At 69.8% G+C, this 57,671-nt stretch carries 43 protein-coding genes and 1 pseudogene (1 of these 44 running past the window's edge); 28 read left to right on the top strand and 16 right to left on the bottom strand.

The window, feature by feature from the left end; genetic code table 11:
- Window positions 1-128: 128 nt before the first annotated feature.
- Window positions 129-1,748 carry an endonuclease NucS domain-containing protein gene (locus tag RI578_RS14170; protein WP_310871429.1) on the top strand — a complete coding sequence of 540 codons (1,620 nt, stop codon included), beginning with the start codon at window positions 129-131 and terminating at the stop codon, window positions 1,746-1,748.
- A gap of 583 nt (window positions 1,749-2,331) precedes the next feature.
- Here RI578_RS14170 and RI578_RS14165 read toward each other — a convergent pair.
- Entirely contained in the window at window positions 2,332-2,553 is a 222-nt protein-coding gene (locus RI578_RS14165; protein ID WP_310871428.1) for a type II toxin-antitoxin system RelE/ParE family toxin, read from the bottom strand.
- A gap of 177 nt (window positions 2,554-2,730) precedes the next feature.
- Here RI578_RS14165 and RI578_RS14160 point away from each other — a divergent pair, with 177 nt between their 5' ends.
- Complete coding sequence (locus tag RI578_RS14160) at window positions 2,731-4,914, top strand: DEAD/DEAH box helicase (RefSeq protein ID WP_310871427.1); 2,184 nt, start codon at window positions 2,731-2,733, stop codon at window positions 4,912-4,914.
- A gap of 28 nt (window positions 4,915-4,942) precedes the next feature.
- Here the strand turns inward: RI578_RS14160 and RI578_RS14155 are convergent, their stop codons facing one another.
- Complete coding sequence (locus RI578_RS14155) at window positions 4,943-7,663, bottom strand: AAA family ATPase (protein WP_310871426.1); 2,721 nt, start codon at window positions 7,661-7,663, stop codon at window positions 4,943-4,945.
- 369 nt (window positions 7,664-8,032) lie between these two features.
- Here RI578_RS14155 and RI578_RS14150 point away from each other — a divergent pair, with 369 nt between their 5' ends.
- Window positions 8,033-8,947, top strand: coding sequence for an MBL fold metallo-hydrolase (locus RI578_RS14150; protein ID WP_310871425.1), 915 nt, complete (start codon window positions 8,033-8,035; stop codon window positions 8,945-8,947).
- 49 nt (window positions 8,948-8,996) lie between these two features.
- On the top strand, window positions 8,997-10,493 hold the full coding sequence (locus RI578_RS14145) for a carboxylesterase family protein (RefSeq protein ID WP_310871424.1): 1,497 nt from the start codon (window positions 8,997-8,999) through the stop codon (window positions 10,491-10,493).
- A 122-nt stretch (window positions 10,494-10,615) separates the two neighbouring features.
- Here RI578_RS14145 and RI578_RS14140 read toward each other — a convergent pair whose 3' ends face one another.
- Window positions 10,616-11,836 (bottom strand): HAMP domain-containing sensor histidine kinase, encoded by a 1,221-nt coding sequence (locus RI578_RS14140; RefSeq protein WP_310871423.1) that lies wholly within the window; start codon window positions 11,834-11,836, stop codon window positions 10,616-10,618.
- Window positions 11,833-12,495, bottom strand: a complete 663-nt coding sequence (locus RI578_RS14135; protein ID WP_310871422.1) for a response regulator transcription factor — start codon at window positions 12,493-12,495, stop codon at window positions 11,833-11,835. Before RI578_RS14135 ends, RI578_RS14140 begins: the two co-directional genes overlap by 4 nt.
- Before the next feature lie 188 nt (window positions 12,496-12,683).
- Here RI578_RS14135 and RI578_RS14130 point away from each other — a divergent pair, with 188 nt between their 5' ends.
- From RI578_RS14130 to RI578_RS14120, 3 genes are all read left to right on the top strand, one after another.
- Complete coding sequence (locus RI578_RS14130; protein WP_310871421.1) at window positions 12,684-14,123, top strand: FtsX-like permease family protein; 1,440 nt, start codon at window positions 12,684-12,686, stop codon at window positions 14,121-14,123.
- 1 nt (window position 14,124) lies between these two features.
- Entirely contained in the window at window positions 14,125-14,844 is a 720-nt protein-coding gene (locus RI578_RS14125; RefSeq protein WP_310871420.1) for an ABC transporter ATP-binding protein, read from the top strand.
- Window positions 14,845-15,049: 205 nt separating this feature from the next.
- Window positions 15,050-17,218: a SpoIIE family protein phosphatase gene (locus RI578_RS14120; protein ID WP_310871419.1), complete on the top strand. Its 2,169-nt coding sequence runs from the start codon at window positions 15,050-15,052 to the stop codon at window positions 17,216-17,218.
- Between the two features lie 21 nt (window positions 17,219-17,239).
- Here the strand turns inward: RI578_RS14120 and RI578_RS14115 are convergent, their stop codons facing one another.
- The 3 genes from RI578_RS14115 to RI578_RS14105 all read right to left on the bottom strand — a co-directional run bounded on the left by RI578_RS14115 (window position 17,240) and on the right by RI578_RS14105 (window position 19,998).
- Window positions 17,240-18,424 carry a type III polyketide synthase gene (locus RI578_RS14115; protein WP_310871418.1) on the bottom strand — a complete coding sequence of 395 codons (1,185 nt, stop codon included), beginning with the start codon at window positions 18,422-18,424 and terminating at the stop codon, window positions 17,240-17,242.
- Between the two features lie 293 nt (window positions 18,425-18,717).
- The gene (locus tag RI578_RS14110; protein WP_310871417.1) at window positions 18,718-19,209 is read right to left on the bottom strand and encodes a DUF664 domain-containing protein; all 492 of its coding nucleotides are present in this window, start codon (window positions 19,207-19,209) and stop codon (window positions 18,718-18,720) included.
- Between the two features lie 162 nt (window positions 19,210-19,371).
- A complete protein-coding gene (locus tag RI578_RS14105; RefSeq protein ID WP_310871416.1) occupies window positions 19,372-19,998 on the bottom strand; it encodes a class I SAM-dependent methyltransferase in 627 nt (208 codons plus the stop codon).
- A gap of 154 nt (window positions 19,999-20,152) precedes the next feature.
- Here RI578_RS14105 and RI578_RS14100 point away from each other — a divergent pair, with 154 nt between their 5' ends.
- The 9 genes and pseudogenes from RI578_RS14100 (at window position 20,153) to RI578_RS14060 (ending at window position 30,743) form a co-directional block, all read left to right on the top strand.
- Window positions 20,153-20,725, top strand: a complete 573-nt coding sequence (locus RI578_RS14100) for an XRE family transcriptional regulator (protein ID WP_310871415.1) — start codon at window positions 20,153-20,155, stop codon at window positions 20,723-20,725.
- A 228-nt stretch (window positions 20,726-20,953) separates the two neighbouring features.
- Entirely contained in the window at window positions 20,954-22,537 is a 1,584-nt protein-coding gene (locus RI578_RS14095; RefSeq protein ID WP_310871414.1) for a S8 family peptidase, read from the top strand.
- Window positions 22,538-22,797: 260 nt separating this feature from the next.
- A complete protein-coding gene (locus RI578_RS14090) occupies window positions 22,798-23,994 on the top strand; it encodes a DUF4190 domain-containing protein (RefSeq protein ID WP_310871413.1) in 1,197 nt (398 codons plus the stop codon).
- A gap of 147 nt (window positions 23,995-24,141) precedes the next feature.
- Window positions 24,142-24,894 carry a GntR family transcriptional regulator gene (locus tag RI578_RS14085; protein WP_310871412.1) on the top strand — a complete coding sequence of 251 codons (753 nt, stop codon included), beginning with the start codon at window positions 24,142-24,144 and terminating at the stop codon, window positions 24,892-24,894.
- A 338-nt stretch (window positions 24,895-25,232) separates the two neighbouring features.
- A pseudogene (locus RI578_RS14080) lies at window positions 25,233-25,460 on the top strand (hypothetical protein); the annotation flags it as partial.
- A gap of 34 nt (window positions 25,461-25,494) precedes the next feature.
- Window positions 25,495-25,917 (top strand): (deoxy)nucleoside triphosphate pyrophosphohydrolase, encoded by a 423-nt coding sequence (locus RI578_RS14075; protein WP_310871410.1) that lies wholly within the window; start codon window positions 25,495-25,497, stop codon window positions 25,915-25,917.
- 109 nt (window positions 25,918-26,026) lie between these two features.
- On the top strand, window positions 26,027-26,464 hold the full coding sequence (locus tag RI578_RS14070; protein WP_310871409.1) for an ATP-binding protein: 438 nt from the start codon (window positions 26,027-26,029) through the stop codon (window positions 26,462-26,464).
- Between the two features lie 291 nt (window positions 26,465-26,755).
- Window positions 26,756-29,341: a SpoIIE family protein phosphatase gene (locus RI578_RS14065; protein ID WP_310871408.1), complete on the top strand. Its 2,586-nt coding sequence runs from the start codon at window positions 26,756-26,758 to the stop codon at window positions 29,339-29,341.
- Between the two features lie 241 nt (window positions 29,342-29,582).
- On the top strand, window positions 29,583-30,743 hold the full coding sequence (locus RI578_RS14060) for a glycoside hydrolase family 18 protein (RefSeq protein ID WP_310871407.1): 1,161 nt from the start codon (window positions 29,583-29,585) through the stop codon (window positions 30,741-30,743).
- A gap of 10 nt (window positions 30,744-30,753) precedes the next feature.
- Here RI578_RS14060 and RI578_RS14055 read toward each other — a convergent pair whose 3' ends face one another.
- The 4 genes from RI578_RS14055 to RI578_RS14040 are packed head-to-tail and all read right to left on the bottom strand — an operon-like array spanning window position 30,754 to window position 34,613.
- Window positions 30,754-31,518 (bottom strand): succinate dehydrogenase/fumarate reductase iron-sulfur subunit, encoded by a 765-nt coding sequence (locus RI578_RS14055; protein WP_310871406.1) that lies wholly within the window; start codon window positions 31,516-31,518, stop codon window positions 30,754-30,756.
- Window positions 31,515-33,458, bottom strand: coding sequence for a fumarate reductase/succinate dehydrogenase flavoprotein subunit (locus RI578_RS14050; RefSeq protein WP_310871405.1), 1,944 nt, complete (start codon window positions 33,456-33,458; stop codon window positions 31,515-31,517). The genes RI578_RS14055 and RI578_RS14050 overlap by 4 nt, the downstream gene beginning before the upstream one ends.
- Window positions 33,458-34,294, bottom strand: a complete 837-nt coding sequence (locus RI578_RS14045; protein WP_310871404.1) for a hypothetical protein — start codon at window positions 34,292-34,294, stop codon at window positions 33,458-33,460. The genes RI578_RS14050 and RI578_RS14045 overlap by 1 nt, the downstream gene beginning before the upstream one ends.
- Before the next feature lie 28 nt (window positions 34,295-34,322).
- Window positions 34,323-34,613, bottom strand: coding sequence for a hypothetical protein (locus tag RI578_RS14040; RefSeq protein ID WP_121749038.1), 291 nt, complete (start codon window positions 34,611-34,613; stop codon window positions 34,323-34,325).
- A 354-nt stretch (window positions 34,614-34,967) separates the two neighbouring features.
- Here RI578_RS14040 and RI578_RS14035 point away from each other — a divergent pair, with 354 nt between their 5' ends.
- The 7 genes from RI578_RS14035 to RI578_RS14005 all read left to right on the top strand — a co-directional run bounded on the left by RI578_RS14035 (window position 34,968) and on the right by RI578_RS14005 (window position 46,227).
- Window positions 34,968-37,241: an ABC transporter family substrate-binding protein gene (locus RI578_RS14035; protein WP_310871403.1), complete on the top strand. Its 2,274-nt coding sequence runs from the start codon at window positions 34,968-34,970 to the stop codon at window positions 37,239-37,241.
- A 154-nt stretch (window positions 37,242-37,395) separates the two neighbouring features.
- Entirely contained in the window at window positions 37,396-39,303 is a 1,908-nt protein-coding gene (gene typA, locus RI578_RS14030) for a translational GTPase TypA (protein ID WP_310871402.1), read from the top strand.
- A gap of 698 nt (window positions 39,304-40,001) precedes the next feature.
- The gene (locus RI578_RS14025) at window positions 40,002-41,036 is read left to right on the top strand and encodes an ABC transporter permease (protein WP_310871401.1); all 1,035 of its coding nucleotides are present in this window, start codon (window positions 40,002-40,004) and stop codon (window positions 41,034-41,036) included.
- Between the two features lie 101 nt (window positions 41,037-41,137).
- Complete coding sequence (locus RI578_RS14020; protein WP_310871400.1) at window positions 41,138-42,946, top strand: ABC transporter substrate-binding protein; 1,809 nt, start codon at window positions 41,138-41,140, stop codon at window positions 42,944-42,946.
- 103 nt (window positions 42,947-43,049) lie between these two features.
- Window positions 43,050-44,027: an ABC transporter permease gene (locus RI578_RS14015; RefSeq protein WP_310871399.1), complete on the top strand. Its 978-nt coding sequence runs from the start codon at window positions 43,050-43,052 to the stop codon at window positions 44,025-44,027.
- Window positions 44,028-44,037: 10 nt separating this feature from the next.
- Window positions 44,038-45,099, top strand: coding sequence for an ABC transporter ATP-binding protein (locus RI578_RS14010; RefSeq protein ID WP_121749044.1), 1,062 nt, complete (start codon window positions 44,038-44,040; stop codon window positions 45,097-45,099).
- A 12-nt stretch (window positions 45,100-45,111) separates the two neighbouring features.
- Window positions 45,112-46,227 carry a dipeptide ABC transporter ATP-binding protein gene (locus RI578_RS14005; RefSeq protein WP_310871398.1) on the top strand — a complete coding sequence of 372 codons (1,116 nt, stop codon included), beginning with the start codon at window positions 45,112-45,114 and terminating at the stop codon, window positions 46,225-46,227.
- Window positions 46,228-46,368: 141 nt separating this feature from the next.
- Here the strand turns inward: RI578_RS14005 and RI578_RS14000 are convergent, their stop codons facing one another.
- From RI578_RS14000 to RI578_RS13980, 5 genes are all read right to left on the bottom strand, one after another.
- Entirely contained in the window at window positions 46,369-47,409 is a 1,041-nt protein-coding gene (locus RI578_RS14000) for a dipeptide ABC transporter ATP-binding protein (protein WP_310871397.1), read from the bottom strand.
- A 26-nt stretch (window positions 47,410-47,435) separates the two neighbouring features.
- On the bottom strand, window positions 47,436-48,473 hold the full coding sequence (locus tag RI578_RS13995) for an ABC transporter ATP-binding protein (RefSeq protein WP_310871396.1): 1,038 nt from the start codon (window positions 48,471-48,473) through the stop codon (window positions 47,436-47,438).
- A gap of 47 nt (window positions 48,474-48,520) precedes the next feature.
- The gene (locus RI578_RS13990; protein ID WP_310871395.1) at window positions 48,521-49,501 is read right to left on the bottom strand and encodes an ABC transporter permease; all 981 of its coding nucleotides are present in this window, start codon (window positions 49,499-49,501) and stop codon (window positions 48,521-48,523) included.
- A 106-nt stretch (window positions 49,502-49,607) separates the two neighbouring features.
- On the bottom strand, window positions 49,608-51,368 hold the full coding sequence (locus tag RI578_RS13985; RefSeq protein ID WP_310871394.1) for an ABC transporter substrate-binding protein: 1,761 nt from the start codon (window positions 51,366-51,368) through the stop codon (window positions 49,608-49,610).
- A gap of 80 nt (window positions 51,369-51,448) precedes the next feature.
- Complete coding sequence (locus RI578_RS13980) at window positions 51,449-52,477, bottom strand: ABC transporter permease (RefSeq protein ID WP_310871393.1); 1,029 nt, start codon at window positions 52,475-52,477, stop codon at window positions 51,449-51,451.
- Between the two features lie 533 nt (window positions 52,478-53,010).
- Here RI578_RS13980 and RI578_RS13975 point away from each other — a divergent pair.
- The 5 genes in view from RI578_RS13975 to RI578_RS13955 are tightly spaced (at most 9 nt apart) and all read left to right on the top strand, a layout consistent with a single transcriptional unit that may run on beyond the window.
- Window positions 53,011-54,636 carry an ABC transporter substrate-binding protein gene (locus RI578_RS13975; RefSeq protein ID WP_310871392.1) on the top strand — a complete coding sequence of 542 codons (1,626 nt, stop codon included), beginning with the start codon at window positions 53,011-53,013 and terminating at the stop codon, window positions 54,634-54,636.
- Window positions 54,637-54,645: 9 nt separating this feature from the next.
- Complete coding sequence (locus tag RI578_RS13970) at window positions 54,646-55,569, top strand: ABC transporter permease (RefSeq protein ID WP_310871391.1); 924 nt, start codon at window positions 54,646-54,648, stop codon at window positions 55,567-55,569.
- A complete protein-coding gene (locus tag RI578_RS13965; protein ID WP_310871390.1) occupies window positions 55,562-56,551 on the top strand; it encodes an ABC transporter permease in 990 nt (329 codons plus the stop codon). The genes RI578_RS13970 and RI578_RS13965 overlap by 8 nt, the downstream gene beginning before the upstream one ends.
- An 8-nt stretch (window positions 56,552-56,559) precedes the next feature.
- Window positions 56,560-57,543: an ABC transporter ATP-binding protein gene (locus RI578_RS13960; protein ID WP_310871389.1), complete on the top strand. Its 984-nt coding sequence runs from the start codon at window positions 56,560-56,562 to the stop codon at window positions 57,541-57,543.
- Window positions 57,536-57,671 carry the start of a dipeptide ABC transporter ATP-binding protein gene (locus tag RI578_RS13955; protein WP_310871388.1) on the top strand. 944 nt of this gene lie beyond the right edge of the window, so 136 of the gene's 1,080 nt are visible here — the first part of the coding sequence; it begins with the start codon at window positions 57,536-57,538; its stop codon lies beyond the right edge, outside the window. Before RI578_RS13960 ends, RI578_RS13955 begins: the two co-directional genes overlap by 8 nt.

Raw genomic sequence — 57,671 nt, 5'->3', positions numbered from 1 at the left:
CGCAGCCGAGGAGAATGGGTAGCCAGAGATGCGGTCGTGCTCGCCAGGATGGCGGACGAAGTACAGAAGATTCGCCAACTGTGTCCCACCATCGGGTCGTTGTCAGTCCTCCGGTTTAGCCTTCGGCCATGCGACCGCCTCTTGAAAACGTTCTACGCGACGCGCTCGTACAGAACCTGCAGTTGATCGAGCCAGGGCTCCGGCCGGTTCAGTTCGAGGAGTACCCGCTGCCCAATGCCCATGGCACGAGGGGCAGCATCGACATCCAGGCCCGCGATCGCCATCAGATGTGGGTGGTCATCGAGCTGAAGCGGTCCCGGTCCAGCGCACGGCAAGCCCTGCACGAGGTCAACAAGTACACCGAGCTTCTCTGCCGGGAGAAGAACCTCGCGCCTGACCGCATCCGTGCAATGATCGTTGCCATACCGGATGACTGGGAAGAGCTCCTGATCGCGGTCAGTCACGCCGCACGCGACTGGAGTCATGATCTTCGCGGGTACCGACTGCTCCTGGACAGCAACGGCACCCCCATCGGGACCGAGCGGGTGGAGCTTTTGCCCCGGGCGTTCGAGCCGCGCGTCACCCCCATCCACAACCTGTTCTTCTTCACCACGGAGGAACAGCGTGCGCAGGGTTGGAAGATCATCAGCAAGGTCGCGGACGAGCTGGGGGCGCTCGACCTGCTGGCGGCGGATCTGGACCGGGTAGGGGAGAAGCACTACATCCCTGCGCCTTTCGGCCTTTACCTGGGAGTAGGCCGGGTGAACGAGGAACTCGTCTCGGCGGACCTCCTGGGTGGTTATGACGGGCCGGAGCCATTCGCTGCCGAGCACCAGGCTGAGTACCTGGTCCTTTCCGAGATCTGCAACCGCCTTGCCCGCAGCAAGCTGCGTGGAATAAACATGGAATCTGCCCGGCCAGGGCTATTGAAGAATCTCGCCGGGAACCCCAACTGGGCTATCCAAGGCTTCCGAGGCACTGGCGCCTACGACGACACGGCCGCCTTTGAACAGCAGGACCTCTTCCGCTTCCTTACCGGGGACGAACGAGGAGACAGCCAGGTCCTCTACACGGGCACCGTCAGCCCACAGGTAGCCAGCCGTTGGATGGCGTTCAGGCAGGAGACTCGGCAGAGCCTGGCCGGCAACCATGAGTGGGAGTCACTCGTGGACGGCTGGCTCGACGAAGTAGGCCCGAAGGTCGGTGAGGGAGACGTCGGATTGCACGTCTACAACCCCTGCGACCTCCTGCAAGCAATCATCCATGGGTGGCCGGACCGCATGGAGAATCTCCTGCCCATGGTGATGGGCGAAGCCGTACCCCGCCAAGGGCTGCGGCACTCGGTACGTGGCGCCCTGTGCTGGAACGGCCGAGGCATGTCCTTCCCCGATGCCGTGCGGCTCGTGTACCGAGACCCGCTGTTCCTTATGAGCAACATGTACGCAGGGACAGTGTGGGAACGTGATCGAGAGCTATTGGACCTCCTGGGGCTGCACTATGTGCTCCTGGAGAAGGTCGGACCCGTTTGGGCCGAGGCGACCATGGCCGACGAGCACCGCATCTGGGTACATCAAGATCAGGGTGCTCGCGTCTACTCCTCGGACACGGACCCTCGCGTGTACGCACAGGCGTACGCAAGCATTGCGGCTGATGGCGAGATCGTCTCGATCGGGCAGTACCTCAACAGGCATTCCCGCGAGGTGGAGCTGGTGGCCAAGGAGTACCGCGCCTTCGTTCATATCGTCTAGCTCTTACAGGATCCAGCTGTGGCTGGCCCCAGAGCACCGCAATGGGCGGGTCAGCGCGGCAGGCCAAAAAGGCTGGACTGATTCCATTGCTCCGGTCCCTGGTGCGACTGACCTGACCGCCGGCGAAGCCGCTGTCATCGCCGGGTGCTTCCAGGACGCCTTCGTTCCCGCCCAGCACCTCGTCTGGTTCGGGAGTGGCCTCGCTGTGGCGAACGTCGAACAGGAACCATGGCCGCTGCCCAGTCGAGGGCGGCGACGAAGGCATCGCGGCGGAGTTGCGCAGGCACGTCGACTCTTTCGAGACCCCGTAGGCCAGTCCGCAGACAGTCCGCAGGACACTCGTAAGAGACTGTCGGACCCCGACGCTCGCCAACGGAGAAACGCCTGGTCAGGACGCTTTACAGGGCTCCGCCGCAGGTCAGGATCAGCCCTCAGGCATTCCGCTTCAACGTCTGATCGCGTAATTCAGAGGCGGCCTGACCTGCGAGGACGCAGGTCAGGCCTTGCTGCTGTCCCCAACAGCCCGCAGGACCGGGAGCAGCTACGTGCCGTAGACCGTGGAGCGGTGTCCGACGTGTACGGCTCAGACCACCAGCTCCCCGTTGTCGATCGTGTAGAGGACTCGGTAGTCGCCGACCCGTAGGCGGCGGCGCTCAGGCTGGGACACGGGAGCGGTGGTGCTGAAGCCGAAGGGGTCGCTCTCCAGCTCTGTCAGTCCGGCCAGGATGCGAAGCGCCATGTCGCGCGGGATCTTGCGCAGCTCGGCCTGGGCCTCGGGCCGGAACACCGTGCGATAGTCACTCACCGCGTGCCAGCGTCTCCCTCATCACGTCCTCGATCGGGACGCCGGCAGCCGGGCTCGCCATGCGCTCGTCGATGATGCGGTTGATCTCGCGCTCTTCCCACTCCCGCGAACTTCGGCCGGTGCTCGGGGGCAGCGGTGGGAGTATGCGGGGACGCAGCGAGAGGGGGCCGGGGCGGGATGGGGCGCAGCGAGCGGGATGCGGTTGCCGCGGGAGGGCGGTTGTACGAGGCGGCGCAGGCGGTGGCCGGTGATCACGGGCGGGCTGTCGAGGCGGTTCGGGCGGCGCTGAAGCCGATCTGCGACACGGCGGCTGAGCAGGCGCTGGACGCCATCCCAGTGGCTCGGTTGAAGGAGGTCACCGAAGGGCGGCTGAGGCTCGGGGAAGTCGAGCGGGGCGGGCTCGCCTCGGTCCGGCAGGTGCTCGATGCCGGGTCCTACCGGTTGCGACAGATTCCTGGCGTGGGGCAGCGGACCGCCGATCAGGTGATCGCGGCGGCGCGTCAGGTATCCGATGCCGTCCGGGAGACCATCGCCGTCCACATCGACGTGGATCGGCCGGAGCCGCGAACCACCTCACTCGTCATGGCCCTGCAGGTGCTGGTGGAAGCGGGCCCCGACGCGCGGCGAGCCGTCGATGCGGCAGCGGCCCTCTCGGAGCGGCTCGGTCCGCTGCTGGCCGAGGCCAGGCCGGCCGCCGGGCGGCTGCGGATGCTGCTGGTGGGGCAGGCCAAACGAACTCGGGCGCTGGAGGCTGCGGCAGAGGTTCGCAGGCTGACCGAGGAAGCCGCGCAGGGCGGTGTGCCGGGGCTGCTCGCACAGGCCTCGGTGGATCTGCTGCGCGGTACCTCGACCGAGGCCGCGGCCTGGGTCGACTTCGAGCTGCGTTCCGCCGAGTACTACAGCCTGCTCGCGGAGATCTCCGGCCGCAGACCCGACGCTGCCGCCGCTGAAGGGTTCCTGCCCGACGAAGTTGCCGAGCGGGTCCGCGATCAGATGCTGGACGACACTCATCGGAGGGTGTCGCTCCGCGGCTACCAAGCCTTCGGGGCGCGCTTCGCCTTGGCACAACGCAAGGTGCTGCTCGGCGACGAAATGGGGCTCGGCAAGACCATCCAGGCCATCGCTGCTCTGGCTCATCTCGCCGCCGAGGGGCAGAGCCACTTCATGGTCGTCTGCCCGGCCGGCGTCCTGATCAACTGGACGCGTGAGATCGAGGCCCGCAGCAAGCTGCGCGTGATGCCTCTTCACGGCCCCGACAGGCGGGAAGCATTCGCCGACTGGAAGGACAGGGGCGGCGTAGGGGTGACTACCTTCGACGCCCTGCGTGGTTTCCCGGCCCCCGGAGGCGGCGAGCTGGGGATGCTGGTCGTGGACGAGGCGCACTACGTGAAGAATCCGAAGACGCGTCGCTCCCAGGCCGTGACTGAATGGTCCGGGCGCTGCGAGCGCGTTCTCTTCATGACCGGCACGCCCATGGAGAACCGAGTCGCCGAGTTTCGCAGCCTTGTGTGGATTCTGCAGCCGCACCTGGCGGAGGCTGTCGGCGATCGAGAGGGTGTGGCCGGTTCCAAGGCCTTCCGGAAGTCCGTCGCCCCGGTCTATCTGCGCCGCAACCAGCAGGACGTGCTGACGGAACTGCCCGCGCTCCAGCAGACGGACGAGTGGGAGGAACTGAGCGCGTCGGACGAAGACGCCTACCGCGAGGCCGTGCACGCCGGCAATTTCATGGCGATGCGCAGAGCGGCGTACGCGCGCCCCGAGAAGTCGGCCAAGCTGAACCGGCTGCGCGAGATCGTGGCGGAAGCCGCCGAGAACGGCTTGAAGGTGGTGGTGTTCTCCAACTTCAGGGATGTCCTTGGAGCGGTGAAGGACACGCTGGATGCCACGCGGAGCGAAGGTGGCGGTCAGGTCTTCGGTCCGATATCGGGAAGCGTGCCGCCCGCGCGGAGGCAGCGGCTGGTGGACGAGTTCGCCGCCGTGCCGGGTCATGCGGTGCTGGTGGCGCAGATCGAGGCGGCGGGGGTCGGGCTCAACATGCAGGCTGCGTCCGTCGTGATCATCTGTGAGCCTCAGATCAAACCGACCATCGAGCACCAGGCGGTGGCGCGGGCCCATCGCATGGGACAGGTGCGTTCGGTCCAGGTGCACCGGCTGCTCGCCACCCGTGGGGTGGACGAACGGATGGTGGAGATGCTGAAGAACAAGACCCGCCTGTTCGACGCGTACGCGCGTCGCAGCGCGGTCGCCGAGTCGACGCCGGACGCGGTCGACGTTTCGGACACGGCGATGGCCCGCCAGATCGTCGAGGAGGAGCAGGCGCGGCTGGGAGCGGTCCGCGAAGAGCCCGTGGGGCACCCGTAGTGGGCCGCCGGGAAGGCCCCTGACTCTTCTACCGTGCCGGCAGGGTGCCGTCGACCACGTCGCGCAGTTGCGAGCGGGCGGTGATGCCCAGCTTGGGGAAGACTCGGTAGAGGTGGGAGCCGACCGTACGCGGGGAGAGGAACAGTTTCTCCCCGATCTCACGGTTGGTCAGGCCGCGGGCCGCGAGCCGGGTGATCTGCTGTTGTTGGGGGCTGAGTTCGGTGATCGCGCTGGGGGCGACGCTGTTCGCCTCGATGCCGGCGGCTCGCAGTTCTGCCTTCGTGCGTTCGATCCACGGTCGGGCGCCGAGCCGCTGGAACGTGTCGAGCGCTCCGATCAGCAGCGGGCGGGCCTCCGCGATACGACGCTGTCGGCGCAGCCACTCTCCGTAGTCCAGCCGGGTCTGTGCCCGCTCGAAGGGCCACTGCTCGCCCGCTTCGTCCGCCAGCGCCGCCTGGAAATGGCGTTCGGCGTGCTCCGGTTCGGCGAGCAGGGCGCGGCCTCGCTCGGCCAGGAGGGAGACCCGTGCCGACATGCCGGTGCCCAGGCGCCGCACCGACCGCCCCAGCAGTTCCGCGGCGTGTTCGCGCTGCCCTCGGCGGACGGCCGCGGCGGAGAGTTCGGCCAGGACGGTGTAGGAGACGTGGTAGTGGACCGGGTCGCCGTCCTCGGTGAAGGCGGAGCGGAACTGTGCGTACGCGGTGTCGTAGTCACCGTCGGCCACCGCCGCCAGCCCCAGGGCGCGGCGGGCGCAGACCGCGACGGAGCGGCTTTCCAGCGGATCGACGAGGGCCAGGGCCTGCTCGGCCTTCCCGCGTGCGTCGGCCGACTCACCGAGCAACGCCACTGCTGTCGCCTCGAGCGCTCGTGCGCACGCCTCGGCGTGGTCCAGTCCGGCCTGCGAGGCCACCACCGCGATCTCGGCGGCCACCGAGCGGGCCTCGGCCCAGCGGCCCTGTTCCAGATAGGCCCAGCCGACCGCGCAGCCCAGACCGGCCGGAACCGGGCCAAGGGCCTGCCAACGTCCGAACGCCTCGTCGAAGGTGCCGGCGGCGAGGGAGGTCTGGTCGAGGAGCCACGCCACGATGGCGAGCGCGGTCAGGGATCCGGCGTCGTCCTTGGCCTCGGTGATCAGCTGCGGCAGCGCCGGGGCGAGGGACACTCCGGCGCCGGTGGGGTCGGAGACGGCCAGTACCCAGGCACGCAGGGCACCGCCTGCGGCGGAGTCCGGCATGTGGGAGAGCAGGGCCTCGATCCGCTGCCGCTGGGACTCCTCGCCCGAGTAGTAGCGGACCACCGCTGCCCCGGCGAGCGCGTCCAGCAGACGGGGCGACCGGGCGTCCGCCGCCTCGTCGGCGATGCGCGCCAGCAGGGTAAAGGCGGCCGTGTGGTGCGGACCCATGGTCATGAGTTGCCCCGTCGCCAGCGCGGCCCGGGTGATCAGCGCCGGGTCGTCACTGCGCTTTCGGACCTCGCCGGCCAGGTGTTCCACCCAGCCGAGCTGACCGGTGAAGACGGCCATGTCCGCGGCGTCGGCCAGCAGTCGAGCCTGGTCCGCGCGGCGCGGGCTGAGTTGCGCGGCGCGTTCCAGAGCGGCGGCGGCGGCCGCGTGGCCGCCTCGGCGCCTGGCCCGGCCTGCTGTCTCCAGGAGGGCCGCCGACACCTGCTCGTCGGGCCGCACGGTCGCGGCGGCGAGGTGCCAGGCGCGGCGGTCGGGCTCCTCGCCCAGCAGTTGGGCGAGAGCGAGATGTGCGCGCCTGCGTTCCTCGAAGGACGCGGCGTGGTAGACCGCCGAGCGGACGAGCGGGTGCCGGAAGGAGATCCCGGCGCTGTCCTGTCGTACGAGACCGGCCCGTTCGGCGGGCACCCACGTCGTGTCGTCCGCCTCGGGCAGGCCCCGCGCGGCCACCGGCGCGTCCGCCGCGTCGGTGGCCGCGAGCAGCAGCAGGGCGCTGCGGGTGGCTTCCGGCAGGTGCCTCACGTGCCGCGCGAAGATCCCTTCCAGCCGGTCGGTGACGGGCAGCGGACCCTCCACTCCGCCGCCCTCCGGCTGTCTGCTCGCGGCGGCGCGGGCGAGCTCGACCAGGGCCAGCGGATTGCCCGCCGCCTCCCGCAGGATCCGCACCCGGGTGCGGCCGGTGGGCCGCGTCGGCTGCTCGTCGAGCAACCGGTTCGCCGCATCGCCGCTCAAGGGACCGATCTCCAGGCGCTCGTACCCCTTGTCGAACCCGGGCAGCACGTCCGCGGCACGCACGCCCATCAGCAGCGTCACGGGCTCGCTGTCCATGCGCCGGGCCACGAACGAGAGAACGTCCAGCGACGCGCGGTCGATCCACTGGGCGTCGTCGACCACCACGAGCAGCGGTGCCGGTTCCGCCAGATCCGACACCAGGGTCAGCACCGCCAGGCCGACGAGCATGGCATCGGGGGGCTCGGCGTGTTCGGCGTGTTCGGCCAGTCCCAGGGCGATCCGGAGCGAGGAACGCTGCCGTGCGGGCAGGCCGTCCAAGTCGCCGAGGGCCGGGCGGAGCAGCTGGTGCAGACCGGCGTATGCGAGATGCGCCTCGGACTCGCTGCCGACCGCGCGCAGCACCCGGTGGCTGGCCCTGCGCGTCCGCTTCATGGCGAGGTCGAGCAGGACGCTCTTGCCGGCACCGGGGTCGCCCTCGATGAGCAGCACTTCGCTGTGGGGCCGGTCAGCGGCCAGTCGCTGCACGATTTCCGCGGTCTCGGTCTCCCGGCCCACCACGGTCGGGCCGGGATCTCCCGCCGGGCGGCTTCGGCCCGCTCGAGCGCTTCCACCTTTTTCCACGGATGCTCCAGAGACTGACGTGAGGCTGCTGCACGAGGAAGGGGAGAAGCGCCCCGTTCCACTGGAGTGCAAGGAGGAATGGGCAGCGACAATTCCGCACGGCTGGCGAGGTGCCGCGAGTACGCGGCGTATGCGCCACGGCCGACCGCCGCATCCAGGTGCAGTCACATGACGCATACCGCGGTCCGTCACCTGCGACGCACCCTTGCCGAGCAGGGGCGTTCACGGAACGGACCCGCATCCGCCCCCGCCCCTGCCCCCGCCCGCGGCCCGAGGGACGCGGAACCGATCGACCTGGAGCGAACCATGGACACCATCACCCTGGGCGAGGTCACCGTGACCCGAGTCCGGGAGTACTACGGCCCCGTCGACCTGACGCCCGAGGCGTTCGTCCCGGAGAGCCCGGCGGAGGCGTGGGACAGGCACCGTTCCTTGCTGGTTCCGGACTTCCTGAACGCGGAGACCCGGATCGTCAACTCGGCGATCCAGACCTGGGTCCTGCGCAGCGAGGGCAGGACCATCCTGGTCGACACCGGCGTCGGCAACCACAAGGACCGGCCGTACGCGCCGGTGTGGAACCGTCTGGAAACCGACTTCCTGGGCAACCTCGTCCGCGCCGGGGTCCGCCCCGAGGACGTCGACATCGTGATCAACACGCACCTGCACGTCGACCACGTCGGTTGGAACACCTACCTCGACGGCCGGACCTGGGTACCGACGTTCCCCAACGCCACCTACCTCATGGCCAAGGCGGACTTCGACTACTGGAACCCCGCCAACGAGTTCAAGACGCTGCTCGGCCGCGGCAACCAGAACGTCTTCGAGGACAGCGTCGCCCCCGTGCACGAGGCCGGCCTCACTCACCTGTGGGAGGACAGCCACCGAATCGACGGCAACCTGCGCCTCGATCTCGCCCCCGGCCACACCCCCGGCTCGTCCGTGCTGAGGCTGGAGTCCGGCTCCGACCGGGCCCTGTTCGTCGGCGACCTGATGCACAGCCCGATCCAGATCGTCGAGCCCGATGCCAACAGCTGCTTCTGCGAGGACCCCGCCGAGGCCCGCGCCACCCGCCACAAGCTCCTGGGCTCGGCGGTCGACAGCAACGCCCTCGTCTTCCCCGCGCACCTCGGCGGCCACGGCGCCGCCGAGGTCGTCCGCGAGGGGAGCAAGTTCGCCATCAAGGGCTGGGCGGCCTTCGCCAAGTACACCGAGCCGGCCTGACGGCACGCGGAAGGACACGAGCGAAGGACACGAGAGAAGGACACGAGAGATGAACCGCCACCCCGACACCGTCGTGGTCACCGCGCAGGGCGCCGTGCGCGGCCTGCGCCAAGGCAGCACCAACACCCTCACCTTCCTGAACATCCCCTACGCCGCTCCGCCCCGCGGCGCCGCCCGGTTCGCCCCGCCGCGGCCGCACGAGCCGTGGGACGGCGTACGGGACGCCACCGTGCCGGGACCCAACGCCCCGCAGTCCGAACGCACGCTCGGCGACGTCGACATGACCCCCTACTTCGGCACCGGGTGGAGCCGCGGCGAGGACTACCTCACCGTCAACGTCTTCGCGCCGGCCGCCGGCGGTGACGGACTGCCGGTCATGGTCTTCGTCCACGGCGGCGGTTTCGTCGCCGGATCGACGCGGTCCACCCTGTACGACGGCTCCGCGTTCGCCCGTGACGGTGTCGTCCTCGTCACCCTCAACTACCGGCTCGGCATCGCCGGGTTCCTCGACATCCCCGGGGCGCCCGCCAACCGCGGCCTGCTCGACGTCGTCGCCGCGCTGCGCTGGGTGCGGGAGAACATCTCCGCCTTCGGCGGCGACCCGCACAACGTCACCCTCTTCGGCCAGTCGGCCGGGGCGACCACCGTCGGGGGCGTCCTCGCCACCCCCGAGGCCGCCGGCCTGTTCCGCCGGGCGATCGTGCAGAGCGGCAGCGGCCTGGGCGCGTTCACGCCCGAGCAGGCCGCCCGCGTCACCGAGGCCGCGGCCGGGGCCCTGGGCATCGAGCCCCACGTCGACGCCTTCGCCGGCATCCCCGACGAGCAGCTCGTCGAGACGGCCTCCGAGCTCGCGGGCATCGACCTGCGGACCGAGACCCACGGCGACCCGCTGATCGGCCTCAGCCCCTTCAGCCTGGTCCTCGACGCCCAGCCCGCCGCATCCGTCGCCGCCGGCCTCGCCGCCGACGTCGACCTGCTCGTCGGCACCAACACCGAGGAGGGCAACCTCTACCTGGTCCCGTTCGGCAAGTACGCCACCTCGACCGCCGCCGACGTCGACGAGGCCGCCGCACGCTCGCACCCCGATCCGGCGCGGCTCGTCGAAACCTACCGCGAGTCCCGCCCCGAGGCGTCCTTCGCCGAACTGCGCTCCGCCATCATGGCCGACGCCCTGTTCGGCGCGGGCAGCCGCGCCCTGGCCGGCGCCCACGCCGCCCACCCGCGGTCCGCCACCCACGCCTACGAGTTCGCCTGGCGCTCCCACGCCCTGGACGGGGAACTCGGCGCCACCCACGCGGTCGAACTGCCCTTCGTCTTCGACGTCGCGGACCGGCCCGAACTCAACGGCCCGGGCGCCCTGCTCGGCCCCGACCAGGCCCCCGCGGACCTCGCCACCCGCGTCCACGAGACCTGGATCCGGTTCGCCCGGACCGGCGACCCCGGCTGGGCCCCGTACGACACCGACCGCCGGGCCACCATGCGCATCGACGGCGAGTGGAACCGGGTCGACGACCCCCGCGGCCGGGAACGCCGGGCCTGGAGCTGACCCTTCTCCACGATCGGCTTTCCCAGGGGTGTCGCCGACGGGAGGTCGGAGCTGGGCGGCGACCGCGCCCGGATCGAGGACGTCCGAGCCGACGGACGCGGCGGCAGGGGTGTGCGGCCGGCTCAGCCGGCCGGCGCCTCCCGCCAGGCCGGCAGCTCGACCCGTAGGAAGAGGCCGCCGGTGGCCCTCGCCCGGGCCGTCACGGTGCCGTGGTGGCCGCGCACGATGGTCCGGACGATCGCGAGGCCCAGGCCGTGGCCGCTGCGGTCGCTGGCCACGCGGGGGCGGGCCCGGTAGAAGGGCTCGAAGAGGCGGTCCACCACCTCGGGGTCGACGGTCGGGCCCGTGTTGGTGACCTCCAGGACGATCGCGTCGGCCACGCGGTCGACCCGCACACCGACCGTCCCACCGGGCACGTTGTGCGTACGGGCGTTGTCGAGGAGGTTCACGACGAGCTGCCGCAACAGCGTCTCGCTGCCCTTGACGTCGCACGGTTCGAGGGTGTCGATCGTGACGGTGATCAGCACGTCGCCGGCGGCGGCCCGCTGCTCGGCGACGGCCTGTTCCGTCAGCTCGGCCATGTCCACCGGTTCGGTGTGGTGGGTCTCCTGCTCCGCCGCCGCGAGCCGCAGCAGCTCCCGCACGACCCGGATGTTGCGCTCGTTGGTCTCGCGCAGCATCGGCACCAGCTCGGCGAACTCCTCCTTCGACGTGTCACCGTCGGCCATCTGAAGAATCGCCCGGGTCGTCGCGAGCGGTGTGAGCAGCTCGTGCGAGGCGTTCGCGGCGAACCGCTGATGCGCCGCGAACGACTCCTCCAGGCGCCCCAACGTCGTGTCGAAGGTGTCGGCGAGCTGCTTCAACTCGTCATGCGGGCCTTGGGCGTCGATCCGGTACGTCAGGTCGCCCTCGCCGGCCTTGGCCGCCGCCCGACTGATGGTGTGCAGCGGTGCGAGCAGCCGTCGCGACAGGAGCCAGCCCGCGACCAGGCCGACGCCGAGTACCACGATCACGCCGCCGATGGAAACCGCGAGGACCGTCGCCCACACGTCCTCCTTGTCGCGGATCAGGCCGGACACGTCGATCGTGTCGCCCCGATCGAGGGGCGGCGCGTCCCGGAGGTCCGGCTCGTACCGCGGTGCGACGGAGGGCGGGCTCGCCTCGGTCTGCGGCACGACGATCGGCGTCGTGAAGTCGTACGTCGGCAGATAGCGGATCCCGACGTAGATGATCGCCACCATCAGCGCCGAGCAGGCCGTGAGCGCGGCGCCGAAGCCGAAGAAGAGCCGGGCGTGGATGCTCAGCGTGCGCGGCCGGCGCTCGCCGCCCCGGCGGCGCCTCACTTCGCGCCCAGGTAGTAGCCCGCGCTGATCGCGGTGTGCACGAGCCGCGGTTCGCCGAGCTTCTTGCGCAACGTGTGCACCACGAGCCGGACCGCGTTGGTGAGGGGGTCGGCGTGCGCGTCCCAGGCCTTGTCGAGCAGATACTCCGCGCTCAGGATGCCGCCGTCGGCGCGCATCAGCAGTTCCAGGACGGACATTTCCTTCGGCGTGAGTTTGATTTCCGCGCCGCGGCGCATCACCCGGCGTCTGTGCGTGTCGAAGGTCAGGTCGGCGAACGTCAGGACCGGGGAATGCGCCATGGGGCTGCGCCGGTACAGGGCGCGCAATCTGGCGACCAGTTCGGGAAAGTCGAAGGGCTTCGCGAGATAGTCGTCCGCGCCGAGGCCCAGCCCCTCCACCTTGTCGCCGAGCCGGCCCGCCGCCGTGAGCATCAGCACACGGCAGGCCAGGCCCATCCCGACGATGCGGCGGCACACCTCGTCGCCGTGCACACCCGGCAGGTCCCGGTCCAGGACCACGGCGTCGTAGTCGTACACCGTGACCCGCTCCAGGGCCGTCGCCCCGTCGTGGACGACGTCGACGGCGATGGCCTCGCGACGCAGCCCGAGTTCCAGGACGCGCGCCATGTACTGCTCGTCCTCGACCACCAAGACCCGCATCCGCGTCGGCCCTTTCACCATCGCTGAGAATTCCCTGAGAACGCGCGAGGCGGCCGAAGGTATTTCGGCCGTTCGCCGGCGTTTCCATCACGTCTACCAGATGCCGTATTTGATTCATGTATGAGGGTGCGTGCGAGCAGCGTTTTCGCAAACGTCGCTCAAAGCTCCGGCTTCATAGCGTGCCGTCCATGAACCTCTTCAAACGTGCCTGGTGGCGGCTGACCGGCGCTCCGGGCAAGACCCTCATGCTGGGCGGCCTCTTCTTCGTCATCTGCACCCTGGTGCTGTCCGGTTTCCTGATCCAGTCGGCGGCGGCGCGCGCGGCCGACAACGCCAAGAAGAGCGTCGGCGCGGTGGCCACGATGCAGCTCGACGTGAACGGGCTCATGGCATCCGGCAAGAACGACGGCCGTGAGCCGTCCGGCCAACAGGGCGGAACCATTGGGTCCGCCGGAGACCTCAAGCGCGACCTTGTCGACAGGATATGCGCGTCCTCCGTCGTCGCCGACTGCAATTACACGGCCGACGGCGCGGCTTTCCCGACCAAGTCGACCGAACTCCACCAGCCCGTTCCGCCGCCGGCCGGCCAGGACACCACCGGCACCGACCTGTTCAAGGTCGATGGTGTCCGCAAGCTCGACGAGGTGAGCGCCTTCCGCAACGGCGACTCCAAGGTGATCGCCGGCAAGGGCATCGGCCCCGACACCAAGAAGGACGAGATCGTCGTCGAGGAGCGGGTTGCCAAGGCCAACGGCTTGAAGGTCGGCGACACGGTCAAACTCAAGAAGGGCGACCTGAGCAACGGCATGCCGACCGAGGAGCACGACTTCACGGTCATCGGCATCTACAAGAACAGCACGGCCGACACGGGCCAGTACGTGCCCGCGATGATGGACCCGGCCAACCAGGTCTACACGAACATCGAGGGCGCCAGCCTGCTCGGCGGCAGGACGACCGACGGCGGCGGCACCCTCGAGTCGGCCACCTTCACGCTGGCCGACCCCGACGACCTGGACCGGCTCAAGGAAGACGCCGAGAAGGCGGGCGCCGATCTCCAGATCTTCCCGATCTCGGTCAACGACAAGCAGTACAAGGCGCTCGTCGGCCCCATCACCAAGACCGCGAGCTTCGCGACGGTCACCGTGTGGCTCGTCGCCGTCGCCGGCACGATCATCCTCGCCCTCGTCGTCGCCTCGAACCTGCGCGAGCGCCGCGGCGAGCTGGGCATCCTGCTCTCTCTCGGCGAGAGGAAGGCCAGGCTGCTCGGCCAGCACCTCGTCGAGGTCGTCGCCTGCGCCGTCGTCGCGATCGCGCTCGCCGGCCTGGGCAGCCAGTTCGTCTCCGAGGCGATCGGCAACAAGCTGCTCGCCGGCGAGGTCGACTCGGCCAACGAGGAAGCCGAGAACGAGAGCCTCCAACCCGACTACAGCGACCCCAGCGGCATGGGCAAGCAGGGCGACGGCCAGCCCGGCATCGACCCCATCGACTCGCTCGACGTGCGCCTCGGCCCGGCCGACATCGCCAAGGTCGGCGCCACCGGACTCGGCATCGCCGCCCTGGCCACCCTCGTCCCCGGCGCCCGCGTACTGCGCCTCAACCCGCGCGACATCCTCACGAAGGGCGACTGACGTGACCACCACTCCCACCACCCGTACGAACGCTCCCGGCGGCACGACCGCGCCGATCCTCGAGCTCACCGACGTGAGCCGCACGTTCAGCACCGGCAGCCGTCGTCGCGTCGTCCTCAAGTCCGTCTCGTACGCCTTCGAGGCCGGCCGCATGTACGCCGTCGTCGGCCCGTCCGGCTCCGGCAAGACGACGCTGCTGTCCCTGGCCAGCGGACTCGACGCGCCCACCTCCGGCAGCGTCCGCTTCAAGGGCCGCGACGTGGCCGAGCTGGGCCTGGGCACGTACCGCAACCGGCACGTGGCCACCGTGTTCCAGTCGCTGAACCTGCTCACCTACATGAACGCCGTCCAGAACGTGACCTCCGCCATGGAGATCACCGGGGTCAAGGGCGGCCGCAGGAAGCAGCGCGCCGGCGAACTGCTCGACCTCCTCGGCATCGAGCCCGGTGACCGCACCCGCCGCACCCTCCAGCTCTCCGGCGGACAGCAGCAGCGCGTGGCCATCGCCCGAGCGCTCGCCTGCGAGGTCGACGTCCTCTTCGCCGACGAGCCGACCGGTGCCCTCGACCACGAGACCGCCGCCGGCATCATCGAGGTCTTCCGGAAGCTGGCCCACGACGACGGCAAGTGCGTGATCGTCGTGACGCACTCCAGGGAGGTCGCCGCCGCCTGCGACGAGACGCTGATCCTGAAGCGGGGCAAGCTGACGCCGCAGGGCTGACACCGGAGACGGCAGGCGAGGCGGGGGGTCGGTGAGCGCCGTATTCCCTCATTGTCCCGGTTCACCGTGCTTTTCGCTGGTGTGGGCGAAGCGGGTCCGGGTGTTATTGAATGAGGTGTGCGGTCAGGAATCTCGGGGTCCCGTCGCACGGCTTCTGGTACGGCCCCGGCGCTGCCGGGGTTGGTGAGCGAGCTGAGAGAGCCGCATGGACTCCACACCCTCCCCCTCGTCCTCGTCCTCGTCGCCGTTCGACCTGGTCAGCAGTGCCTTGGGGAAGTACATCCCGCGCGGCGGAGCGGCAGCGGCCGCCGGTCCGGCCGACTCGCGGGGCGACCGCACCGCCCGCCCACCCGTACCCGCCGACCCGGCGGCCCGCCGTCAGGAGCAGATCCTCGGCGTGGTCAACCTGGACCGGGATCTCCGGATCACCCGCAGCAATCTGGACGCCCCCGTCTTCGCGGGGCTGGACGCCGCGACCGGGAGCCCGGTCGTCGATCTGCTGCCGCCCGGGGACGTACCGACGGTCACGCGCCGGTTGCGACAGGTTCTCGAGACCGGTGACGCGCACGTCGCCCGGGTCCAGCGCCTGCGGCGCAGCGACGGGTCGGAGCTGGTGGTCTCGATGAGCATCCTGCCCGCCGCGCCACCCCATGAGGGCCTGACCGTCTCCCTGATCGCCATGGCCAGGAGGCTGCACCTGTACGCCGCCGAGACCGCGATCGGCACCTCGCTGGACATCGGGGAGACCGCGCAGTCGCTGGCGGAGTCCCTGCTGGCCTGGGGAGACGTGGCCGCCATCGACCTCGACTTCGCCGTGTGGACGGGCGAGGGGGTCACCGATCAGGCGCCGGGGCGCATCCGGCTGCGGCGGGCGGCCCTGGTGCCGGACCGCGCGTGGCCCGAGGGATATCTGACTCCGGGCGACGATCTTCCCCGCGACGCGAGTCGCCTGCTGTCCCAAGCGATACGGCGTGACGACGCCGCCCAGGCCATCGTCATACCCGACCGGGAGGCGATCGAGCGGGTACTCGGCAGTCCGCGGCTGGTGCGTGCCCTGGTGCCCAGCGAGCGGTCGGCGGGTGTGGCGTGCATACCGCTGGTCCTGGAGGGCACGCCGCCCGTAGTACTGGGTGTGGCGGAGGTCTGGCGGCGGGCGGACCGTCCCTTTTACGACAGCGAGCTGTTCGACCTGCAGGAACTGGTGGCCAGGACCTCCCATCACGTCGACCTGGCCCGTCAGCACCAGCGTGAGCACACGCAGGTGCTGGCGTTGCAGCGCCGTCTGCTGCCGCGCACCGGCGGCGACACCATCGAGACCGCCAGCGTCTACCAGCCCGCCACCCCCGACAGCGCGGGCGTCGGCGGTGACTGGGTGAACAGCTTTCCGCTGCCGGACGGCCGTACCGCGCTGGTGGTCGGTGACGTCGTCGGGCACGGTCTGGGAGCCGCGGCGACCATGGGCCAGCTGAGCATGGAGGCCCGCGCGCTGCTGTCCGCGGGGCTGGCGCCCGACGAGGTGCTGGAGCACCTGGACGAGACGGTGTCGCTGTTGGACGACGCGGAGTCCGGGCTGGCGGCCGGCTACAGCGCCCTCGGGTCGACCTGCTGCATCGCCGTCTACGATCCGGTCAGCCACCACGTGGCGCTGGCCAGCGCCGGCCACCTCCCCCCGGTACTGGTGCCCCCGGACGGGCGCTCCGGCCCGCTCGCGGTCCACCCCCACCCCGGCCTGGGCGCCGAGTTCGCGCTGCGGGAACCGTTCGACGTGCACACGTTCGCCGTACCCCCGGGTTCCCTGCTCGCCCTCTACACCGACGGCCTGGTGGAGGATCCCGCCCTATCGATCGACGAGGGCATCGGCAGGCTGGCGGACGCCGTGGCCGCGGTGCACCCCTGGGACGGCCTGCAGGCGGCTGCCCGGCACGTGGTCTCCGGGCTGGCGCCCGTGCGCCGGCGTGATGACGTGACCCTGCTGCTCGCGCGCATGATCGGCTACCGCAAGGGGGACACCGCGACCTGGCGGCTGCCCGCCCGCGACGACGCGGCCGCCCGGGCCCGCACGCTGGTCTCCGCGTTGCTGCGGCAATGGCGCAGCAGGGACGACACCCGGGACAGCGTGCTGCTCCTGGTCAGCGAGCTGGTCACCAACGCGGTCCGCTTCGCCGGCGGACCCATCACGGTGCGGCTGATCAGGGCCGGTCACGACCTGCTGTGCGAGGTGGGGGACACCGGCAACGGCAGGCCGAGACTGGGCCCGTGCGGGCTCTTCGACGACGGTGGTCGCGGCCTGCACGTGGTGCACCGACTCACCACCGGGTGGGGGGTGCGCTGGACGGACAACGGCAAGGTGGTCTGGGCGAAGGTCGCGAGGTGACGCGACCGTGGGGCCGGCGTGCTACAGCCACTCGCCTTCCAGGGCGGTGGCCGTGAGGCCCGGGGCCGCCGCGTAGAGCACGGCACGGTCGCCCGGCTTCTGCCCGGCGTCGTGCGCCCTGCGCATGATGTCGAACACGGCGGCACCTCCGCGGTTGCCGCTGGTATAGCTGTCCCGGCTGTAGTCCAGCAGCCCCGACGGCCACGTGTCGGGCATCGTCTGCTCCATGTACTCCAGCACCCGCGTCCCGCCGGGGTGCGCGAGCAGAACGTCGGGGTGCCAGGAGTCGGGGTCGTCCTGGTAGCGCAGGCGCAGCCACTCCCACATCGCGGTCACCGTCTCCTGTACGGCGCGCGGCCCGCGCCGGTCCATCACGAAGTGGGTGCCGTCCGACCGGGTGTCCAGGCGGTGCAGGTCCTGGGTGCCCGGCAGGGTGTGGTGCCAGGCGGTGTCCAGCCGCAGCACCGACTCGGGCCTCGGGCGGCCCGTGACCACCGTGGCGACCGCGGTGTCCGCGAACAGCAGCCGGACGATCAGGGACTCCAGAGTGTCGTCCGCGGGCTGGTACGTCGTGCTGAGCGCCTCCGCGATCACGACCAGGACCACCCGGTCGGGGTCCGCGGCCACGAGGTCGGCCGCCAACGCCAGGGAGCGGGTCCCGGCCACGCAGGCCCACTGCGTGGCCGGCAGCAGCATCACGTCGTTGCGGAGCGGAAGCCTGTTGGCCAGTGCGACGTCCAGACCCGGCAGCGCCGGGGTGGTGGAGTGACTGGTTATCAGACAGTCGACGTCCGAGGCGTCCAGTCCGGCGATCTGCAGGGCCCCGCGCGCCGCGCGCTCCCCGTAGGCCTGCACGGCCTCCCAGGCCGGCGCGGTGCGCTCCTGGACGGTCTGCGGTGCGGGTATCGACTCCAGGGCGGCGACCGCGCGGTCCACGTCCTGCTCGGTGAACCCGTCGCGGGCCAGCGCCTCTCGGGCCGCCCCGATGCCGCCGGCCACCAGGCCGTTCCCGTCGCCGGGTGCGACGGCGGTCTCCAGCGGCAGCATCCACCCGCGGGTCTCGATGCCCGTACTGGCCGCGATGCCGTCGATCCGGGGCGCCCACGCCGCGTGCGGGTGCCGGCTGCGTACTTCCGCCACGATCTGATCGGTCTCTACGGTGTGCTCGCCGTGTATCACGGCGGGAGGGCACAGGTAAGCGGCCACGGTTCGCGCCTTTCTGCGGGGAACAGGGGAGGACGTCAGGAGTGCCTGGGGACGGGGTACTTGGCACTTCGCACCCGGGAAGATCCGGGAACGTCCGGGAAAACGCCGCTGCGCTCTGCTTCGGGCGTCGGCATCCGTTCCGAGCATGGACGCTAAAGGGACATTTCCGCTGTGATGCAGGCAACTTGGACGGCCTTTGGGTGCGTGACACGGCACACACTCACGGCGAGAAGGTCCCGGCGCGCTTCGGCCGACCCGCTCTGACGCGCCGTCAACCGGAGGTCCGGGCGGGGTCAGCGCCCTGTCGTGCCGTCGATCAGCTCGCGGAGGATGTCCGCGTGACCGGCGTGGCGGCCGGTCTCCTCGATCAGGTGGGTGAGGGCCCAGCGGACACTGGGCGCGGGACGGCCCGGCCGCGGCCGGGGGACCGGCTCGCCGAGATCCGTGCACTCGTCGAGAACGGCGTTCGCACGCTCGACGGTCTCCCGGTAGCGGGCGACGACGTCGGCGACGCGGTCCTCCGGTGCGGCGTGGAAGGTCGCCTGCCAGTCGCTGACCTGCTCGCCCAGGAAGATCGCACGCTCGACGAGGGTCAGGTGGTTGAGCAGGCCGAGCAGGTTCGTGCCCGAGGGGACCTGGGCCGTGCGGACCCGCGGCTCGGGGGCACCGTCGACCTTGGCGGCCATCGAGGTCCGCAGGTAGTCGAGGAATCCGCGCAGGACCTGGGCCTCGCTGCTTCCGGTGCGGGGCGGAGGGGTGTCCCTGCGGCGGGCTGAGGTGGGCATGGTGGCCTCCTTCGTCGGGCATCGGGCGTCGGGCGTCGGGCGTCGGGCGTCGGGCGTCGGGCGTCGGGCGTTGGGGGCGGGGAGCGGGGAGCGGGGATCGGGTCTGTCGGATCGGGTCTGGGGGGGGGCGGGGGCTGGCGGATCGGGTCTCGGGTCGGCCGGTCAGGCGGTGCGGCGGACGAGCAGGACGTGGTCGACGACCTCGGCGGTGCGCCCGCCCGGGCCGGTCGCGATCCGGCGGGGCGCGTCGGCCCGCTCGACCGTCCAGGTCGCCGGGTCCAGGCCGATGCCCGCCGCGACCTCCCGCGGGGACGGGTACCGGACGTCGGCATCCTGGTTCCACGACCACGGCGCGGTGGAGCCGTGGTCGACGACCAGCAGCCGCCCGCCCGGGCGCAGCGCGTGCGCGGCCGTGCGCAGGACCGCCGCCCGGTCCAGGTCGAAGGGGGTGTGGAGGTAGTGGGCGGAGACCAGATCGAACCGGCCCTCGGGGAAGGACGCGCGCAGGTCGTGCTGCTCGGCGGTGACCAGGCCGCCGAGGCCGAGTGAGCGGGCGTGGCCGGCGAGTCGCTCGGCCGCCACGGCCGAGATGTCGACGGCGGTGACCCGCCATCCCCGGCGGGCGAGCCACAGTGAGTCGCCGCCGTCGCCGCATCCGAGGTCGAGCGCGTCGCCGGGGGGCAGGACGGTGACCGTCTCGACGAGACGGCCGTTCGGCCGCGGGTCGGTGGCCGACGGCCGGCCGGCGTAGACGCCGTCCCAGAACGTGACCGCATCGGTGCCGCTCATCGAAGCTCCTTCGTGTGTCGGGATTTCCTGTTGGGACCGCATGCCGGGATTCCCTGCCGGAATCCGTGCCGGCATTGCCTGTCGGAACGCCGCCAGTCTCACCGGACGCCGCGCGAACCGGCACGGAAACTTGCCGTTGTGGCAAGGTGGCCCGATGGACGGCGGAACGGAAGACGTACTCGGCGCGGTGGGCCCGCGGCTGCGTGCGCTGCGGCGCGACCGCGGCATCACCCTCGCCGACCTCTCGGCGGTCACCGGGGTGTCGGAGAGCACGCTGTCCCGGCTGGAGAGCGGGCAGCGCCGGGCGACCCTGGAGCTGCTGCTGCCGCTCGCCCGGATCTACGACGTTCCGCTGGACGACCTCGTCGGTGCCCCGCGCACGGGCGACCCCCGCATTCACCTGAAGCCGATCCGGCGGTTCGGGATGGTCTTCGTGCCGCTGTCCCGGCGGCCGGGCGGGACCCAGGCCTTCAAAATGATCATCCCGAGCCGCCCCGGCCCTCTCGAACCGACCCCGCAGACGCACGAGGGCTTCGAATGGCTCTACGTGCTGGGCGGCCGGCTGCGGCTGGTGGTCGGCGAGCGCGACCTGACGCTGGCGCCCGGTGAGGCCGCCGAGTTCGACACGTCCCTGCCGCACTGGCTGGGCAGTGCCGACGGCGGCGCGGTCGAGCTGCTCGTCCTGTTCGGCCTGCAAGGGGTGCGCGCGCACGTACGTACCGGCTGAACGACGGTTCAGGAAGCGAATCGGGAGGCAAGTCGCTCAAACGGCACGGGGGTCCGCACATCCGTGCAGCACTCTTGTGTAATTCCTCTGGAAGCCTCAATCTTTCGGCTGACGCACCAAAGTCGCCCCCGGATTGACATGACCATGACCCGATGGTCGTCACTGAGGGCGGCCTGCTCGGCGTGCACGAACCCCACCACGCACCACCGACTGAGGAGGACCCCTCACATGGCAGTGCTGCGTCACCACCCCCACCGCACCACCCGGCGAAGACTGGCCGCCGTCAGCGCCGCGGCCACCGCGGCCCTCGCCGCGAGCCTCGTCTCCGCGCTCCCCGCCACCGCGGCGGAGGGCCACATCCAGTACGAGGACGCGGCGAACGCGGTCGCCGGCAGCTACATAGTGACCTTGAAGGCGGACGAGGCGAGATCCGGCTCCGCCGAGGGCCGCGCTCTGGCGAAGAAGTACGGCGCCGACATCGAGCGCACGTACACCAAGGCCCTCAACGGCTACGCGGTCGAGGCGTCCGAGACCGAGGCGAAACGTCTCGCCGCCGACCCGGCCGTCGCCTCCGTCGTCCAGAACCGGACCTTCCACGCCACCGGCACCCAGCCCAACCCGCCGTCCTGGGGCCTGGACCGCATCGACCAGCGGAACCGCCCGCTGGACAGCTCGTACACCTATCCGGACAGCGCCGGACAGGGCGTGACGGCGTACGTCATCGACACCGGCGTCCGCATCACCCACAACGACTTCGGCGGCCGCGCCTCCTACGGCTACGACGCCATCGACAACGACAACACCGCCCAGGACGGCCACGGCCACGGCACCCACGTCGCCGGAACCGTCGGCGGCGGCGCCTACGGCGTCGCCAAGCAGGCGAAGATCGTCGGCGTCCGCGTGCTCGACAACTCCGGCTCCGGCACCACCGCGCAGGTCGTCGCCGGCATCGACTGGGTCGCCCGCAACGCGGTCAAGCCGGCCGTCGCCAACATGTCCCTCGGCGGCGGCGCCGACAGCGCACTGGACACGGCCGTGCGCAACGCCATCGCCTCCGGCATCACCTTCGCCGTCGCGGCCGGCAACGAGTCCACCAACGCCTCCACCAAGTCCCCGGCCCGGGTGACGGAGGCGATCACGGTCGGCGCCACCACGTCGAGCGACGCCCGCGCGAGCTACTCCAACTACGGCTCGGTCCTGGACCTGTTCGCGCCCGGCTCGTCCATCACCTCGGCCTGGAACAGCGGCGACTCGGCCACCAACACCATCTCCGGTACGTCCATGGCGAGCCCGCACGTCGCCGGGGCGGCCGCGCTGTACCTGGCCGACAACCCCACGGCCACCCCCTCCCAGGTCGCCTCCGCGCTGACGTCCACCGCCACCAGCGGCGTCGTCTCGAACCCGGGCAGCGGCTCGCCCAACCGCCTGCTGTACGTCGGCGACGGCGACACCACGCCCCCGCCGACCGGCGACCGCTTCGAGAACACCGGCGACTACACCATCCGGGACAACGCCACCGTCGAGTCCCCGGTGACCGTCACCGGCGTCTCGGGCAACGCGCCCTCGTCCCTGGCCGTCGACGTGAACATCGTCCACAGCTACATCGGTGACCTCCAGGTCCAGCTGGTCGCCCCGGACGGCACGGCGTACACGCTGAAGTCGTACGGCACCGGCGGCAGCGCGAACGACATCAACACCACGTACACCGTGAACGCCTCCTCGGAGACCGCCAACGGCACGTGGAAGCTGCGGGTCAGCGACAACGCGTCCTGGGACACCGGGCGTATCGACGCCTGGGCCCTGCAGTTCTGACACGCCCCTCAGTCTGACGACACCTCAGTGAAGAACCTCGCCCTCGCGGTGCGGCTCCGGGTCGACGACCCAGCCCGCCACGAGGGCGAGCCACGTGTGCCGGTGACCCCACGTCGCCCGTGAGCACCCACCTCGGAGAAGACCGTGCCGCCGCGCGCGCTTACCATGCGCTCAGTGATCGGCCGGCCGTCCGTCGGGACCGGTCGCCCCCAGTCCCGCGGCGTCTTCGCGTCTCCGCCCGAAACAGGAGCACGGTACACGTGTCCATACCGCCGCCGCCCGGCCCTCAAGGGCCCTACAACCAGGGGCAGTACCCGCCCGGGCCGCACTCGCCGGGTCAGTATCCGCCGGGGGCCTACCCGCCGCAGCAGCCGTATCCCGGCGGCTGGGGTCAGCCCTACGGGGCGTACCCGCGGCAGCCTCCCGTCAACGGTGTGGCGATCGCCGCGTTCGTGCTCGGCGTCCTGTGCTTCGTGCCGGCGGTCGGGCTCGTGCTGGGGCTGATCGCGCTGGCCCAGATCAGGCGGCGGGGCGAGCGGGGCAAGGGGTTCGCCGTGGCGGGTTCCGTGCTGTCGTCCGTGGGGCTGGCACTGTGGGTGGTGTCGCTCTCCACGGGCGCCGCCGGGGAGTTCTGGGAGGGCTTCCGGGACGCCGCGCGCGGCGAGGGCACCGCCTACTCGCTCGAGAAGGGCCAGTGCTTCACCACCCCCAGCGGATCCCTGCAGGGGGTGACGTACGACGTCGACGAGGTGCCCTGCGAGGAGGAGCACGACGGCGAGGTGTTCGCCGCCTTCGAGCTGCCGGGCGGCACCTTCCCGGGCGACGGGGAGATCACCCGGGCCGCCGACGAGCGGTGCTACGCCCTCCAGGACACGTACGCCATGGACCGGTGGGCCCTGCCGGCCGACGTCGACGTGTACTACCTGACCCCGACCTCGCAGAGCTGGCGCACGGGCGACCGCGAGATCACCTGCCTGTTCGGGAACACGGACGAGCGGGGCACACTGACCGGCTCGCTGCGCAGGGACGGCACCGGGCTCGACCCGGGCCAGCACACCTACCTGGTGGCGGAGGGCTTCCTCAACCGGGCCATGGACGAGATGCCGGTGGCGGAGACCGTCGAGGAGGACCTCGCCGGGTACCAGGTGTGGGCGGGGCGGATGTCGCAGGCGCTCGTCCGGGAGACCGGGATGCTGCGCGGACACAGCTGGCCCGACGACGCCGAGCGGCCGGTCGCCGACCTGGTCGAGGACCTGGAGACGGCGCGGGAGGAGTGGGATCTGGCGGCCGAGGCGGCCGACGTCGACACGTACTACCTGCACCTCGACGAGGCCTTCGCGCTCATCGAGGCCGACTCGACGGTCACCGCCCGCAAGGCTCTGGGGCTGGATACCACGCCGCCGGTGTACGAGGAGAGCGGTGGCGGCGGGGGAGAGAGCCCCGGCAAGGAGGTGTGACGGCGGCTATAGCGGGGAGAAAGTGCCTGCGTAAAGCCCTCCGACGATACAAGTCATCACATCGAGTGATTCTTTGGCCTTTGCTTGCCTGGCACAACCTACGGTTGCCACGCTGTTGCTGTCTGTACAACCTGATGGGAGCGGCCAGTGACATTCGGTGAGCAGCCGGCGTATCTGCGTGTCGCGGGTGATCTCCGCAAGAAGATCGCCGACGGCCTGCTGCCGCCCCACACCCGCCTCCCGTCCCAGGCGCGGATCCGCGAGGAGTACGGCGTCTCGGACACCGTCGCCCTCGAGGCGCGCAAGGTGCTGATGGCCGAGGGGCTGGTCGAGGGCCGCTCCGGTTCCGGGACGTATGTGCGCGAGCGGCCGGTGCCCCGGCGCATCGCCCGCTCCGGGTACCGGCCGGCCGGCGGCGCCACGCCCTTCCGGCAGGAGCAGGCCGACGCCGGGGCGCGCGGCACCTGGGAGTCGCGCAGCGAGCAGGCCGAGGCGAGCGGCGCCGTCGCCGAACGGCTCGGGATCAAGCCCGGGGACCGGGTGATGTGCACCCGGTACGTCTTCCGGGAGGGCGGCGAGGCCATGATGCTCTCCACCTCCTGGGAGCCGCTGGACCTCATCGGCCGGACGCCGGTGATGCTGCCCGAGGAGGGCCCGCTCGGCGGCATGGGTGTCGTGGAGCGGATGGCCGCCATCGACGTGGTCGTCGACAACGTCACCGAGGAGGTCGGCGCCCGCCCCGGCCTCGCCGAGGAACTGCTCGCCCTCGGGGGTGTGCCGGGGCACGTGGTCCTGGTCATCCAGCGCACGTTCTACGCCTCGGGCCGGGCGGTGGAGACGGCCGACGTGGTCGTTCCGGCCGACCGCTACCGGGTGGCGTACCACCTGCCCGTCAAGTAGCGGCGGCGCCGGGGGAGTTCACGCGCCCGCCGGTGGTGTGAGATGGCGCACGCCTCTCGTGCGCCTCCCGCGCCCCTTTTCTTCGCTCGCACTGGTGTCCGTGCTTCATGGCGCCGTCCGCGCGTTGCCGGAATCCGGTCGTTCTCGCAGGTCGTCCGCGAGGTTCCCGGTATGCCTCCGACCGGAGGCGTCGGCGCGCGCGGGCGGCGCGTTTCGTGTCGTGCGCCCCCTGCGTTCTGACTGGTTGCGTACCTCTTTGTGTAAAGCCGTATTCGCTGCGTGAAGGTTAGGCGTAGGCTCGGGCATATGCGGAGTGCGGTTTCCTTGGCGGGCGGGGCGCGGCGCGGGCCGTGGGCGGGAAGTGGAGGGGCGCGATGAACGACGGCACGGTCACTCTTCCCTGGCTGGTCTTCCGGCAGGACGACAACGGCAACCGCTACCGCGTGGGCAGGTACGCGACCCGGGCCGAGGCCCAGAAGATCGCGGACACCCTCGACGGTCGCGGCCACCAGCAGCTCTACTGGGTCGAGAAGCTCGGCCCGAACGGAACGGGCGCGGCCGGCTGACCGCGTCGGCAGGGCAGGCCGTAGGCTCCGGCGCATGACGGAACGGATCGTGGTGGGCGCCGCCCTCGTCGACGGCGGACGACTGCTCGCCGCGCGCCGCAGCGCACCGGCGGAGCTGGCCGGACGGTGGGAGCTGCCCGGCGGCAAGGTCGAGGCGGGCGAGACGCCCGAGGCGGCGCTCGTGCGCGAACTGCGCGAGGAACTGGGCGTGACGGCCGAGCCCGGTGAGCGGGTCCCGGGACAGTGGCCCCTGCGAACGCCCTTCGTGCTGCACGTGTGGACCGCGCGGCTGCTCCCCGGATCCGCCTCCCCCGAACCCCTCGAGGACCACGACGCGCTGCGCTGGCTCGCCCCCGCCGAGATCTGGGACGTGCCCTGGCTCGACCAGGACGTGCCGGCCGTCGAGCGGGCGCTCGCCCATCTCGGTATGGCGGCGACGGACGCGCGGGGCGTGTGAGCGCACCGGCCTGAGCGCCCCGTGCGCCGTCGGTGCCACAGTGCGCCCTCCCGAGCGGTACCGGGGCCCGAATATCGGGTATGTGCCCATTAACCCCACGAATCCGGACATGGGTGGGGGGTTGCCGGCCGGGGAAGTGATCGGCGTGATCGACAGCGAAGGCGGCTGTGCCGAATGGGTCTTTCCCGCGGCACCGGACGCCGTGCGGACCGCCCGCTCCCTCGTCCGCCGCACCCTGCACGGCTGGGACCTCGACAGCGTCGGTGACATCGCCGCCCTGCTGGTCAGCGAGCTGGTCACCAACGCCCTGCGACACGCCACCGGCCCCATCGGCCTCCGCCTGCTACGCCACCCCGCCGGACCGGACGGCGTCCTGCTGGTGGAGGTCTCCGACCCGCTTCCGGACCCGCCCCGCGAGCGCGTCGCCCGCCCCGGGGACGAGGACGGCCGGGGCCTGCAACTGGTCGCCTCCTCCGCACACCGCTGGGGAACCCGGCCCGGAGAGGTGGGCAAGACGGTGTGGTTCGAACTCACGGTGCCGGAATGACCGGGTGTCACACCGTTTCACGGCGCCCGGAACCGTGCCGAAACGCCCCCGCGCCGGGCCCGGACCCACGGGCCAACTGGTTCAGGCCAGTGGCAGTTGTGGAACTACGTGATTCGATGCCGTGTCCGCTGGTTAGAAGACTGGAAGTGTTGTCACGGTCCGGACCGAAAACCATCGGGACCGTGCTGTGATCGTGAACACCGTGTTGTGCGGCGCCGTAGTGCTGGATACTGCGGGCAGCCGCCCCCGGTGACCGGTGCCGGACGCGGTGAGCTGGAGGGGACGGTTCGCGTGAGCGAGATACCAGCGAGGGCCACGGGGTCCGAGGGCCCGTCGGACGGCGCGCCGTTCGGTGACGCGGTGTGGCAGAGCAGCCCGCCCGGCTCCATCTACGACTACATCAAGGTCGCGTCCTTCTCCATCGGCGCCGACGGACTCGTCGACCAGTGGAGCCTGCGCGCGGAGCAACTGCTCGGCATTCCGGCCGAGCACGCCGTGGGCACCGACCCCATCGCGGCCTTCATCGATCCCGACCTGCGGGAACGCGGCCAGCGCAAGATGGCCGAGATCCTCGACGGACGGGAGTGGACCGGTGTGGTCCCCTTCCGGGTGCCGGACGCCGCGGCCGGCGGCGCACAGCGCGGACGCGGGCAGCGCGGGCTCGCCGAGGTGTACGTCATGCCGACGCGCACGGAGGACGGGGAGAAGGCCGCCGTCTGCATCGTCGTCGACGTCCGCGTCCTGCGCAGCATCGAGACCGACCTCGCCGCCTCGCAGGCCATATTCGGCCAGTCTCCGTTCGGCTTCCTGCTGATCGACCCCGACCTCCGGGTACGCCGCGCCAACCAGCGGTTCGCCTCCGTCTTCGGCGGCACGCCCGACGACCACCGCGGCAAGGGCGTCCACGACTACCTGCCGCGCGCCGAGGGCGACCGGGTCTCCGCCACCCTGCGCCGGGTGCTGGAGACCGGCGACTCCATCACCGACATGCACGTCACGGGCTTCGTGCCGGGCACCGAGGAACGCCGCCACTGGTCCGTCAACCTCTACCGCGTGCACAGCGGTTCCGGCCGACCCATCGGCGTGGCCTGGCTGGGAACCGACATCACCGCCCGCCGCGAGGCCGCCCGCGAGGCCGCCGCCGCCCGCCGCAACCTCGCCCTGCTCAACGAGGCGGGCGCCCGCATCGGCAACTCCCTCGACCTGGAGACCACCGCCCGCGAACTCCTCGACGTCGTCGTCCCCGGCTTCTGCGACCTGGCCACCGTCGACCTCTACCAGGGGCTGCTGGTCGGCGACGAGACCCCGCCCGGCCTCGCCGACGGCAGCGCGGAGCTGCGCCGCGTCGCCTTCTCCAGCGCCGTCTCCGACGCGCCGTTCCACGGCACCGGCGAGCAGGTCGAGCTCGGCGCCGTCCACCACTACGGGTTCAACTCGCCCTGCGCCGACGCCCTGCGCACCGCCCGCCCGCGCATCGTGCCGGCCGAGGACGGCGGCCTCGTGCAGTCCACGCTCGCCGTGCCGATGGTCGCCCACGACACGGTCGTGGGACTCGCGCGGTTCGCCCGGACGAAGGGCAGCGAGCCGTTCGGGGACCGCGACCGCGACCTCGCCGTGGAACTGGCCGCGCGGGCCGCCGTCTGCATCGACAACGCCCGCCTCTACCGGCGCGAACACGAACGCGCGCTGATACTGCAACGCTCCCTGCTCCCGCCCGGCGACCCCGAGGCGTCCGGCCTCGACATCGCCTGCCGCTACCTGCCCGGCAACGCGGCCACCGGCCGGCCCAGCGAGGTCGGCGGCGACTGGTTCGACGTGATCGAACTCCCCGGTCACCGCACCGCGTTGGTGGTCGGCGACGTCATGGGGCGCGGTCTGCGCGCCGCCGTCGCGATGGGCGAACTCCGCACGGCGGTACGGACGCTGGCGCAGCTCGACATCGAACCGGCCGAGGTGCTCTCCCAGCTGGACGAGATCGCGCGGGGACTCGGCGCCCCGGGCGGCGTCCAGCAGGCGACCCGGGCCGCCCGCCGGCCCCGCGAGGCCGACCTCTCCGAGGTCTACCTGGCGACCTGCGTCTACGCCGTATACGACTCGGTGACCAGGCGCTGCACCTTCGCCAACGCGGGCCACCTGCCGCCCGTCCTGGTCGAGCCCGGCGAGTCCGCGCTGATGCTGGACGTGCCGCCGGGCCTGCCGCTCGGCGTCGGCGGCGAGCCCTTCGAGGAGGTGGAGGTCGAACTGCCCGAAGGCTCTCTGCTCGCGCTCTACACGGATGGACTGGTCGAAAGCCGCGATCACCCCCTCGACGAGGGGCTCCAGGCCTTCGTAGGGGCACTCACGGACCCGGCGCGCCCCCTGGAGGACGTCTGCGACCAGGTCCTCAACACCCTCGACAGCCACCACGGCGAGGACGACATCGCCCTGCTGATGGCCCGCGTCCAGGGCCTGCCCAGCGAGTCCGTCGGCGACTGGACCCTGCCGCGCGAGCCGCGCAGCGTGGGCCGGGCCCGCGAGCTGGCCCGTGCCAAGCTGCTCGACTGGGACATGGAGTCGCTGGTCGACACGACGGAGCTGCTCGTCAGCGAGCTGGTCACCAACGCCCTCCGATACGGCGAGGGCGAGATCAGACTCCGCCTCCTCCTCGACCGCACCCTGGTCTGCGAGGTCTGGGACTCCGGCCTGGTCCAGCCCCGCCGGCGCCGCGCCCGCGACACCGACGAGGGCGGCCGGGGCCTGCAACTGGTCGGCCTGCTCAGCGCGGCCTGGGGCTCACGCCGTACGCCGCGCGGCAAGACGGTGTGGTTCGAACTGCCCCTCCCGGGCGCCGACACCCAGCTCACGGACCCGGCGGAGGCCCTGCTGAGCCTGTTCTGACCCGGCCCGGTGTCGTACGGTTCCGGGCGCGCCGGGTGCGGCGCACGCGGCCGTATCCGGCCAGCAGCAGTGCCGCCCCGGCCGTGACCAGGGGCGGCACCAGGTCGGCGGAGATCATCGCGCCCCGCTCCCGACCGCAACCGGAACACCGGTTCGAGTCGTCCACGCTGGCAACACGTTCGGAGCGTATGCGCGTGTACCGGCCACCGCGACCGGGGACGGGCCACAGGGAGGGGACACCGTGGAGAACACGGAGCCGAGACAGAACGAACCGGCAGCCGCCGACGGTGAGGGCGCTCCACCGGGGTCACCCGCACCCGACAGCGAAAGCCGCACGGGTGGTGCGGGTGGGAACAGGGACGCCGAAGGCGAAGCCGAGGCCACCGGACGAACACGCCGCCGCACTCGCGTCCGCCGGACGGCCCTCGCCGTCCTCCTGGTCCTGATCCTCCCCCTCCTCACCGCCGCCGCGGCCCTCCGCGTCAACTACATGGGCGACCCCGCCGACGGCACCCACACCAGGAACCGCGACGCGATGTGGCTCGGCCACGCCTGGGTCGACGGCCGCAAGGACGACGCCGACCTCGCCGCCTTCGCCCGCCGCATCGAGAACACCGGCATCCGCGACCTGTACGTCCACACCGGCCCGCTGGAACACGACGGCACCCTGCCCGAGTCCCGCTACCCCAAGGCCCGCTGGCTGATCGACGCCGTGCACCGCGAGCTGCCCGGCGTCCGCGTCCAGGCCTTCCTCGGCGACGTCCTGGTCACCGAGGGCCCCGACGGCATGCACCTGGACCGCGCCGACACCCGCGCCGCCGTCGTCGACTCCGCCCGCCAGGTCCTGGACGCGGGCTACGACGGCGTCCACCTCGACCTGGAGCCCCTGCGCTCCGGCGACCGGAACTACCTCTCCCTCCTGGACGACCTGCGCGCCGTCACCCGTGCCCAGGACGCGCGGCTCTCGGTGGCCGCCCACCAGATCGACCCGCTCCCGGCCCTCCACTCCGTCTTCGGCGTCTTCACCGAGAACCCCAAGTGGTGGTCGCAGGAGTTCTTCGGCCAGGTCGCCCGCCGCGTCGACCAGATCGCCGTGATGACGTACGACACCGCGCAGCCGCTGGAGGGCACCTACGGCGGCTACGTGGCCCAGCAGACCTCCCTCGCCCTGGAGGTCACCCCGCCGACCACCCACCTGCTGATCGGCCTGCCCTTCTACTACGAGAGCAACTTCGACCACTGGGGCCACGCCGAGACAGTCGAAGCCGCCGTCCGGGGCGCCCGCCTCGGCCTGTCCCGGACGGACGCCGACCGGGAGCTCTTCGGCGTCGCCCCGTACATCGACTTCGCGGCGACGGAGACGAACTGGGACGAGTACCGGGAGGGCTGGGTGAACCCGTGACCCCGATCCCCTAGCGCCTCTTGATCTTCGACCCCAGCCACACCAACGGGTCGTACTTGCGGTCCACCGCCCGTTCCTTGAGCGGGATAAGCGCGTTATCGGTGATCTTGATGCCCTCGGGGCAGACCTCCGTGCAGCACTTGGTGATGTTGCAGTAGCCGAGGCCGTGCTCGTCCTGAGCCGTGCGCCCACGGTCCAGGCCGGTGTCGCCGGCCGAGTCCAGCGGGTGCATGTCCAGTTCGGCGACGCGCATGAGGAAACGCGGGCCCGCGAAGGCCGGCTTGTTCTCCTCGTGGTCACGGACGACATGGCAGGTGTCCTGGCACAGAAAGCACTCGATGCACTTGCGGAACTCCTGCGACCGGTCCACGTCCTCCTGCATCATCCGGTACTCGCCCGGCCCGAGGTCGGCGGGCGGGACGAAGGACGGGATCTCGCGGGCCTTGGTGTAGTTGAAGCCGACGTCCGTCACCAGGTCGCGGACGACTGGGAAGGCGCGCAGCGGCGTGACGGTGATCGTCTCCTCGGGGGTGAAGACGGACATACGGGTCATGCACAGCAGCCGCGGCCGCCCGTTGATCTCCGCCGAGCACGAACCGCACTTGCCCGCCTTGCAGTTCCAGCGCACGGCGAGGTCGGGGGCCTGGGTGGCCTGGAGGCGGTGGATGATGTCGAGGACCACCTCGCCCTCGTTCACCTCGACGCGGAAGTCCTCCAGACCGCCGCCCTCGACGTCGCCCCGCCACACCTTGAAGCGGGCCTCGTAGCCGCTCATTCGGAAAGCTCCTCTTCGGCGAGGTACTTGGCCAGCTCGTCCTTCTCGAAGAGGGCGAGCAGGTCGGGTCGGACGGGCTCGGTGGTCCGCCGCTCCAGCGTGATCTGGCCGCGCTCGGGGTCCGTCGCCGCCAAGCCGCCGCTCGGGTCGGCCAAGGAGCACAGCAGGTTGGCCGGGCGCCACCGGCGGTCCATCGACGGATGGTCCTCGCGGGTGTGCCCGCCCCGCGACTCGGTGCGTTCCAGCGCGGCCCGCGCCACGCACTCGCTGACCAGCAGCATATTGCGCAGGTCCAGGGCGAGGTGCCAGCCCGGATTGAACTGCCGGTGCCCCTCCACGCCGGCCCGCCGGGCGCGTACCCGCAGCTCCGCGAGCTTCTCCAGGGCCTGCTTCATCTCCGGCTCGCGGCGGATGATGCCGACAAGGTCGTTCATCGTCTGCTGGAGCTCCTGGTGGAGGGTGTACGGGTTCTCCGGCGGGCCGTCGGACGGCTCGGGTGCCTCCGCCTCGGCGGAGAACGGCCGCAGCGCCTCCGCGGCGGCGGCGTCGACCTGGGCGTCGTCCACCCGGGGCCGCGCTCCGGACGCCCGCCCGGCCGCGTACTCGGCGGCGTGCCAGCCCGCCCGGCGCCCGAACACCAGCAGGTCGGAGAGCGAGTTGCCGCCGAGCCGGTTGGAGCCGTGCATGCCGCCGGCCACCTCCCCGGCCGCGAACAGCCCCGGCACCCCGCGCGCGGCGGCGGTGTCGGAGTCGACGGCGATGCCGCCCATCACGTAGTGGCAGGTGGGTCCGACCTCCATCGGCTCCGCCGTGATGTCGACGTCGGCCAGCTCCTTGAACTGGTGGTACATCGAGGGCAGCCGCCGCTTGATCACCTCGGCGGGCATCCGGGTCGAGACGTCGAGGAAGACGCCGCCGTGCGGGGAGCCCCGGCCCTCCTTCACCTCGGAGTTGATCGCGCGCGCGACCTCGTCCCGGGGAAGCAGCTCCGGGGGCCGCCGATTGTGGTCCGGGTCGTCGTACCAGCGGTCGCCCTCCTCCTCCGTCACCGCGTACTTGTCCTTGAAGACGTCGGGGACGTAGTCGAACATGAACCGCTTGCCCTCGGAGTTCCTGAGCACCCCGCCGTCGCCGCGCACCGACTCCGTGACGAGGATGCCCTTCACCGACGGCGGCCAGACCATGCCCGTCGGGTGGAACTGCACGAACTCCATGTTCAGCAGCGGCGCCCCGGCCAGCAGCGCCAGCGCGTGGCCGTCGCCCGTGTACTCCCACGAGTTCGACGTCACCTTGAAGGACTTGCCGATGCCGCCCGTGGCGATCACCACCGAGGGCGCCTCCAGGACGAAGAACCGTCCGGTCTCGCGCTCGTAGCCGAAGACGCCCGAGACCTGGCCGCCCTCCTTGAGCACGCGCGTGACCGTGCACTCCTGGAAGACCTTCAGCCGGGACTCGTAGTCGCCGGTCTCCCGGAAGTCCTCCTGCTGGAGCGAGACGATCTTCTGCTGGAGGGTGCGGATCAGCTCCAGGCCGGTACGGTCGCCGACGTGCGCGAGGCGCGGGTACTCGTGGCCGCCGAAGTTGCGCTGCGAGATCCGGCCGTCCTTCGTACGGTCGAACAGCGCGCCCCAGGTCTCCAGCTCCCACACTCGCTGCGGCGCCTCCTGGGCGTGCAGTTCGGCCATCCGCCACTGGTTGAGGAACTTGCCGCCGCGCATGGTGTCGCGGAAGTGGACCTGCCAGTTGTCGCCGGAGTTCGCGTTGCCCATGGCGGCGGCGATGCCGCCCTCGGCCATCACGGTGTGCGCCTTGCCGAACAGCGACTTGCAGATCACGGCCGTACGGGCGCCCCGCTCGCGGGCCTCGATGGCGGCGCGCAGCCCGGCGCCGCCCGCGCCCACCACGACGACGTCCCATTCCTGCCGGTCGACCACGGACATCAGAACAACCTCGGATCGTCGAAGGCACCGGACGCGACGAGATACACGTAGAAGTCGGCGAGCGCGACGCTCACCAGTGAAGCCCAGGCCAGCTGCATGTGGCGGGCGTTGAGCTTCCCGACCCACTGCCACATCCGGTAGCGCACGGGATGCCGGGAGAAGTGCTTGAGCTTGCCGCCGACGATGTGCCGGCAGGAGTGGCAGGAGAGGGTGTACGCCCAGATCAGCACGATGTTGGCCAGGAACACCAGGGTGCCCAGGCCCATGTGGCCCCACTCGTAGTGCTCGTCGCGGAAGGCGAGCACGGTGTCGTAGGTGAGGATGAGCGCGACCAGGAGCGCGGCGTAGAAGAAGTACCGGTGGATGTTCTGCAGGATGAGCGGGAAGCGGGTCTCGCCGGTGTATTTCTTGTGCGGCTCGGCCACCGCGCAGGCCGGCGGGGACGCCCAGAAGCCCCGGTAGTAGGCCTTGCGGTAGTAGTAGCAGGTGAGGCGGAAGCCGAGCGGGAAGATCAGGATGATGATCGCGGGGGAGATGCCCCACCAGCTGCCGAACAGCTCCCAGTTGGGGCCGCCGCGCATCGGCTCGCAGTTCTCCGCCAGACAGGGGGAGTAGAACGGCGAGACGTACGGGGCCGCGTAGTAGTCCGCGTTGGCGAAGGCCCGCCAGGTCGAGTAGACGACGAAGGCGAGCAGGCCCGCGGCGGTGGCGGCGGGTGCCAGCCACCAGCGGTCGGTGCGCAGGTGCGGGGCGCGGATGGCGGCGCGCGTCGGGGTGTGGACGCCGCCGCCTCGGGGATGGGGTTCGGTGGCTGGAGGTTCCGTGCCAGTGGCCACTGGGCGACTCCGGTCGGTCGGGTCGGGTTCAGGGGGCGCGGCGGTCGCGGGCGCCGAGGCCCTCGTCGTCCGAGTCCGTCCACAGCGAGCCGTCGTACGGCGTGTCGGGGATCGGGACGAGGTCCGGACGCTTGGGCGCGTCCGGTGCGGCTGCCGCCGCCCGCAGCAGCGCGAAGCTCTCGCGCAGATGGTCGGCGTCGGTGCGGACGCGGCGTATCTCGAGGCCGCCGCCGCCCAGCTGCTGTTCCAGCCGGGCCACCGACCGGGACAGGTCGTCGAGACTGCGTTGGAGCGATGACAGGTCGTCGTGCACGGACATGACGTGACCTCACTTCCGTAGGACGCGGCCCGGGGCCGGCCCTGGGTGGCGACGTTCATGCGCCTGCGAGTGTCGCGCGTCACACCTGCCGCTGGGAAGGGACGTGCAGCGATTGGCCGGGGCGTGTCGGTGCATCACGGGTGGTGTTGCGCCGCACGGGTGAGGTTACGCACCGTCGTCGCCGTGTCTCCCAGCGTCGCCGAACCGTTTCCTCTTCAGTGGCGGCATCCCGCCCGGGATACAAATGATCAACTCCAATACTGCATATCACGCATAACGCATACAACACGCGCGTTCAACGCATATGCCGCCACAAGCGATCACCAGGCCCGCGGCCTACCGGAGGTAGCAGAGATGTCCCACGTCGGCGTCGGACCGCGCGCGGTGACGCGCTCGGTCGCCTTCCTCACCGCGGGCGTGCTCGCGGTCCCCGCGCTGGCCGGCTGCAGCTCCGAGGACCCGTCGGGCAAGCCGCTCGCCGACCAGGACATCGCCTCGGCGAGCCGCGCCCGGATCTCCGACGGCGGCACCCTGCGCTGGGCCGTGGACTCCGTACCGGACACGCTGAACACCTTCCAGTCGGATGCCGACGCCACCGCGACCCGCGTCGCGCAGGCCGTGCTGCCCTCGATGTACCGGATGGACGAGACCGGCCGCCCGGTGCGCAATCCCGACTACCTGGAATCGGCCGAGGTCGTCGAGACCGAGCCCAAGCAGGTCGTCGTCTACAAGCTCAACCAGCAGGCCGTGTGGAGCGACGGCCGGGAGGTCGGCGCCGCCGACTTCGCCGCCCAGTGGCGCGCCCTGTCCGGCAAGGACAGCGCCTACTGGACCGCGCGCAACGCGGGCTACGACCGCATCGAGAAGATCCAGCGCGGCGCCGGCGACCTGGAGGTCAAGGTCACCTTCAGCCGGCCCTACGCGGACTGGAAGTCGCTGTTCACGCCGCTGTACCCGAAGGACGTCATGGGCACCCCGGACGCCTTCAACGACGGCGCGCGGCGCAAGCTCAAGGTCACCGCCGGTCCCTTCGCCGTCAAGGAGGTCGACACCAAGGACGACGAGGTGGTCCTCACCGGCAACCCGCGCTGGTGGGGGGAGCCGGCCAAGCTGGACAAGATCGTGCTGCGCGCCGTACCCCGCGAGAAGCGGGTCTCCGAGCTGGTCGCGGGCAAGCTCGACCTGGCCGAGATCGACCCGGACACCGCCGAGCAGGTCGGCCTGGCCGCCGCCCCCCGGGACGCCGCCACCGGCACCCCGCTCATGGGCCCGGACGGCACCCCGGCCGCGGGTTCGGGCGGCTCGCCGCACCCCGGCCCGCAGGGCAGGTCCGCCGCTCAGGCGCTGCGCTCCTGGGCGGTCGCCAACGGCTCCGACGAGGAGGCCGCCGAGGAGGAGATCCTGGCCCGCGAGGAGCGGCGCGAGGCCCGGGCGAAGCTCGAACGCCGGCGGAAGGCCCTGAGCGGCTTCGAGGTCCGCAAGTCGCTGGAGCCCGCCTACACCCAGCTCGCCCTGAACGGCGCCGACGGCCCCCTCGCCGACGAACGCGTCCGGCGGGCGGTGGCCCGCGCCCTGGACCGCGAGAAGCTCGCCAAGGCGGTGCTGGGCCCGCTGGGCCTGCCCACCGAGCCCGTGGGCAGCCACCTGGCGCTGTCCGGCCAGGCCGCCTACGCCGACGGCAGCGGCGCCCTCGGCGACCAGAACGCCAAGGAGGCCCGGGCCCTGCTCGCGGACGCCGGGTGGGTGCCCGGCGGGCCCGTGAAGGAGTCCGAGGACGGCGAGAAGGCGGCCGGCGCCAAGGGCGAGAAGGACGAGGACGGCAAGGACGAGAAGTCCGAGGGCGGCGACGACGGGACGTACATCGTCGGCGAGGACGACAAGAACACGGACGACAAGAACACGGACGACCAGGACACGGACGACAAGGAGAAGGGAGAGAAGGGGAAGAAGGAGGAGGGGGCGGACAGCAGCGGCAAGAACACCGCGCAGGGCGGCGCCCCCGGCGCCTACGCCCCCAAGGGCACCGCCGCCCCGGCCGGCTCCGCGACGGGCCCGCTCGCCAAGGACGGCAAGGCGCTCACCCTCCGCTTCGTCCTCCCCTCCGGCCCCGGCTCCGAGGCCCTGCGCACCGTGGCCGACCGGATCTCGGACATGCTGGAGGAGATCGGCATCGGCACCGACATCACCAAGGTCCCGGACGAGAGCTACTTCAAGGACCACGTCGCCTCCGGCGAGTACGACCTGGCGCTCTACTCCTGGCCCGCGTCCGCCTTCCCCGCCACCGACGCCCGCCCCATCTACGCCAAGCCCGTCCCGGCCGCCGACGGCTCCCTGAACGTCGCGCAGAACTACACCCGGGTCGGCACCGACCAGGTCGACCAGCTCTTCGACCAGGCCATGGCGACGCTGGACCAGAAGGAGGCCCGGGACCTGCTCCGCAAGGCCGACTCGCGGATCTGGGCGGCGGCCGGCTCCATCCCCCTCTACCAGCGCCCCCAGCTGGTGGCGGCCCGGAAGAACCTTGCCAACGTGGGCGCCTTCGGCTTCGAGACCCCCGTCTACGAGGACATGGGCTTCCTCAAGAAGGGCGCCCACGGCTCCCGGCCGTCGGCCACTCCCTCGTCCTGACCGGGCGGGCCTAGGGGGTGTACAGCACCCGGGAAGCCCCAGTCCCCGGGGCCCCGTACCATTGGGTGAGGCCGTGGCATGTATCGCCCGGCAGGCCCGCGTGACACGGACGTACGCGAGGGCCGTCCTCACACCCTCCGGGAGTACGCCTCATATGGCCACGCGCCACGACATCCGCAACGTCGCCATCGTCGCCCACGTCGACCACGGCAAGACCACCATCGTCGACGGAATGCTGAAGCAGGCCGGCGCCTTCGCCGCGCACCAGCTCGAAGGCGTCGACGACCGCATGATGGACTCGAACGACCTGGAGCGTGAGAAGGGCATCACGATCCTCGCCAAGAACACGGCGGTGAAGTACCACCCGAAGGATGGCGGCGACGTCATCACCATCAACATCATCGACACCCCCGGCCACGCCGACTTCGGTGGCGAGGTCGAGCGCGGTCTGTCGATGGTCGACGGCGTCGTCCTGCTCGTGGACGCCTCCGAGGGTCCGCTGCCGCAGACCCGCTTCGTGCTGCGCAAGGCGCTCAGCCAGCGGCTGCCGATCATCCTCTGCATCAACAAGACGGACCGCCCGGACGCCCGGATCGACGAGGTCGTCAACGAGACGTACGACCTCTTCCTCGACCTGGACGCCGACGAGGAGCAGATCGAGTTCCCGATCGTCTACGCGTGCGGCCGGGACGGCGTCGCCTCCCTCACCAAGCCCGACGACGGCACGGTCCCGTCCGACTCCACCAGCCTGGAGCCGTTCTTCTCGACGATCCTGGACTACATCCCGGCGCCGACCTACGACGAGGCCGCCCCGCTCCAGGCGCACGTGACCAACCTGGACGCGGACAACTTCCTCGGCCGTATCGCCCTGCTGCGCGTCCACCAGGGCGAGCTGAAGAAGGGCCAGACGGTCGCCTGGATGAAGCGCGACGGATCCGTGCAGAACGTGCGGATCTCCGAGCTGATGATGACCGAGGCGCTCACCCGCAAGCCCGCCGAGAAGGCCGCGCCCGGTGACATCTGCGCCGTCGCCGGTATCCCGGACATCATGATCGGCGAGACCCTGGCCGACCAGGAGAACCCGGTCCCGCTGCCGCTGATCACGGTGGACGAGCCCGCGATCTCCATGACCATCGGCACCAACACCTCGCCGCTGGTCGGCCGCGGCGCCACCGGCAAGGGCGCGGACAACAAGGCGGCCGTCAAGGACCGCAAGGTCACCGCCCGTCAGGTCAAGGACCGCCTGGACCGCGAGCTGATCGGCAACGTCTCGCTCCGTGTCCTGGACACCGAGCGTCCGGACGCCTGGGAGGTGCAGGGCCGCGGTGAGCTGGCGCTGGCCATCCTGGTCGAGCAGATGCGCCGTGAGGGCTTCGAGCTGACCATCGGCAAGCCCCAGGTCGTCACCAAGGACGTCGAGGGCAAGACGTACGAGCCCGTCGAGCGCATGACGATCGACGTGCCCGAGGAGCACATGGGCGCGGTCACGCAGCTCATGGGCGTGCGCAAGGGCCGGATGGACAACATGTCCAACCACGGCTCCGGCTGGGTCCGCATGGAGTTCGTGGTCCCCTCCCGCGGTCTGATCGGCTTCCGCACGGAGTTCCTGACCCAGACCCGCGGCACCGGCATCGCGCACTCCATCCACGAGGGCCACGAGCCCTGGTTCGGCAACCTCACGACCCGTAACAACGGCTCGCTGGTCGCCGACCGCTCCGGTGCCGTCACCGCGTTCGCGATGACGAACCTCCAGGAGCGCGGCGTGCTCTTCACGGAGCCCGGCACCGAGGTGTACGAGGGCATGATCGTCGGCGAGAACTCCCGCGCCGACGACATGGACGTGAACATCACCAAGGAGAAGAAGCTCACCAACATGCGGTCGTCCTCGGCCGACTCGTTCGAGGCGATCGTCCCGCCGCGCAAGCTCTCGCTGGAGCAGTCGCTGGAGTTCTGCCGCGACGACGAGTGCGTCGAGGTGACCCCGGAGGCCGTTCGCATCCGCAAGGTGAACCTGGACGCCCGCGAGCGCGCCCGCGCCGCGAGCCGCGCCAAGCACAACTGATCCACCCGCCGCCGGCGCGCGGTCGGCACGCGGCGGAGCCCGGGTGCCCCCATCATGGGGGCACCCGGGCTTTTTTCAACCGGTTTTCCGTGGCCCCAGCACCCTTCTGGCACCCTTCCGGCGGCCCTCGGTGTCCGAAACACGGAGATCGACGCCCGATAGCCAGGTAACACGTCCGTTTCGCGGCCTTCTCGTCCCGAACAGTTTGTCCAGATTTTGGAAGATCTCCCTGTCAGCTGTGACTGAATTGAGATTTAAAGACGGTGGTCGGTCCTTCTGGTCATGGCAGATAGTTAGCCGCGTAGCGCTCGGGTCAATGGGTCTCGCGCTGTGGGGACAGCGCCGACTCACGAGCACCAGGGGGTGTCTGACCTTCCGTCAGGGGTGTCGGAAGGCAGATATGCGCCCCCTCCTGTCGGTGAACACGTGGAGTCATGAGGAGGAGCCCCATGCGCGGTGTCACGAACACCAAGTGGGTCACACGGTCCGTCGCCCCCAACTTCGCCCCGTCGGACGGCGATCGACTCTGAGGAGCGGGTCGGCCGCTGACGTCCGGGCATCCGGCTACGCGCGTCCGGCTGCGGGTTTCCCGCATTCCACGGGACCACTCGACGCTTCTTCATGATCCGTTCCGCGATCGCGCACACCCTGCGCCGGTCGTCGGTTCGGCACACCCACACCTGTGAAATGGGCGAACTGTGACAAGTCCAATCGACATCGAGGGCAGCGGAACGTCGGCCGCCGCCGACGACGCGCCGGAACGCGTCAAGGCCGTGGAGACGAAGAGCCACGAAGGCCGGTCTCCCGGGCAGCTGATGTGGCTGCGCTTCAAACGTGACCGGACCGGCGTCGTCTCCGCGTGCGTGGTGATCCTCTACTTCCTCGTATCGGCGCTGGCACCGCTCATCGCCAAGCTGTACGGGAAGGATCCGTACACCCTGTACGCCCAGGAGCCGGAGTACCCCTTCCTGCTGGACGACTTCGCCATGCCGACCGGTTCCTTCGGGGGCATGTCCGGGGACTTCTGGTTCGGTGTCGAGCCCAAGCTCGGGCGCGACGTGTTCACCATGCTGCTGTACGGCATGCGCACCTCGCTGTACATGGCCGTGGTCGTCACGCTGCTCTGTGTCCTCACCGGCGTGATCATCGGGATGATCAGCGGCTTCTTCGGTGGCCGGGTCGACTACTGGCTGGGCCGGATCACCGACTTCTTCCTGGCCTTCCCGCAGCAGCTGTTCTTCATCGCCTTCATGCCCGTCGTGACCGCGATGTTCGTCTCCCCCCAGGACGAGACCCCCACCTATCTGCGGGCCGTGGCCATCACCCTGGTGATGTGGTTCCTCGGCTGGATGGGACTGGCCCGTTTGGTGCGCAGCTCCGTGCTGACGCTCCGCGAGCGTGAGTTCGTGGAGGCGGCCAAGGTGTCCGGCGCCTCTCCGTGGCGGATCGTGCGCAAGGAGATCCTGCCCAACATCGTCACACCGATCCTGGTGCAGGCCACGTACATCCTTCCGAGCACGATCCTGTCCATCGCCTTTCTCTCGTACATCGGTGTCGGCTTCGTCGAACCGACACCCGACTGGGGCCGCATGTTCGCCATCGGTGCCGACGTGTACGAGCAGGACCCGATGTTCATGTTCTTCCCGGGCGTGGCACTGGTCGTTTTCGTTCTCTCCTTCAACCTTCTCGGCGACTCCGTCCGGGACGCGTTCGACCCCAAGACCGGACGGTAATCGTCCATTGGTGGGTGGGGGAGCTGCCGCCCCCGTGCCGGGCTTCCGGACCGTCAGGCAGCACTCGTGGACAACTATCGACAGGCAGGTGGATCGGCATCATGAAGCCCATCAGAAACCGCACCACGCGTACCACTCGCGCCATAGCCGTGGCCATCGTGGCCGGCGCGCTGGTGCTGACCGGCTGCTCCGACAGCGACGGCGGCAGCAAGGGCAAGAGCGACGCCAAGGGCCAGGAGGACGCCGCCAAGCAGCAGGATCCGGTCGCCTACGGTGACGCCGCGGCGTCCAACGGCCCGGCCGAAGAGGTCCCCGGCGCCAAGCCCGGCGGCTTCATCAACGTCTACATGCAGTCGGACCTGACCCACATGGACCCGGGCCAGATCTACGTCAGCGACGCCGGTCAGTTCGCCAACCTGGTGCACCGCGGTCTGACGAACTTCCAGGAGGACGAGGAGGGCAACCTCACCGTCGTCGGTGACATCGCCACCGACTCGGGTCAGTCCTCGGACGGCGGCAAGACCTGGACGTTCAAGCTCAAGGACGGTATCAAGGACGACCAGGGCAACCCCATCACCTCGAAGGACGTCCGCCACACCATCGAGCGCCTGTACTCGAAGGTGATCTTCGACGGTCCGACCTTCGTCCAGTCCTGGCTCTCCGGCAACGACTACCGCAAGGCACTGCCGGACGGGCCGTACAAGGGCAAGCACCTGCCGGACTCGGTGCTGGAGACACCGGACGACAAGACGGTCGTCTTCCACTTCTCCCAGCCGCGCCAGGACCTTCCGCAGGCCCTCGCCATGGCCGGGTACGCCATCGTGCCCGAGAAGCGGGACACGAAGGAGAAGTACGACGACGCCCCGGCGGCCCTCGGCCCCTACAAGATCGCCGAGTACAAGCCCGGCAAGTCGATGAAGCTGGTCAAGAACGACCAGTGGGACCCGAAGACGGACTCGGTGCGCCACCAGTACGTCGACGGTTACAACTTCACCAGCACCATCGACCAGGCCAGCCAGACCAAGCGTCTGATGGCCGACCAGGGCGAGGCCAAGAACGCGATCCAGTTCACGGACTCGGTCGACCCGGCCCAGATGTCGGCCGTCATCGGCGACGCCTCGGCGAAGAAGCGGACCATCCAGGGCTACCAGCCCTACGTCTGGCAGCTGACCTTCAACCTCGACCGCATGAAGGACAAGAAGGTCCGGGACGCGATCACCTACGCGATCCCGAACCAGTCCATGGTCCAGGCGGACGGCGGTCGCTACGGCGGTGAGGTCGCCGGCGGTCTGCTCGCCCCGACCCTGCCGAACTTCGACCCGAAGTACGACCCGTTCGGCAAGCTCAAGAAGCCGAACGGCGACCCGGAGATGGCCAAGAAGCTGCTGAAGGAGGCGGGAGTCGCGGAGGGCACGAAGCTCACCTACGCCTACTCCAACACCCCGCGCGGCCAGGCCCAGATGGTCATCATCAAGGACGCGCTCAACAAGATCGGCTTCGACGTCCAGGCCAAGGAGATCGACCGGGCCAGCTTCTACGAGCAGGTCGGCAAGCTGAAGAACCCGTACGACCTCTACATGACCGGCTGGGGCCAGGACTGGCCGTCCGCGTCCACGGTCATCACACCGGTCTACGACGGTGAACTCGTCGCCGACGGTGGGTCCAACTACTCGCACATCGACGACCCGCAGGTCAACGAGATGATCAAGAAGGCCCTGACGCAGGAGCCGGAGCAGGCCGCCAAGACCTGGGAGCAGGCCCACCACCGCATCGTGGAGGAGATCAACCCGGCCGCCCCGGTCTACTACTCGAAGCAGATCCAGCTCTACGGATCGAACATCGGTGGCGCCAGGTACAGCAACGAGTCGAGCTACATCGACATCAACGACCTGTTCCTGAAGCAGCCGTAGCCCTCCAGCCCGGCTGACCGCGGGGGTGCGCGCCAGGCGGAGCGCACCCCCGCGGACGGCAATCCCTCCCTGCCGCCGCGTCCGAAGAGAGCATCCACCTGCCATGCTTCAGTTCCTCGTTCGCAGGTTGATCGGCGCCGTCGTGATCATGTTCCTGATCGGCGCGTTCACCTTCTTCCTGTTCTATACGATCCCCCAGGACTTCGCCGAGCTGTCCTGCGGCAAGAACTGCTCACCCGAGAACATCGCGGTGATCCGCGAGAACCTCGGTCTCGACAAGCCCATCACCGCCCAGTTCTGGGAGTTCATGACGGGCATCGTCGCCGGGCGGGACTTCGCCCAGGGACACTGCTCCGCGCCGTGTCTGGGCATGTCGTTCGACTCCGGTGAGTTCGTCTGGGACTCGATCATGGACCGGTTCCCGCTGACGCTCTCGCTGACCGTGGGCGGTCTGGTCATCTTCCTGATCCTGGGCCTCGGCTCGGGTCTGCTCGCCGCCTGGAAGCGCGGAACGGCCGCCGACAAGCTCGTCAGCGGTGCCTCGATCGTCCTCAGCTCGTTCCAGATCTACTTCCTCGGTCCGATCGTGCTCGGCATCCTCGTCTACCAGTCCGGGATCATGGACAACCCGAGCTACAAGCCGTTCACCGAGAACCCGGTCACCTGGGCGATCGGTCTGCTCATCCCCTGGCTGGTGATGGCCACCATCTTCACCGCCCAGTACACCCGTATGTCCCGCTCGACCATGATCGAGCAGCTCCAGGAGGAGCACGTCCGCACCGCACGGGCCAAGGGCATGAAGCAGCGGTACGTCTTCTTCCGCTACGCCTGGCGTGGTTCGCTCATCCCGATCGTCACCATCCTCGGCATGGACCTCAGCGCGTTGCTGTCCGGCGCGGTGGTCACGGAGTTCACGTTCGACCTGGCCGGCATCGGTCGCCTCGCGGTCGACTCGTCGCTGACCAAGGACCTGCCGGTGACGATGGGCGTCATGCTGTTCGGAGCCTTCTTCATCCTGCTCCTGAACATCCTCGTGGACCTCGCCTACGCCTACATCGATCCGCGCGTGCGGCTCAGCTAGGAGAAACACCGTGAGCACTCTGACCAAGACCGAAGGCGAGACGGCCCCGACCGGGCCGGAGTCCTTCCTCTCGGTAAGCGACCTCCGGGTGCGGTTCTCCACCGAGGACGGCATCGTCAAGGCGGTCGACGGCCTGTCCTTCGACGTCGCGCGCGGCCGGACTCTCGGCATCGTGGGAGAGTCGGGTTCCGGCAAGTCCGTCACCAACCTCACCGTCCTCGGCCTGCACAACCCCAAGAACACCACCGTGGAGGGCGAGATCGTCCTCGACGGGAAGGAACTCGTCACCGCGACCGAGAAGGAGATGGAGAAGCTCCGCGGCAACAAGGTCGCCATGATCTTCCAGGACCCGCTGACCGCGCTCTCGCCGTACTACACGGTGGGCCGGCAGATCGCCGAGCCCTTCATGAAACACACCGGCGCGTCCAAGAAGGAGGCGCGGGCGCGGGCGATCGAGATGCTGACCAAGGTCGGCATCCCGCAGCCCAAGTCCCGGGTGGACGACTACCCGCACCAGTTCTCCGGCGGTATGCGCCAGCGCGCGATGATCGCCATGGCGCTGGTCTGCGACCCCGACCTGCTGATCGCCGACGAGCCGACCACCGCCCTGGACGTGACCGTCCAGGCCCAGATCCTCGATCTGCTCAAGGACCTCCAGCAGGAGTTCGGTTCGGCCATCGTCTTCATCACCCACGACCTCGGAGTCATCTCCGAGATGGCCGACGACCTGCTGGTGATGTACGCGGGGCGGGCCGTGGAGCGCGGCAGCACCGCCGAGGTGCTGCGCAGGCCACGGCATCCGTACACGTGGGGGCTGCTCAGCTCGATGCCGCGGCTCGGCGGCAGCATCGACCAGGCGCTCACCCCGATCCCCGGCACGCCGCCCAGCCTGCTGAACCCGCCGTCCGGATGCCCCTTCCACCCGCGGTGCGCGTTCACGGGCGAGGTGCCGGGTGACCGGTGCAGCACCGAGCGTCCGCCGCTCGGTGAGGGACGGGCCGCCGCCTGCCACCTGACGGCGGAGCAGAAGCAGACCTTCTTCATCGACAAGATCCAGCCCCGGCTGCGCTAGGGAGACCGAGACATGAGCGACAAACTCACCCTTCCCGCACAGCAGGGCTCCTCCACGGCGTCGGCCGAGACGCTGCTGAAGGTCGAGGGTCTGACCAAGCACTTCCCGATCTACGGCGGGTTCCCGATCAAACGAAGGGTCGGCGCCGTCCAGGCCGTGGACGACGTCGATCTGACCGTCGGTGCCGGTGAGAGCGTCGGCCTGGTGGGCGAGTCCGGTTGCGGCAAGTCCACCACGGGCCGGCTCATCACCCGGCTCCTGGAACCGACGGCCGGGAAGATCGAGTACGCGGGTCAGGACATCAGCCACGCCTCACGGAGGCAACTGGCGTCCGTCCGCTCCGAGATCCAGATGATCTTCCAGGACCCTTACTCCTCGTTGAACCCCCGGCAGACCGTCGGCACGATCATCAAGTCGCCGATGGAGGTCAACGGAATCAACCCCGCGGGCGGCCGGGACAAGAAGGTTCGCGAGCTGCTCGAACTCGTGGGCCTCAACCCGGAGCACTTCAACCGCTTCCCGCACGAGTTCTCCGGCGGCCAGCGTCAGCGCATCGGAGTGGCCCGCGCCCTCGCCCTCAGCCCGAAGCTCATCGTCGCGGACGAGCCGGTCTCCGCGCTGGACGTGTCGATCCAGGCGCAGGTCGTGAATCTCCTGCAGAAGGTGCAGCAGGAGCTGGGCATCGCCTTCCTGTTCATCGCCCACGACTTGGCGGTGGTCAGGCACTTCTCGAAGCGTGTCGCCGTCATGTACCTCGGCAGGGTGGTCGAGGTCGGTGACCGGGACTCCATCTACAGCAGGCCGCGGCACCCCTACACCCATGCTCTGCTGTCGGCGGTTCCCGAGGTGTCGATGGTCGACGAGCCGGAGGAGCGTGAGCGGATCCGCCTCGCCGGCGACGTTCCCTCGCCGATCATGCCGCCCTCGGGCTGCCGCTTCCGCACCCGCTGCTGGAAGGCGCAGGACAAGTGCGCGAGCGAGGTGCCTCCACTGGTCCGGATCGACGGCAACCGCGACGGTCACCTGACGGCCTGCCACTTCCCGGAGGAGCCGACGATCGCGGCCCGCGAGGCGGACATCGTCCTCGACCCGGCACTGGCCGCGCTGGAGGAGCCGGACAAGGGCTGACCCGGCCCCGCCGGAGCAGACCGAGGGCCCGCGCCTGGGGAGGCGCGGGCCCTCGGTTTCCCTGGAGCGGACGTTCCGGGCTCGGGTCAATGGGCCGTAGAAGTCCGTTCCGCAGGCGGTGCCGACAGAAAAGGGGTGTTGTCAGGCAGCCGCCTGGGGGCTCTTGGTGAGACGGGGCGAGGGTACGTCATCCGTCTCGGGGTAGTGGCACGCGGTCAGGTGTCCGGCCTTGTTGCCCTCCACCTGCACGAGCGGCGGCGCCTCGGACGCGCACTTCTCCGTCGCCTTCCAGCACCGGGTGCGGAAGCGGCAGCCCGAGGGCGGGTTGATCGGCGAGGGCACGTCGCCGACGAGCCGGATGCGCTCGCGGGGCGTGTCCTCCACCGTGGCCTCGGGCACGGCGGACAGCAGGGCGCGCGTGTAGGGGTGACGCGGGTTGTCGTACAGGTCGTCGCGGTCGGCGATCTCCATGATCTGACCGAGGTACATGACCGCGACGCGCTGCGAGAAGTGCCGTACGACGGCCAGGTCGTGCGCGATGAAGACGAACGCGATGCCCAGCTCCTTCTGCACCTTCTGCAGCAGGTTCACCACCTGGGCTTGGATGGACACGTCGAGCGCGGAGACCGGCTCGTCGGCCACGATCAGCTTCGGCTCCAGGGCCAGGGCGCGGGCGACCCCGATGCGCTGGCGCTGGCCGCCGGAGAACTCGTGCGGGAAGCGGTTGAAGTGCTCGGGGTTGAGGCCCACGATCTCCAGCAGCTCGCGGACGCGCTTCTCCCGGCCGCCCGGCGGGTTGATGTCGTTGATCTCCATCGGGCCGACGATGATCTTGCCGACCGTCTGACGCGGGTTCAGGGACGCGTACGGGTCCTGGAAGATCATCTGGATCTCGGACCGGATCGGCGCGAGCGCCTTGCGCTTGGCGTGCGTGATGTCCTGGCCCCGGTACACGACCTTGCCGCCCGTGGGCTCCAGCAGGCGGGTGATCAGCCGGCCGGTCGTCGACTTGCCGCACCCGGACTCGCCGACCAGGCCCAGGCTCTCGCCCTCGCGCACCTGGAAGTCCAGGCCGTCCACCGCCCGCACGGCGCCGACCGTACGCGAGATGGGGAAGCCGCCCTTGATCGGGAAGTGCTTGGTCAGGCCGCTGACGTCCAGGAGCGTTTCCGCGTTGCTCATGATGGTGAAGTCCTGTCTCTTTTACGTCAGTTGAGCCGGGAACCGGCGAAGTCGGCGAACAGCTCCGAGCGCTGCTCCGGGGGCAGGTGGCAGGCGGAGCCCCGGCCCTTGACCACCTCGAGCGCGGGCTGCTCCGAGGAGCACAGCCCGCCTTCGACCTTCTCGACGAAGGCGCACCGCGGGTGGAACCGGCAGCCGGTGGGCGGGTTGAGCAGCGAGGGCGGCGAGCCCGGGATCGGCTCCAGCGGCACGTCGACCGGTCCGTCCAGGCTGGGCATGGAACTCATCAGGCCCAGCGTGTACGGGTGCTGCGGGTCGCGCAGCACCTCCTCCTTGGTGCCGCGCTCCACGCACCGGCCGCCGTACATCACCAGGACGTCGTCCGCGATGTCCGCGATGACACCGAGGTCGTGGGTGATGAAGACGATGGCCGTGCCGAACTCCTGCTGGAGGTCCTTGAGCAGGTCCATGATCTGCGCCTGGACCGTCACGTCGAGGGCCGTGGTCGGCTCGTCCGCGATGAGCAGCTCGGGGTCGCAGACCAGCGCCATGGCGATCATCGCGCGCTGGCGCATACCGCCGGAGAACTGGTGCGGATAGTCGTCCACCCGGACGTCCGGCTGCGGGATGCCCACCCGGCGCAGCATCTCGATCGCCCGGTCCCGGGCCTCCTTCTTGGAAGCGCCGGTGTGCTTGCGGTACGTCTCGCTGATCTGCTTGCCGATGGTGTGGTACGGCGACAGCGAGGCCAGCGCGTCCTGGAAGATCATCGCCATCTTGTTGCCGCGCAGCCGCTCCAGCTCGCGCTCGGTGGCGGTGAGCAGGTCCTTGTCGTCGAGGATGATCTCGCCGTCGATCGCGGTGCGGTCCCGGTCGTGCAGGCCCAAGATCGTCAGGTTGGTGACCGACTTGCCCGAGCCCGACTCGCCCACGATGCCGAGCGTCTTGCCCTTGGCGAGGTCGAAGGAGAGCCCGTCGACGGCCTTGACGATGCCGTCCTCGGTGGAGAAGTGGACCTTCAGGTCCCTGACGGAGAGGAAGGGCTGCTGTTCGGTGCTCGTCACGGGGACGCTCCAGGAGGTGATGCGGGGTAGGGGGCTACGGGCGGAGGTCAGGCGAGCCGGATCCGCGGGTCGATGAGGGCGTAGACCGCGTCGACGACGATGTTGAAGAGCACGATCGCGCCGGCCGCCAGCACGGTGACGCCGAGCTGCATGGGCAGGTCACTCTGGTTCACGGCCTGCACCGCGAGTCGGCCGACACCCTGGAGGGAGAACACCGACTCGGTGATGATGGCGCCGCCGATCAGGGTGCCGAGGTCGATACCGAACAGGGTGACGATCGGGCCCATCGCGCCGCGCCAGGCGAACCGGAAGAAGACGTTGCGCTGGGACAAGCCCTTTGCGCGGGCGGTGCGGACGTAGTCCTCGCTGAGCTGCTCCACCATCTGGGAACGCGTCATACGGGTGTAGTTGGCGGTGAAGATGATCGACAGCACGAGCCAGGGAAGCAACAGACCGGACACCCAGGCGGCCGGGTTCTCCGTGAGCGGGGTGTACGAGGGCTGGCTGAGGATGCCGAGCTGCGATACCAGGAAGAACATGGCGACGTAGCCGACGAAGTAGATCTGGAGCGAGGAGCCGAGCAGCGACACCGAGCTGGCGAACTTGTCCAGGAACTTGCCCTGCTTGAGCGCGGCGAGCATGCCCGCGCCGACACCGATGATCAGGAAGAAGACCGCCGAGCCGAAGGCGAGCGAGAGGGTCAGCGGCAGCCGGTCCATGATCGTGCCGAAGACGGGCTCGTTGTTGGCGAACGAGTAGCCGAGGCAGGGCGCGTCGCAGTAGCCGTACCCGCCGTAGTCACGTCCGGCGAAGACACCCACGAGCCAGTGCCAGAACTGCATGACGATCGACTCGTCGATGCCCAGGTTCTGCCGGATCTGCTCCAGGTTCGCTTCGGTGCAGTTCTTGCCGCAGGACATCATCGCGGGGTCACGCGGGATCGCGTAGAAGAGCCAGAAGGTGACAGCGCTGATGATCAGCAGGATGACCATCGCGCCGATGACTCGGCGGACTAGGAAGCGGAGCATGGGGCGTGACTTTCCGGACGGGGCGCCGTCGCCGGGGGCATGGAGGGGGGTGGGCCCCAGGGGGCGGTCGCGCGGATGGTGACCGCCCCCCGGGGATCGTGCGCGCTTACTTCTTGGCGTAGAGCTTGCAGAGCGCGATGCAGTTGTTGCCGCCGTCGTAGACGACGTTGCCGACCTTGGATCCGTACATCCAGTTGCGGATCTTGTGGTAGTCCGGGACGACCGGCGCCAGCTCCATGATCTGGCGGTCGATGGCGCCCCAGGCCTTGTTGGCCTCGTCCGGGTCGGTGATCTTCGCGGCGGCGTCGATCGCCTTGTTCACGCCGGTGTCGTTCAGCTGGGCGTAGTTGTTGCGGCCGTTGGCGATGTTGTCACCGTGCCAGCAGGGGTAGAAGACCGAGTAGCCGTTCGGCCAGTCCGGGCTCCAGCCGGCGCCGAACAGGTCGTACTCGTTGTCGATCTTGCCGATCTGGGTGTAGAACGTCGACTTGTCGACCTGCTTGTTGACGACCTCGAAGCCGGCCGCCTCCAGGGCGTTCTTCACCGCGACGGCGACCTTCACCTGCGTGTCCGACTGCTGGTAGGCGATGACGAGCTTCTGGCCGAGCTTGCCGGCCTCCTTCAGCATCGCCTTGGCCTTGGCCGGGTCGCCGCCGGGCTTCTTCGTCGTGCCGTACAGGTCGAACTTCTGGTACCCGGGGGTGACCGGGCTGAGGATGGTGGTGGCGATCTCGGTGCTGTAGGCGCCACCGCTGATCGTCTGGAGCTGCTGGTGCGGCCACGCCCAGTTGATCGCCTGTCGGACCTTGACGTCCGTGATGCGGGTGGTGTTGATCGGCCAGTAGTAGGTGACCGTGTCGACCCGGGTGAGGACCCGCTTCTTGTACTCGGCGTTGGTGAGTACCTGCGCGATGCGCTCGGGGGCGATCTCGTTGAAGATCGACATCGTGTACTGGTCGTTGCCCTTGTCCGCGATGTAGCGGTCGGTGGAGGCGACCAGCTCGAAGCCGAACCTGAAGTGGAAGGTGTCGGGGTAGGCGTTGCGGATCGGGTCCGTCTTCGCGTCCCAGTGCTCGTTGCGCACGAAGGTCATCGACTTGCCGACGCTACGGCTCTCGATCTTGTACGGACCGCAGGAGACCGGCTTCTTGTCGTACTTCTCCTTGGTGTCCAGCTTCTTCGGCACCAGGGAGTAACCGCGCATGGCCACCGTGAAGTTGAAGTCGCTGCGCGGCTCGTTCAGGCGGAAGGTGATGGTCTTGCCGTCGACCTCGATGGAGTCGAGGTGCTTGCCCTCGTAAGGGCCCTTGTACTTGTCGCCGCCCTCGAGCCAGCCCTGTACGAAGATCGGCCCCTCGGTGATGAACGAGGCGAAGGTGCGCTCGAAGGTGTGCCGGACGTCCTCGGCGGTGACGTCCGAGCCGTCCTCCCACTTCAGGCCGTCCTTGAGGGTGAAGGACCAGGTCTTGCCGCCGTCCTTCATGGTGCCGGCGTCGGTGGCGGCGTCGCCGACCAGGGTGGTGACGCCCTTGTCGTCGATCTTGTAGCCGGTCAGACCGCGCATGATCGGCACGGTGATGGCGGCCTCGGTCGAGACGTAGATCTGCGCCGGGTCCATGTGGTCCATGTCGAACTGGTCCAGCGAGTAGATCGTCCCGCCCTTGACCGCGCCCTTGACCTCGGGGGCCGGGCCCACCGAGTCGGCCTTGGAGCCGACCGCGATCTCGATGGTCTCGCTGCCACTGACCTTGGGACCGTCGTGCTTGGCGGAAGAGCCGCCGTCCCCGCCGCCGCAGGCGGTCAGCACCGAGGACGAGGCCGCGACCACACCGGTGGCGATGAGGAAGTTTCTACGGGAGAAAGACATGAGGCACCTGCCAGAGAGGGACAAACGGGACGGGACGGCCGGCCGGACGGCGTTGGACGAGCCGGGATGGAACGGGAGGGTCAGCGCTTGGACTTCGGGTCGAGGGCGTCGCGCACCGAGTCACCGAGGAGGTTGAAGGCGAGCACGAAGATCACCATCGACACGCCCGGGAAGAGCATGAAGGTGAGGTCCTCGGTGTAGAACTGGGCGCCGCGCTGGATCATGACGCCCCAGTCCGGGGTCGGGTCGATGATGCCGACGCCGAGGAAGGCCAGACCGGCCTCGGCCGTGACGAACGCCGGGAGCATCAGCGTGGACTGGATGATGATCGGCGTCCAAAGGTTGGGCAGCAGTTCCTTGAAGACGATCCGGAACGGCGACGCACCCGTGACCTTGGCCGCCTCGACGAACTCCCGCTCGCGCAGGCCGAGCACCTGACCGCGCAGCAGTCGGGCGAGCGAGGCCCAGCCGAAGGCCGAGAGCACCAGGATGAGCGAGATGGCGCGCAGCGAGGTCGGGATGTTCTCGTCGCTCGCGACGAACAGGCCGTAGACGACCGGCATGAAGGCGATGAAGAAGAGCGTCGACGGGAACGAGAGCAGGATGTCGATGACCCGGCTGACCAAGTAGTCGGTCCTGCCGCCGAGGTAGCCCGCCGTGATGCCCACGACGACGCCGACGACCGCGGTGAGCAGGGTGGCGGCCACCGCGATGCCCAGCGACGTGCGAATGCCGTACAGCAGGAAGGTGAACACGTCCCGGCCGAGCTGGGGCTCGATGCCGAACCAGAACTCGCCGCTCATGCCGCCGTTGGGGCCGGCCGGGTAGGCGAAGGCGTTCAGCAGTTCCGGGCGTTCACTGGCGTACGTGGTGTACGGGTCCTTGCCGTACAGCTTGGCTATGAGCGGCGCGGCGAGCGCGATCGCGAAGAAGAAGATCACGATGCACGCGGATATGACGCCCGTTTTGTCACGCTTGAAGCGGGTCCAGGCCAGGCGCCCGGGTGAACGGCTCTCGCTGCCCTTATTGGTGGTGGGCGTGGGCGACTTGACGACGCTCTCGTCGGTCACCTCGAGCGGGGCAGCCGCTGATGGAGTTGGGGGGGTCATGGTGCTCCTGGCCCAAGGGAGGGGCTGATGACTCCGCAGGGCGTCCCCCTACGGGCTACGCCGGACTTTTTCAACGCAATTCGTTCAAGGTCAATAAAATCTCGCTCGGCTTGGCTTTCTCTTTACCTTCTTTGCCTCCAGTTGGGCGAACCATAGCTACGCGTGTAGCGTGCCGTGATCGATCTGTGCCCTACACCGGGCCAACTGGACTAATCAGGCAAGGCGTTCGTTATGCGGACGCGGAGTCGTCGAAATGTGTACACCGAGGGTTCGTAATCCAACGGTTCCGCATCGGATGGTGAAGATCCGTTGCGCCGAGATTCGGGATCCTTCGCCGCGGCATACATGGGCTCGCCCCGACATCGCCTCGACGCCCCGTCAGGTATCGCCGGTCGACTGTTGGGTTCCTCCAAAAGGAGGTATGCGTGTGCGATGTGCACCTTTTGCCCTGATGCTGGCCGGTAATGGATCAGCGGACGAGTCAGCGAACGAGTCGAACGAGTCGGACGAGTCAGGGCACGAGGAGGCACTCCATGCGCGGAGCCAGGCGCACCAAATGGGCCGCATGCGCGGCGGCGGTGGCCCTCGCGGCGACCGCCTGCGGAGGCGGGGGCGGCAGCGGCGGAGACACGAGCGCGGTCCTCAGCTCCTCCTGGGGCGACCCGCAGAACCCGCTGGAGCCGGCCAACACCAATGAGGTACAGGGCGGCAAGGTCCTCGACATGATCTTCCGGGGGCTGAAGAAGTACGACCCCGAGACCGGCGAGGCGCAGAACATGCTCGCCGAGAAGATCGAGACCTCCGACTCGCAGAACTTCACGATCACCGTCAAGGACGGCTGGACCTTCAGCAACGGCGAGAAGGTCACCGCCCAGTCCTTCGTGGACGCCTGGAACTACGGCGCCAGCCTGAAGAACAACCAGCGCAACGCCTACTTCTTCGCGTACATCGAGGGCTACGACAAGACGCACCCGGAGAGCGGCGAGCAGAGCGCCGACACACTCTCCGGGCTGAAGGTGACCGGCCCCCGCACCTTCACCGTCAAGCTCAGCCAGAAGTTCTCGACCTTCCCCGACACCCTCGGCTACCCGGCCTTCGCGCCCCTGCCCCGCGCCTTCTTCGACGACCACGACGCCTGGCTGAAGAAGCCGGTCGGCAACGGCCCGTACATGGTGGACAACTACGCCCGCGGCTCCCAGATGTCCCTGCGCAAGTGGGAGGAGTACCCGGGTCCCGACAAGGCGCAGAACGGTGGCGTCGACCTCAAGGTCTACACCGACAACAACACGGCCTACACCGACCTGATGGCCGGCAACCTCGACCTCGTCGACGACGTCCCCGCCGCCCAGCTCAAGAACGTGCAGAACGACCTCGGCGACCGGTACATCAACACCCCGGCCGGCATCATCCAGACGCTCGCGTTCCCCTTCTACGACAACGACTGGAGCAAGCCCGGCTCCGAGAAGGTCCGCAAGGGCCTGTCCATGGCGATCGACCGCAAGCAGATCACGGACACGATCTTCCAGCAGACCCGCACCCCGGCCACCGACTGGACCTCACCCGTCCTCGGCGAGGACGGCGGCTACAAGGCCGGCCTGTGCGGCGAGGCCTGCGAGTACAAGCCCGACGAGGCCAAGAAGCTGATCAGCGAGGGCGGCGGACTGCCCGGCGGCCAGGTCAAGATCACGTACAACGCCGACACAGGTTCCCACGGTCAGTGGGTCGACGCGGTCTGCAACTCCATCAACAACGCCCTGGACAACGACCGCGCCTGCGCGGGCAACCCGGTCGGCACCTTCGCCGACTTCCGCAACCAGATCACCGACCGGAAGATGAGCGGCCCCTTCCGCGCCGGCTGGCAGATGGACTACCCCCTCATCCAGAACTTCCTCCAGCCGCTCTACTACACCAACGCCTCCTCCAACGACGGCAAGTGGTCCAACGAGAAGTTCGACGACCTCGTCGACCGGGCCAACGCCGAGACCGACACCGCGAAGGCCATCGGCCTCTTCCAGCAGGCCGAGGAGGTCCTGCGGGACGAGATGGGCGCCATCCCGCTCTGGTACCAGAACGGCAGCGCGGGCTACTCGGACCGGCTGTCCAACGTGAAGCTCAACCCGTTCAGCGTCCCGGTCTACAACGAGATCAAGGTCGGCTGAGGGGGCGCCATGGGACGCTACGTCGTCCGGCGGCTGCTCCAGATGATCCCGGTCTTCATCGGGGCCACGCTGCTGATCTTCCTGATGGTCAACGTGATGGGCGACCCCATCGCGGGCCTGTGCGGCGACCGGGAGTGCGACCCGGCGACGGCCGCGCAGCTGCGGCACGAATTCGGTCTCGACCAGCCCGTGTGGCAGCAGTACCTGACCTACATGGGCAACGTCTTCACCGGCGATTTCGGCACCGCCTTCAACGGTCAGCCGGTCACCGAGCTGATGGGCACGGCGTTCCCGGTCACCATCCGGCTCACCCTCATCGCCATCCTCTTCGAGATCGTCGTCGGCATCGTCCTCGGCGTCGTCACCGGCCTGCGCCGCGGCCGCCCCATCGACACCGGCGTCCTGCTGCTCACCCTCGTCGTCATCTCCGTCCCCACCTTCGTCACCGGCCTCCTCCTCCAGCTCCTGCTCGGCGTCAAGTGGGGCTGGATCGACCCGGCCGTCTCCTCCGAGGCCCCCTTCGGCGAGCTGATCGTCCCCGGCCTGGTCCTCGCCTCGGTCTCCCTGGCGTACGTCACCCGGCTGACCCGCACCTCCATCGCGGAGAACCGGCGCTCCGACTACGTCCGCACCGCCATCGCCAAGGGCCTGCCCCGCCACCGGGTCATCACCCGGCACCTGCTGCGCAACTCCCTGATCCCCGTCGTCACCTTCATCGGCACCGACATCGGCGCCCTGATGGGCGGCGCCATCGTCACCGAGCGGATCTTCAACATCCACGGCGTCGGCTACCAGCTCTACCAGGGCATCCTCCGGCAGAACACGCAGACCGTCGTCGGCTTCGTCACCGTCCTGGTCCTCGTCTTCCTCGTCGCCAACCTCGTCGTCGACCTCCTGTACGCCGTACTCGACCCGAGGATCCGCTATGCCTGAGCAGCAGCCGTACGAGCCGGAGCGCGCGATCGCCGGCACCGGCATGGGCGGGCAGATGGACCTCGGCGCGAGCGAGGCGGTGACCCTGGAGAAGACCCCGGGCCCGGACGGCCCGGAGGGCACCGGCCCCCAGGACAAGCCCCGCAGCCTCTGGTCCGACGCCTGGCACGACCTGCGCCGCAACCCGGTCTTCATCATCTCGGCCCTGGTGATCCTCTTCCTGATCGTCATCTCCGTCTGGCCGTCCCTGATCGCCTCCGGCAGCCCCCTCAAGTGCGACCTGGCCAAGGCCCAGGAGGGCTCCCAGTCCGGCCACCCCTTCGGCTTCAACGGCCAGGGCTGCGACGTCTACACCCGCACCGTCTACGGCGCCCGTACGTCGGTGGCGGTCGGCGTCCTCGCCACGCTCGGGGTCGCGGTCCTCGGCAGCGTGCTGGGCGGGCTCGCCGGGTTCTTCGGCGGGGCGGGGGACGCGGTCCTGTCCCGCATCACCGACGTCTTCTTCGCGATCCCGGTCGTCCTCGGCGGCCTGGTCCTGCTCTCCGTCATCACCAGCAACACCGTCTGGCCGGTCATCGGCTTCATCGTGCTGCTCGGCTGGCCGCAGATCTCCCGCATCGCCCGCGGCTCCGTCATCACCGCCAAGCAGAACGACTACGTCCAGGCCGCCCGCGCGCTGGGCGCCTCCAACTCCCGGCTCCTGCTCCGCCACATCGCGCCCAACGCGATCGCGCCGGTCATCGTCGTGGCGACCATCGCGCTGGGCACCTACATCTCCCTGGAGGCGACCCTGTCCTTCCTCGGCGTCGGCCTCAAGCCGCCCAGCGTCTCCTGGGGCATCGACATCTCCGCCGCCGCCCCCTACGTCCGCAACGCCCCGCACGCCCTGCTGTGGCCCTCCGGAGCCCTCGCCGTCACCGTCCTCGCGTTCATCATGCTCGGCGACGCGGTGCGCGACGCCCTCGACCCGAAGCTGAGGTGAGCCGCCGCATGCTGCTGGAAGTGCGCGACCTGCACGTGGAGTTCCACACCCGGGACGGCGTCGCCAAGGCCGTCAACGGCGTCAGCTACGGCGTCGACGCGGGCGAGACCCTGGCCGTCCTCGGCGAGTCCGGCTCCGGCAAGTCCGTCACCGCCCAGACGGTCATGGGCATCCTCGACATGCCCCCGGGCCGGATCACCGCCGGCGAGGTCCTCTTCGAGGGCCGGGACCTGCTGAAGCTGAAGGAGGAGGAACGCCGGAAGGTCCGCGGCGCCGAGATGGCGATGATCTTCCAGGACGCGCTGTCGTCGTTGAACCCCGTCCTCACCGTCGGCGCCCAGCTCGCCGAGATGTTCACCGTGCACCGCGGCATGTCGCGCAAGGACGCCCATGCCAAGGCCGTCGAGCTGATGGACCGCGTCCGCATCCCGGCCGCCAAGGAGCGGGTGCGGCAGTACCCGCACCAGTTCTCCGGCGGCATGCGCCAGCGCATCATGATCGCGATGGCGATGGCCCTGGAGCCGAAGCTGATCATCGCCGACGAGCCGACCACCGCCCTCGACGTCACCGTCCAGGCCCAGGTCATGGACCTGCTCGCGGAACTCCAGCGCGAGCTGCACATGGGCCTGATCCTCATCACCCACGACCTGGGCGTGGTCGCCGACGTGGCCGACAAGATCGCCGTCATGTACGCGGGCCGGATCGTGGAGACGGCGCCCGTCCACGACATCTACAAGGCGCCCGCCCACCCCTACACCCGCGGCCTGCTCGAGTCGATCCCGCGCCTGGACCAGAAGGGCCAGGAGCTCTACGCCATCAAGGGCCTGCCGCCCAACCTCACCCGCATCCCGCCCGGCTGCGCCTTCCACCCCCGCTGCCCGATGGCCCAGGACGTCTGCCGCACCGACGTACCGCCGCTGTACGACGTGACGGAGTCCGAAGCGGAACGCGGGAGCGCCTGCCACTTCTGGAGGGAGTGCCTGCATGGCTGAGACGACCGAGCCGATCCTCGAAGTCCGCGGTCTCGTCAAGCACTACCCGCTCACCACTGGCATCCTCTTCAAGAAGCAGGTCGGCGCGGTCAAGGCGGTCGACGGCGTCGACTTCCACCTCGACCGCG

It is taken from the genome of Streptomyces sp. BB1-1-1 (assembly GCF_031597775.1).
Lineage (GTDB): Bacteria > Actinomycetota > Actinomycetes > Streptomycetales > Streptomycetaceae > Streptomyces > Streptomyces thinghirensis.
This window is presented reverse-complemented; position numbering and strand designations above follow the sequence as displayed.

Coding starts and splice junctions, on each gene's coding strand:
- RI578_RS14160 (WP_310871427.1), top strand. CDS start 2,731: ATGGGGCGCAGCGAGCGGGATGCGGTTGCCGCGGGAGGGCGGTTGTAC.
- RI578_RS14110 (WP_310871417.1), bottom strand. CDS start 19,209: ATGCCCACCTCAGCCCGCCGCAGGGACACCCCTCCGCCCCGCACCGGA.
- RI578_RS14100 (WP_310871415.1), top strand. CDS start 20,153: ATGGACGGCGGAACGGAAGACGTACTCGGCGCGGTGGGCCCGCGGCTG.
- RI578_RS13960 (WP_310871389.1), top strand. CDS start 56,560: ATGCTGCTGGAAGTGCGCGACCTGCACGTGGAGTTCCACACCCGGGAC.
- RI578_RS14135 (WP_310871422.1), bottom strand. CDS start 12,495: ATGCGGGTCTTGGTGGTCGAGGACGAGCAGTACATGGCGCGCGTCCTG.
- RI578_RS14000 (WP_310871397.1), bottom strand. CDS start 47,409: ATGAGCAACGCGGAAACGCTCCTGGACGTCAGCGGCCTGACCAAGCAC.
- RI578_RS14040 (WP_121749038.1), bottom strand. CDS start 34,613: ATGTCCGTGCACGACGACCTGTCATCGCTCCAACGCAGTCTCGACGAC.
- RI578_RS14150 (WP_310871425.1), top strand. CDS start 8,033: ATGGACACCATCACCCTGGGCGAGGTCACCGTGACCCGAGTCCGGGAG.
- RI578_RS14005 (WP_310871398.1), top strand. CDS start 45,112: ATGAGCGACAAACTCACCCTTCCCGCACAGCAGGGCTCCTCCACGGCG.
- RI578_RS14015 (WP_310871399.1), top strand. CDS start 43,050: ATGCTTCAGTTCCTCGTTCGCAGGTTGATCGGCGCCGTCGTGATCATG.
- RI578_RS13985 (WP_310871394.1), bottom strand. CDS start 51,368: ATGTCTTTCTCCCGTAGAAACTTCCTCATCGCCACCGGTGTGGTCGCG.
- RI578_RS14130 (WP_310871421.1), top strand. CDS start 12,684: ATGAACCTCTTCAAACGTGCCTGGTGGCGGCTGACCGGCGCTCCGGGC.
- RI578_RS14020 (WP_310871400.1), top strand. CDS start 41,138: ATGAAGCCCATCAGAAACCGCACCACGCGTACCACTCGCGCCATAGCC.
- RI578_RS14055 (WP_310871406.1), bottom strand. CDS start 31,518: ATGAGCGGCTACGAGGCCCGCTTCAAGGTGTGGCGGGGCGACGTCGAG.
- RI578_RS14050 (WP_310871405.1), bottom strand. CDS start 33,458: ATGTCCGTGGTCGACCGGCAGGAATGGGACGTCGTCGTGGTGGGCGCG.
- RI578_RS13980 (WP_310871393.1), bottom strand. CDS start 52,477: ATGACCCCCCCAACTCCATCAGCGGCTGCCCCGCTCGAGGTGACCGAC.
- RI578_RS14075 (WP_310871410.1), top strand. CDS start 25,495: ATGACGGAACGGATCGTGGTGGGCGCCGCCCTCGTCGACGGCGGACGA.
- RI578_RS14120 (WP_310871419.1), top strand. CDS start 15,050: ATGGACTCCACACCCTCCCCCTCGTCCTCGTCCTCGTCGCCGTTCGAC.
- RI578_RS14095 (WP_310871414.1), top strand. CDS start 20,954: ATGGCAGTGCTGCGTCACCACCCCCACCGCACCACCCGGCGAAGACTG.
- RI578_RS14035 (WP_310871403.1), top strand. CDS start 34,968: ATGTCCCACGTCGGCGTCGGACCGCGCGCGGTGACGCGCTCGGTCGCC.
- RI578_RS14070 (WP_310871409.1), top strand. CDS start 26,027: ATGGGTGGGGGGTTGCCGGCCGGGGAAGTGATCGGCGTGATCGACAGC.
- RI578_RS14105 (WP_310871416.1), bottom strand. CDS start 19,998: ATGAGCGGCACCGATGCGGTCACGTTCTGGGACGGCGTCTACGCCGGC.
- RI578_RS13965 (WP_310871390.1), top strand. CDS start 55,562: ATGCCTGAGCAGCAGCCGTACGAGCCGGAGCGCGCGATCGCCGGCACC.
- RI578_RS13970 (WP_310871391.1), top strand. CDS start 54,646: ATGGGACGCTACGTCGTCCGGCGGCTGCTCCAGATGATCCCGGTCTTC.
- RI578_RS14145 (WP_310871424.1), top strand. CDS start 8,997: ATGAACCGCCACCCCGACACCGTCGTGGTCACCGCGCAGGGCGCCGTG.
- RI578_RS14170 (WP_310871429.1), top strand. CDS start 129: ATGCGACCGCCTCTTGAAAACGTTCTACGCGACGCGCTCGTACAGAAC.
- typA (WP_310871402.1), top strand. CDS start 37,396: ATGGCCACGCGCCACGACATCCGCAACGTCGCCATCGTCGCCCACGTC.
- RI578_RS13975 (WP_310871392.1), top strand. CDS start 53,011: ATGCGCGGAGCCAGGCGCACCAAATGGGCCGCATGCGCGGCGGCGGTG.
- RI578_RS13990 (WP_310871395.1), bottom strand. CDS start 49,501: ATGCTCCGCTTCCTAGTCCGCCGAGTCATCGGCGCGATGGTCATCCTG.